The sequence below is a fragment of the Phytoactinopolyspora limicola genome, assembly GCF_011320225.1.
GTDB lineage: Bacteria > Actinomycetota > Actinomycetes > Jiangellales > Jiangellaceae > Phytoactinopolyspora > Phytoactinopolyspora limicola.
Genome location: NZ_JAAOEN010000011.1, coordinates 1 through 57671 on the forward strand (window position 1 = coordinate 1; position 57671 = coordinate 57671).

The following is a 57671-nucleotide window of genomic DNA, read 5'->3' on the forward strand; positions in this document are numbered from 1 at the left end:
CATCCGCGTCCACGTCAGCATCAACATCCGCGTCCACGTCAGCATCAACATCCGCGTCCACGTCAGCATCAACATCCGCGTCCACGTCAGCATCAACATCCGCGTCCACGTCAGCATCAACATCCGCATCGACGTCAGCATCAACATCCGCGTCCACGTCAGCATCAACATCCGCGTCCACGTCAGCATCAACATCCGCGTCCACGTCAGCATCAACATCCGCGTCCACGTCCGCATCAACATCCGCGTCCACGTCAGCATCAACATCCGCGTCCACGTCAGCATCAACATCCGCATCGACGTCAATGCCCGGATCCTCGACGATCAACGGCGCAGTATCACTACCACCGTCCTCATCCTCAGCAACAACCTCATAATCACCAGGCGTCGCGTCCTCAGGAATCACCAACTCCAACGAGAACCCACAGTCATCCTCAACCGGCACCGTCAACGCCGGATCAAACAACGGATTCCCATCAACATCCTCAACCTGCACCGTCGCCGTAGTACCAGCAGCAAACCCAGTACCCGTCACCGTCACCGAACCACCAGGCAACACCGACGACGGATCCAACGTAATCGTCGGATCCACACACACCGGACCCGGATCCTCGACGATCAACGGCGCAGTATCACTACCACCGTCCTCATCCTCAGCAACAACCTCATAATCACCAGGCGTCGCGTCCTCAGGAATCACCAACTCCAACGAGAACCCACAGTCATCATCAACCGGCACCGTCAACGCCGGATCAAACAACGGATTCCCATCAACATCCTCAACCTGCACCGTCGCCGTAGTACCAGCAGCAAACCCAGTACCCGTCACCGTCACCGAACCACCAGGCAACACCGACGACGGATCCAACGTAATCGTCGGATCCACACACACCGGAGCCGGATCAAGCACCTCGAACGGCACTTCGGCAAACTCATCCGTGGCGTCGTCCGTACCCCGGACCGTGTACCCATCACCAGGCACCGCATCCTCGGGCACCACCAGATCGACCACGAACGAACCATTCTCGTCCGTCTCCGCCGTCACCGTCGCAATCACATTGCCATCCGGATCCAACAGATCCACAGTCACCGTCGAGTCCGGCGTATACCCCTCACCGGTCACCACAGTCGTCTCACCCGGGAACACCGCATCCGGCTCAGCTATCAGGAGCAGGTCCAGCTCGAACAGCTCGCAGGCGTCGATCCGCGCACCGGCGTTCCCGAAGTTGAGCCGGGCGCCGTCTACCGCTTGCATCACGCCGAAGCTCAGCGCAGAGACCTCCAGACTGCTGAGGTGTTCCGTGCCGTCGTCCGCTGTGCACGTCGCGGTGACCTGACGGTTGAGCTGGATCGAGATGAACTCAGCAAGCATGTCGACGAACGGCCGCAGCGCTTCCCGGATGGGAATCGTGACCGCGCCCGTCTTCAGATCGGTGACCAACAGCTCGTAGAGATTCTCACCGGCATCGCTCAGAATGAAGTCGCGTATCGGAGCGACAACGGCCTGGAAGGTTTCCGACGCCGCGTCGATGATCGCTGCCAACGTCTGGCAGGCGGCGATTCCGGCCAGGCCGGTGCTTCCCGAGCAGTCAACCGGTGTGACATCACCGTTCAGCGACACACTCCAGGTCGCTCTCGCGACGTTCCCTAGCCCGAGGTTCTGCTCGGCCATGAAGTGGAGGGTCACACTGTCCAGAGCACCCTCGATAGCGCCAACCATGATGTTGATGACCTCATGCATGAGGTCGTGGACGGTCTCGGCGATCAACGGGTAGGTGTCAACCGAGACGAGCTCCGTGTTGGGATCTTGGTTGTTGATTCCCGCCGGCTTGTCCGGGTCCAGCCCACCTGAAATGATCTTGTCGAGGTGGATCTGCACTGTGCCCGTCGAGAAGTCAATGGTGATGACTTCGTTGTTACTCGTGATCGGCTGGGTCAGGATGTCCGCAACCAGTTCGTCCTGCATGTTCGATTCGATCGTGACGCTCACGTCCGTGCCGGGAAGCAGCGCGAAGATCGGTCCCAGATCGAGGTGCTCGTTGACCAGTTCCTCTGTCAACCGGTCGACCTCACCGGCGATGTCGTAGATCTGGCCGGCAGCTTCGGCGACAACCGGAGAGCGCAGCAGCAGGCTTGCCTCGGCGACCCGGTATTGCCCGAGTCCACCGACGCCGTCCTGATCGAGGAACTCGCCGTCTTCCGCTATGACCTCGGCGCCGCCCGCGCCCAGCAACAGGGTTGCTTCGTCCAGCAGCAGATCGGTGACACCGTCGAGCCCCAACTCATTGAACAAGAACAGCATGTCGATCTCGGCCGCGCCAAAGTCGGCGTCGTCGCCATCGAGGGTGACGGAGCCGTCACCAGACAGCAGGCCCGAGATCGCGCGCGCATCCAAGGGGCCGGATGCCTCCGACTCTGAATGAAGTGCGCCCATCTGACCGAAGTCGACGAACTCATCCAGCGGCAGCGAGAGGTCACCTAGCTGGATCAGTTGCGTGCCCAGCACATCGACGTTGAGAGCTTCACTGTTCGGGCCAGGATTCGTCGTAGAGCCAGCGTCGGAGCGCCCGCCGCCAGCGAGATCTGTTCCGACGATGCTGGAATCCACCACACTGGCGGCCGATTCAGCCGGTTCATCAGGATAGTTGTTCAGAACCGCCGACGCCGGTACGGCGTATCCGGCCACCGCTATGGTCGCAGCGGCCCCTACGCCTAATGCCCTCCTCCCCACGGTCCGAACACGATGCGGCGTCCCACTCGGACGCCTGGATTTTCGACTCATAACCCGCCTCCTTGCGGTCGGTACTGGGAGCAAGGAAGTCACTCGTCCACCCCGCCCCGCACCAAGGACTACATACCTCCAGAGGCATCCGCACGGAGAGCGCCAAAGTTTGCGTTAGCGCAACGCAACGCAGTGACGGCAGCTCAACGCCCACTCGGTCGCGCCGGTCCACGCCGTTGGCTTCGAGGGCAGCGCGCGCGGTGGACACGCCATCGGCACGATGATCTCGACGCGCCGCTGTCCCCAACCATGACGCCGCCGTTAGTGCGGCGGCACATATGCGGGCCGCGGTTACGGTTCCATCGAACACATCGCGCCCGAGCTCGGCGTGCCAATCTAAGACAGTTGCCCCCTCGGCGCCGCGTCAACGTCCAGGGGCCTCGCCCGCATCGTCGACGACGAGAGCGAGATTCGGAATGAGAAGCACCATTCTGCGCCGATTCGCTGAAGACCTCGTGGACGATCCGGCGCTGGCCAGGGCGAGGCTGTCTCGTCAGCTGACGACCGCGGCAGGCCCGCTTGTGGAGCCGGTCGGGCAGGGCACCGTGCTGGTGACCTTCGTGCTGATCGGCCGGTCCACGCAACCCGCGGTACGGTGCGCGTTGTTTCCCGGACTCGACCCATCCGTGCCGATGTCGGCGGTTCCAGGTGCGCCTGACGTGTGGTATTTGGAGACAACAGCCGACGACGACGTGTCCTTGCTGTACCAGTTCCAGAAGCGGCCGGTGACCACATCCCTGGACGACGGCACCTTCAGTCGCGACCCATCCGTGATGGCCGCGTATGTCGAGGAGATCAAAGAAGTCGGCTTCGCCGATCCCGTCAATCCGATCAGTCACCCTGGCGTCCCACCAATACCCGGTCAGCTCTGGGAGTCCGAACTCACGCTTCCTGGAGCACCTCCCCTGCCGTGGCAGTGGGCTGACGCTCCGGCTGGCCGGCTCACCACACATCAGGTGTGGTCAGAGGTACTCAACAACTCTCGAACCGTCACCGCCTGGCGGCCCGCCGGCTGGGCCGACACTCGTGACCTGCCGGTAGTCGTCCTGTTAGACGGCGAAACCATGCTCGATAGCCGCATCCGGTCCGACCTGATCTTTGACCACCTCGTCGACACTGGACACCTCACGCCGTTCGTCGCCCTGTTGGTCCACAACGTCGATTCGTCATCCCGGATCGTCGAATACCCATGCCACCCCGCCTTCCCAACGTTCGTCGCCGATGAACTCCTGCCGCAACTACGGACCGAGGTCGGCTTCAGCACTGCGCCGACCAACGTCGCGATCGGTGGCTACAGCTACGGTGGCTTGGCGGCGCTGTGGACGGCATTCACCCGCCCTGACGCTCTCGGCGCCGTCGCGTCGATGTCAGCATCCGTGTGGTGGGGCCCGTCTCCGAACGGTGCCGAACCATCAGCGCAACGATCCGGCCGCGACGATCAGCCGGAATGGCTCATCCGGCAGATCGACAAGACTGATCAGCGCGACATTCGCGTGTGGGTCGATGTCGGGAAACTGGAGACCTCGCCGCTTCCCTTCGCCGCGGGTCTGTCCCAACTCGCGGCAAACCGGCACCTGCGAGACGTGCTGATCCAGCGCGGCTACGAACTCGTCGGTTACCACGAACAAGCGGCCGGCCACGACTTGTTGAACTGGCGGCGCACTCTCCCACAAGCGTTGGTGGCTTTGTTCGGGCCAGCAGCGTGATCACGATCGCCGACCGGATGCCGAGGCCATCAACGGTGCTGTCGGATGCTTAGAGGCTGGACCTGCCCCGCCGATATGGCGAACGTGACCCCATTCCCATACGTGGGCACAACAGCGTAGGAGAACGGCACCAGGTTCACCTGCCGGAGCAGGCTGGCCTCAGCGTCGTTCCAGTACTGGCATCCTTCTTCTGCGGGCAACGTCATACCCTCAGCGGTCAGTGCGTCGTACTCGGGATTCGTGGTGCCACTGAAGTTGTTGCCGTCCGGAGGTGTCGGACCGGAGAAGAACGGCACGAGCGCCGCTGGGTTCAGTGTGCCGACCCCTTGCCACGCGATATCCCATTCCAGCTCACCAAAGAGTGCGCTCCCGATGACGTCCGTGGCCTCGGCGTTGACCTCCACGCCGATCTCCTTCCAGCGGGCCACGGCCAACTCGGCCGCTGACTGGATCTGTGGGCTACCGGCGTCGTACTTCAACGCCACCGTCAGTTGCTGACCGTCCTTGGCTCGGAGACCATCCGAGCCGGTCACCCAGCCGATCTCATCCAGCAATGCTCGAGCCCCGTCGACGTCGTGACCGGGGAGGTTCTCCGCGACAGAGGCGGTTGGACACGTGATCGCGAATACCTGAAGCTGCTCGGGTTCCTGACCTCGTCCGCCGGAAAAGACACTGTTCAGCTCGCTGCGATCGATCGCCATCGTCAACGCCCGGCGCAGCTCTTCGTCCGCGAGGAGCATGCCTTCACGCTGATTGAAGAACATCTGACCGGCTGGCGACAGCACGTCGGCGTGAAACATCGCCGCCTCCTCCAGCCGGGCCACATCTGGCCCCACCACCGACCCGATGTTCAGCTGATCGCCGAGCAACATGTTTGCCACGGTCGTCTCGTTTTCGACGACTCGCAACGTTACCGTCTCCGGCTGGCCGGGCTCCCCGGTGCGAGAGCCGCCCGGCCCCCAGGTGTAATCGTCGCGCATCGTATAGGTGTAGGAGTCACCTGGAGCGGCCTCATCCAGGACGTACGGCCCGGACCCCTGAGTGGCACCGCGCATCGTCGACCGATCGTCCAACCCGGCCCGGCAGATGATCGGAAATCCATAGAGCCCTTGGAGGAAGAAGGGCGCCGGCTCCGCCAGCGTGATGGCGACCGTACCGGCGGCGTCATCGGCGACCGCGCTGGCGTTCTGCGGCAAGAAGACCCCGGCCATTACCACCCCGTTGTCCGGGTCGGCAGCGTAGTTCACGTTCTCAGCCACCAAGCTCGGGTCCACTGGCGAGCCATCGGCGCAGGTAGCCTCGGGGTTCAAGACGAATGTCCACGTGTCGCCTTCCGCGGTCCACGACTCGGCAAGGGCCGGGACCACCTGGCCGTCGGCGTCAAGACTGACGATCGTGTCGTAACCGAACATCGCGATGCCGATGTTGGCCGACGACAGCGACGACCAGGGATCCAGATCCCCGGGATCCCCAGCCAAGGCGAAGGACACAGAACCACCACTGATCAGATCACCCTGATCTTCCGAACCCACGTCAGTGCGACTAGCCGACGGGCCCTCAGATCCAGAGCCCGAGCAGGAGGCCACCAGCAGTAGGACACCGACGGTCATCACGGTCAAGCGATCACGCATGTGGATCAGCTCCCTGACAGTCTTGAGGTGTCAGTCAAGAATCAGGGACACAAGACCTCCCATGTCTAGTCCAACAGGCCAAACATTGACGGCTGAATCCTGTCCTCGACGACCAAGCTGCGCTTGGGTGTACTTGACAGAGTCTCGGATCGGCACGTCGTGGGGGCCCGACCGGCTCAACTATGTGCTCGGGTCATGCCGCGCCGGTACAAGAGCACGGCCGCCATGACCCCACCCAGCACGGCAGCGACGAGGAGCCCGGTACCAACGACGGACTCCCACACAGCGGTGCCGCCTTCACACACCACGTCGACCTGCTCCGCCTGGCCCGAGCCGACCTCGACCCCGGTCGACTCGGCCACGCACATCTCGTCCGCGACCGATCCGATACCCAGGCCCCACCATGCGACCGCCGGTGCCGGCAACAGCACCGTGCCGGCGAGTTTCTCTCCGGGTGTCCACAGCGCCGACCCCCACAGCAGAACTATCCCCGCCGCGAGGGTGATCAGGGGCAGGAACCACGCCCACAACACCGAGCTGATCATGATCAGGGCGATGACGGCGGCCGGTACCCACCGGGCACTCCACCGAGGCCGAGCGCCCCGGTCGAGCGGATCCGATACGTCGGGATCGGCGGCTTCCGCCGCGATGGCAAGCGGGTCGCCAAGCTGCGTCAACACTTGTGCAACGTCGGCTTCGCTCACATCGTCGTCGCCAAGAGCGGACTCGATGTGATCCCGCACCGATGCGAGTATGTCGTCCCGGTCCGCTACCGCACGCTCGGCAAGTGCCGCCTCAAGTTCAGTCAGATAGCGCCCGACTTGCGCGATCTCCGTGTTGTTCATCGATCCCTCCGTGGACTCACTCGCCCCGCTCACTATGCCGGCCTCCCCGTCAACACTGCGTCCACACCTGACCTGAACGGCACCCATGTCGCCTCGAACACGTTCACGGCACGTTGCCCGTCTGGTGTCAGGCTGTAATAGCGGCGCGGCGGGCCGGCGTCGGATTCGCGCCACGACGTCGCCACCAGGCCGCCCTTGCGTAGCCGCGACAGCAAGGGATATAGGGTTCCCTCGCTGGCCAGCAACGACCGACCCGTCAGCTCGCGGGCGATGTCTAGGCCATACCTTTCCCCTTCACGAAGCAACGCCAGAATGCAGTACTCCAGCGCACCACGGCGGAGGTTCGTCAAGATCTTCTCCTCACCAGGTACCATGCGACGCATCATACATGCCACGCATGATACCAACAAGGCGCACGACGGGGACGACGGGCAGACGACGGTGGAGGGTTTTACCCGCTATGCCAGGTAGAACCCTCCACCGTCGAGCAGAAAACCCTCCACCGTCGGCCGGACGCGGTGCGGCGCTACGGAGTCCGGCGGCGCAGGGTAGCCGCCCCTAGGGCCAATGCCGCCACAACAACACACAACACGATGATCAGGTCACGCCACATCGTTCCGGTGGCCGACGGATGTGCGCCGACCTCCATCAGGGCCTCCACCGAGTACGACAGCGGCATCACATTGCTGATCCCTTCGAGCCAGCCGGCCATGTCAGGACGAGCGACGAATAGCCCGCAGAGAAACAGTTGCGGCGCCGCCACCACGGGCATGAACTGCACGGCTTGGAACTCCGTGCGAGCAAACGCGCTGCACAGCAGGCCGAGCGCGACGCCCAGGACGGCATTCGCCACCGCGATGAGAACCACGAGGCCCGCACTGCCCGCGGTTTCCAGCCCCAGCAGCCAATACGCCAGCAACGCCGTCACGGCCGCCTGCACGGTGGCAGCCACGCCGAAGGCGATCCCGTAGGCGAAGAGTAGGTCGAGTTTGCCGACCGGAGTGGTGAACATCCGCTCCAGCGTCCCGCTGGTCCGCTCCCGGAGCATGGCGATACTCGTGATGAGCAGCATCATGATGAATGGAAAGACGCCCAGCATGATGAGGGCGATCCGATTGAACGCCTGCTCTTGCCCGTCGTACATGAAGTACAGCAGTGTCAACAGCAGCGTTGGCATCAAGATCAGCAGCGCTATGGTCCGGCGGTCGTGTCGCAACTGCCGGAGGATACGTCCGGTGGTAGCCACCAGGATGTGTGCGGACATCAGCCCTTCTCCCCCTGTGCGCTGATCAACGTGAGGAAGGCTTTGTCCATGTCATCAGCATCGGCGGCCGTCTTTATCGCACCCGGCGCGTCGTCAGCGATGACCGAACCTTCCCGGATCAAGATGAGCCGGTCACAACGGTTGGCCTCGTCCATGACGTGGCTCGAGACCAGCAGGGTAGTACCAGCCTCCGCCAGAGCCCGGAACTGACGCCAGAGTTCTTCGCGCAGCACCGGATCCAGCCCCACCGTGGGCTCGTCCAGCACTAGGATGTCCGGCTGCCCGACGAGTGCGCAGGCCAGCGACGCCCTCGCCCGTTGACCACCCGAGAGCGTCGAGACCATCTGATCTTCGTGGCCGTCGAGTCCCACGTTGGCGATAGCCGCAGCGGCCTCCGTCGCACCGTATTTGTAGAGCGAGGCGAAATACCGGACGTTCTCGCCGACGGTGAGATCGCCGTACACACTCGGAGACTGCGTCACATAGCCGACTCGATGACGCAGCGAAGCCGACCCCGCCGGGTAGCCAAAGACCCGCACGTCTCCGGCCTTGACCACCTGCGAGCCCACGATGGCGCGCATCAGGGTGGTCTTGCCGCTACCGCTGGGCCCGAGCAGCCCGGTGATGACGCCGCGTTGGATCCGAGTGCTGATGCCGTGCAGAACCGGGTGCTTGCCACGCTCTACGACGAGATCGTCGACCTCGATGGCTGTGTCCATGGCGATCCCTTCAAAATTCAACGCTAGATGAATTATTAGGTTAGGCCGGGCCAGACACCGGGCGCAAGAGGCGGCGGTGATCATCAGGGCCCGCGAAAAGACGCTGCGATCTCCAGTAGACAATTCTGGAATATAAATTCTAAAATTGAGGTATGGGTCGACCCCGATCGTTCGACGACGCCGACGTGCTCGATGCCGCCATGCACGTCTTTCGCCGGCACGGATACACCGGAGCATCGGTGGCGCGGCTGGAGGAGGCGACCGGCCTCACCGTCGGCAGCCTGTACAACGCCTTCGGCGACAAAGCCGGACTGTTCCGCGCCGCCTTCGCCCACTATGTGCAGGCATTTGCCCGACAGCGTCTCGACCACTGGCTCGGCGAAGAGGCCACCCTAGACGATCTAGAAGCGTACTTGCTGGCCCTGTTCGACCTGCCCCTGAACGACGGGTTCGGCTGCCTGATCACCAATGCCGCGGTTGAGATGCGCCCCGACGAAACATTCTTGACCGGCGCCGTGTGGCCCGCGCTCGCCGAACGCACCGAACGTATCGACGACGTCCTTCTCCGCGAGGTAGGGCCGGATCACGCCCGTGAGGCCGGCGCCCGCCTAGCCCTCATGACCGAAGGACTGCTGCTCCTGGCTCGAGCCCGACGCCTCAACCATGATCACCGCACCGCCATCGTCGCGGAGTTCAGCCGGCTCCGCGAACTCCGCGACTCGCCCCAGCACAACCGACGACGTCATCACCACCCAGCCGAGTAGCACATCCGACCTGGAGGCTTCTATGCTCACACCCGTCAATCCCCCGACCCTGCCGGCATCACCGTTCTATAGCCACGGTGTGGAGGTGTTCTCGGCGCAGCGACTACTCTTCATCTCCGGCCAGGTAGGCGTCGACGCCGACGGCGACATCCCGGACGGAATCGCCGCCCAGGCCCGGCTGGCCAACAACAACCTGGAGGCTGTGTTGGCCGCTGCGGGCATGGCCTCGACCGACATCGTCAAGGCAACCATCTACCTCACGAACCGTGCCGACATCGAGCCGTTCATGGCGGCCACGCACGACGCGCTCACCGATCCACCGCCGGCGACGACACTGCTCATCGTCCAGGGCCTGGCCGATCCCCGCCTGCTGGTCGAGATCGAGGCGGTGGCCGCCCAGACCGCTCACCCATGACACGTTGTTCCATGCGAAAAAGATTTCCACACTTTCACCTCTCTCCTTTTCCCTCAAATGGGATTTGCCTTCTCAGCGAGCCTCGCGACCCGTCGGATTACCCCTATTCCGATCAATCCAGCAGGCCGATGAGGGATACCCATGGGGATCAAGAAAAAGGCTTGATCAACTGGCTTCACACATGGCAGAATAGTGTGAAACGTACCAACGAGCAGGCTAAATGGGTTATCGCGAAACACGCCGATCGGGAGAGGCGATCGCCTACGCAGATCCGAATAGCGCCTCATCGGATCTCGCTCGGATGTCGTGGATATCCGCACGGCCGATTTCTTCACTGACAGTTATCGCCTGCTGCCATGTCTCCATGACCAGCTCAGTGAGACCAGACTCGACGTATACGTCCCCGAGTTGAATGAGAATATCCACTTCTCGATGCCGATCTCGCTGTTGTCGAGCCAACGCCAGAGCACGTTCGTAGTAGCTGACGGCTAGCGTGTGCTCCTTGGTATGTCGCAGCGATCGGCCGATGCACTCGAGCGTCTTTACTTGCCCGATGGCGTCACCGAGTTGATGCTGCAATGTCAAGGCCGAACGGGCGTGTTCCAGCGCGAGTTCGTGTTCTCCGAGGGTTGCGTGCAGCCGGCCGATCATACTCAGCGCTTCGGCGTGGCCGGCCTCATCCTCCACCGCCTGACAGCCGAGTAGTCCCTGACGCAGCTGGAGAAGGGCCTCGTCCGCATCACCCATCTCGAGCATCACCAGCCCGACGTCGATCCGAGCTCGCGCCTCACCGACCCGATCGGCCAACTCACCAAAGATGTCTCGGGCGCTGATGGCATGTGCCGCGGCTTCCACGAAGGCACGACGTGCGACGTGTACCCGAGCGACCTCGCGGTGCATGTTCGCTTGCCCCGCCAGGTCGCCGTGCCGACGAGTAGCGTCCAGCGCTTTGACCTGCACTGGCGCCCAGACCTCCCATAGGCCCTGCCGCTCGACGACGTCCGCGGCAGCCCACACGAGCCGCCACGCCACGCCACTCGCCCCCTCCTCGACGGCTTGCGCCACTACCGCGAGGAGCACATCCCCCTCACAGAGGAACCACTCGAGGGCATCCTGATATCCGAAGCTCTCGGGCAGGACTCCGAGAGCCGGCTCCGGGAGTCCGATCGGCGGACGGTGCGGGTGCAGCAAGAGCGCAGCCGCGTGCGCGGTGTGTACGTAGTGGTCGGACAGGCGCCGCCGAGCCTGTTGGACGTCGTCTTCGCCGTGGACGAGCCGCAGCAGCTCTCCCGCGTAGGCCCGCAACAGGCCATGCATACTGAACCGGCCCGGCCGCACCTCGACGATGAGGTTGCCACGGGCAAGCTCGGTGAGCGACCGACGCACTGCCGCCACCGTCATTCCGGCGAGACTGGCCGCCGCCGACGCGGACATGTCGTCGCCGACATGCACGCTGAACAGCCGCAACAGCCTCCCAGCATGGGGACTGAGCGCCTGAACCGACCCCGAGAACACGGTGCGGATATCCGCGGCGGTACCTACGTCGCTACAGGCGTCGAGCAAACCCCCTGGGTCGCGCAGCTCGTCGGCAAGGGCGCGCAATGCGAAACACGGACGTGCGGCCGCCCGGGCGGCCATGATCGTGAGCGCCAGCGGCAACCGGGCACAGCGGGTGACGATCTCATCGGCCGCCTCGGCCTCGACGGCCACCGATGCCCGACCCAACCGCCGCTCCAGAAGTTCGCGTGCATCGCGGAACGAGGGGAGACCGAGGGCAAGCCGGTGGGCTCCTTCGGTGGCAACCAGCCCCGAGAGCTGGTTGCGACTCGTCACGACCACCACACATCCCGAGTCTCCGGGTAACAGCGGCCGGACCTGCTCGGCCTCGTGCACATTGTCGAGCACGATCAGCAGCCGCTTGCCGGCCACCACACTCCGGTACAGCCCTACCTGTGCGTCCATGGTGTTCGGTAGTTGCTCGGGCGAGACGTCGAGCGCTTCGAGGAGACTCCGCAGCGCGTCCGGGGGCCGGACCGGGGTGCCACCGACGTCGAAGCCGCGCATGTTCACGTAGAGCTGGCCGTCCGGAAACCTGGAGACGACCTGCCGAGCCCAGTGCACCACCAGCGCGGTTTTGCCCACCCCGGCGGTCCCCGTGACGACCGCAAGCCCCGCCGCGGCGCCCGACTTCGGGTCGGCCGTCAGCATCGCATCGAGCGCCTCCAGCTCCGTATGCCGGCCGGTGAACCCGACGACTCCGGCGGGCAGTTGTTGAGGGACCGGCAACCGACGAGCCACGCGCTGGGCCGGCCGCACCGCGGGGAGCTCATCGCGCAAGATCGACTGGTGTAGTTCGCGCAACGCCCGCCCCGGGTCGAGCCCCAACTCACCGGCCAGGTACACCCGGGTGCGGTCGTAGACGTCGAGCGCCTCGGCTTTACGTCCGGCCTGGTACAGGGCCCGCATCAGCAACCCCGCGAGGTGTTCGTGTCCCGGGTAGGTACTGACCGTACGGGCCAGCTCAGGTAGAACGTTCTCGCAGCCCATCGTCAGGCCGTCCGTGGTCAACCTTTCGATGGCGCGCAGACGCTGCTCTTCGAGATCGGTGAAGAGCCGGTCGCGCAACCAGTCGCTGGCAGCGTTGTCGACCGCTGGGCCACGCCACAGGTCGAGGGCGCTCCGGAGTCGATTGACCCGCTCGAAGGGGTGATCAAGCGCGAGAGCACGGTCGACGAGCATCCGGAACCGGTGCGCGTCGACCAGATCCGGCTCCGCGGCCATCCGGTATCCGCCACCCACCGAGACGAGTTCGACGCTGGACTCGTCCAACGGCAACGAACTCAGCGAGGCTCGCACTCGCGAAACGTGGCTACGGAGGGTCTGACGGGCGCTGGTCGGGGGCTCGCCGTCCCACAGCAACTCGGCCAGCCGGCTGGCCGGAACGACCCGGTTCAGCTCCCACAACAGCACCGCCAGCAGGCAGCGTTCACGACGACGTGGAAGGATCAGCGTTCCGTCTGGTGCCTCGATCTCGACCGGTCCGAGGATGCGAAACAGCACCGTCATGGAACTCTCCCTCAAGGTAGAACTTTGCCCATCATGCGGCAGCCGCCGACGGATGGCCAGACATTAGTTGCGTAGTGGGCGATTCATGTCGAACCGACCACTATGTACCTGCCGATACATGTCGTTTCGACCCGAAACAGGACCGGCCCGGAGCGGACCAGCGAGGCAGCTCGCCCTGGACTCGACCCGGCACAGGACCGCCGGCATATGCATAACCAACATTTCAGTTTCAGTTTGAGAAATGCCCGACCGCCAACGCCACCCACGCGTGTCAATGCTTTGTCAACGGTTCCGCAACAACCGGCGATTACTGTCTAGAACGTGAATCTTGAAGGCAAACGAAAGGCACCGGACTGAAACGCTAGATTCAATTTCCTGGACAGGACACCCGGCTGATCGGAGCAAGAGCTGAGGCGCCCCGGCACACCGGCTGCAGCGCCCTTCCGTACCAGGTGAACACGTAAATCCACAGAACAAGCGGAAGAGAGGACGACGCTACCGACACATTCTGCACCGCGAGATATGCATTGATGGAGGGACCATGCAGTGTGAGCAATCGCCTTGTGGCACCGGTGGGGTGCAGCTATGTTCGGCCTGTCTGGATCAGATGGTGCACGAACTCACAATGATGCCGATACTCTACAACCAGTGTGAAGGCATCCTGACGAACCGTCATCGCCCAATATCCGAACGAGTTCGGAGCAGCCGACCAGGGTCAACCACCCTGAACCAGGCCGCCTACATCGCTCGCGACGACATCATGACCATCCTCGCTTCATGGTCCAGTCTCGTCGTTGACGAACGGTGCCTCAGCACGAGGCCCGAGCGCAGCGTCAAGGCCCTCTCAGCATTCCTTGTCTCCAACATCGACTGGCTGGCCAGCCACTCTGCCGCCCGGGACGCGGTCAATGAGATCCATGAACTCACCATCACAGCGAACCAAGCGCTCGATCCAGCCTCGAGTGTCCGCCTCGCTCTGGGGCCGTGCCAGCAGAGTGGTTGCGACGGCACGGCCCATGTCACCACTCGTGGCGCTCGGCCACTCGACTTCCAGATCCGCTGCGCGTTCAGCCGAGAACGCCGCCGGCTGCACTCTGGGGCCACCGAGTCCAATCGCCGGTCCAGGGGGGCCCGGTGCCCAGCGCTGAACTCTGGCCAGTTCCCCCGGTCAGTGTCTAGCGACACGGCTCCTCTCCTGACCACGGAACTGGCGGCGATGGTGGCCGGGGTCCCCGACGCAACGATCCGGAAATGGGCCAGCCGTGGCAAGCTCACCCGCTACGGGCATGCCTCCCAGGCACGTTACGACTTGCGCGAGATCCTCGCGCTCGTCGCAGACCGGGACGACCGCTGAGCCGCTACTGGTGACAGCTACATCACATTCGAGGAGGTCATGGGCCCCGGCTCTCGGTCACTGTTGCCCAGCCGGGTGCCCCACCACAAGGTGTTCTACCAACGCTGTGCAGTGAGACGCGGAACGGAACTGAGGGTGATTGATGAGTTCAAGGAGGAACTGCTGGGTGGTGCGGATCTGCGGACCAGTCACCCGAAACTCACCGAGAGCTCGCCCCATCCTGGTGATCGCACCCTCCCGATCAGGTGCCCAGACGATGAGTTTGGCGAGCAACGAATCGTACTCCGGTGGTATGACGTCACCTGGGCCAACGTGGGTGTCCACCCGGACGAATGGGCCTGCGGCCGGGATGAACTCCGCTATCGTGCCGGGCGCCGGTGCGAAATCTCGGGCCGGATCCTCGGCATTGATCCGGCATTCAATGGCCACCCCCAGAGGACGCACATCCTGACTGCGGATAGACAGAGGCTCCCCTGCGGCGATCCGCAATTGCTCCTGAACAAGGTCAATCCCGGTGACCATCTCGGTCACCGGGTGCTCGACCTGGATACGACAGTTGACCTCAAGGAAGTAGTACCTGCCGGCGTCGTCGACAAGGAATTCGAACGTACCAGCGCCCTCATAGCCGGCGTGGGCAGCACCACGCAGGGCCGCTTGCCCCATCTCCTCGAGCAGCGCGGAACTCAACCCTGGGGCCGGTGACTCCTCCACCAGCTTCTGGTGTCGCCGCTGCAGGCTGCAGTCACGAGTGCCCAGGTGCACGGCGTTGCCGTGTCGATCTCGCAGCACCTGGACCTCTACATGGCGGGCCCGCTCGAGATACTTCTCCACGTAAACCCGACGGTCACCGAAAAGCATGCCAGCCGTCGCACTGGTCGCCAGGTAGTCATCCACGAACCGCTCCGGCCCATGAATCACCCGCATGCCCAGGCCGCCACCACCGGCCGAGGCTTTGACGATCACTGGGAAGCCGATCTCGCGAGCCAGCTCGAGAGCATCCGCGGGATCCATAACCCGCGCGCTGCCCGGAAGCAACGGGACACCGGCTTCGGCCATGGCTGCCCGGGCTGGCAGCTTGCTGCCCAATAGCTCCATGGTGGCCGCGGGCGGCCCGACGAAAATGAATCCAGCGGCAGTACATGCCTCGGCGAAGTCGACGTTCTCCGACAGAAACCCATATCCCGGGTGGATCGCGTCAGCGCCGGTCTGGGCAGCCGCTTCAAGCACCGCCGCGGCGTTGAGATAGCTACGCATCGAAGCTGCCGGCCCGATCTGCACCGCCTGGTCACACAGCCGGACCGCTGCGGAGTCGCGGTCGCGGCTGGAATGCGCCACGATCGCTTCGATCCCAGCGTCATGACATGCGCGGACAATACGCAGGGCGATCTCGCCCCGATTAGCGATCAAGACTCTCTTCAACACCGGTGCTCCCCTGCTCCGAGGCCCATCTCATCCGTCGCTCATGGGGCGAGAACGATGAGCCGCTGATTGTGCTCGACCCCACTACCGTCGGCGACGAGCACCTCTGCGACCTGGCCCGCACGGTCAGCCTCGACCGGCACCATCAGCTTCATCACCTCGATGATGCCGACCTGCTGTCCGACCGTCACGGTGTCGCCGGGCGAAACGAACGGCGGCGACCCGGGTTCAGGCGCCCGGTAGAACGTACCGACGGTTGGCGCGCGGACGTAATGTGACGCTGGTCCGACCGCAAGCTCGTCGCTCCCCTCCGGCTCCGCCTCCACTCGGGCCGGACCAACACCGGTCGGCACGGCGCTCGCGTGCGCCGGAACGGTCCGCCAGTCGAGTTCGATGGCGACGTGATCGGTGCGCACACTGAGCCGATCGGGACGTTCGGTCAGGGCGGCCAAGAGGTCAAGTGTCGCCTGCCGCACTGCCGTCACAATCCGGTCAACGCCGGTGTCCGCGTCCGCGCCACTCGCCGAGCCGGAACCAGCAGAGGCAGATTCGTCATGACGCTTTCTCATCGCGCACCTCGCAATCGACTGATCTGTAGGACGTCGCCATCTCGGCCACGCCACCGAAGCGGCTGAACCGCCGGCGACGCTCATCCCTCAGACGGCTGGCCCCCAGGCTGGCCAGCTCGGCAAGGCTGGAGCAGAGGGCGCGTCGAAGACGAGCAGCGGCTAGAACGGGATCGTCGCCTACACCACCGGCCGGCTCGGGCAGCACTCCGTCGACGATGCGCAGTCGCAAAAGATCACGCGACCCGAGCCTGAGGGCGGCCGCGGCCACCGAACTCTGCTTGGCGTCTCTCCAGAGAATGGAGGCACAACCCTCCGGGCTGATCACCGAGTAGATCGCATGCTCCCAGATGAGAACTCGATTGGCCACGGCGATGCCCAGAGCGCCACCGCTGCCACCTTCACCGGTCACGACGCTGACCACCGGCACCGGTAGTGACATCATCAGCCGCAGGTTCTCGGCAATGGCGATCGCCTGTCCCTGCTCCTCGGCCTGTTCCCCCGGATAGGCCCCCGGGGTGTCCACGAGGGTGACGATGGGCAGGCCAAGCTTGGCTGCCAGGCGCATCACCCGAGCCGCTTTCCGGTAACCCGAAGGAGCGGGCATGCCGAAGTTGTGCTCAGACAGCTCGGTCAACGTGTGGCCCTTCTGCTGACCGATCAGCGCTACAGGCTGCCCGGCCAGCCAGGCCAGCCCGGCCACCATGGCGGGGCACTCCCCAGAGACTCGGTCACCATGAAGCTCCCGAAAATCGTCGAAGACCAACGCCGCGTAGTCCCGCACGGTGGGCCGGTCGAGCTGACGTGCCATCCGTACCTGTTGCCAGGGTTCCGCATCGGGCAACATCCCCGGATCGCGTACCGTGAGGTCGGCGGTGGGGTCCACCTCCGGGTCGGGGGCATCGGCCTTGGTGCCACGCTTCGAGGCGCGTAGCAGGGCGGCCAGCTCATCTCGTAGTGAACCCCGCGACACGACCATGTCGACGAAACCACGATCACACAGGAACTCCACGGTCTGAAAGTCGCGCGGAAGCTCCTTGTTGATGGTCTGCTCGATGACTCGCCGGCCAGCAAAACCCAGCCGTGCGCCTTTCTCACCGATGATTATGTCCGACAGGGTGGCGAAAGATGCGGCCACGCCGCCGTAGGTGGGGTCAGTGACAACCGAGATCGTCAACAGTCCGGCTTCGTCCATCCTCGCCCAAGCCGCACTGGTGCGGGCCATCTGCATCAGTGCGATGGCGCCTTCCTGCATCCGCGCTCCGCCCGACGCCGTAACCACAACCAAGGGGAGGCGCTGGTCGATAGCCCGGTCCACAGCGTTGACCATCATGTCGCCGGCCACCGCACCGAGACTGCCACCCAGGAAGCGGAAGTCCATCACGGCCAGCACCGCTTCATAGCCCTTGATGGAGACCTGCGCGCTCAGCACCGTCCCGTCCAGGCCGGTTTTCGCGCGGGCCGCAGCCAGCCGCTCGCCATAGGGAATCGTGTCCACAAAACTCAGCACATCCGGACTCTGCGTGACTGGAGCGATGAGGGAGTGGATACTTCCGGGGTCGGCCAGCTGTTTCAGCCGGGTCCAACCGTCGACCATGGCGTGATGTTCGCATTCCGGACAGACCCGGTGCGACATGACCCACCGTTTCCCATAGATGATCGCCCGGCAGTTGGCGCACAGAACCCACTCCGGCGATTCCACACTCGTCGTCACCGATGGCATCAGTGCCAGCCCTTCGTTGTTGGATGCCGTTGCCGGACGCCGCGCACGGCGCCCGGCAACGGGGTATGTCGGCTACGGTCAGGGGCCGGATCGAGCGATCCGCTGTCGCATGAGTTGCTCGCTGGTCCGCCCTCACGCCACGCAGACGCCGCTGACCGCGACCTTCTCGAACAGATGCGGGTACACGACGGTTCCTTCCGGCCAGCGGTCGTGTTTGGCCTGGAACTCGGGGTCGGAGAACGCCTTGACCAACGCTTCGGTCGACTCCCAGACCGCTATGTTGGCCATCAGCTGGCTGTCGCCGGTACCCCGATGCAGTTGAGCCGAAATGTAGCCGGGCTGGTCTCGCATGAACTCGGCATCTTCCTGCCACTTGGTCATTGCCTCGTCCATCGCACCCTCGGGTACCCGGAACATATTGACGAGGACAACTGGTCCCGTCGTTTGTTGGAGCTGAGTCTCGAACGGAGCGGACGGATCCAAACCCTTGATCTCGATCATTCTGCTTCCCGCTTTCTCTTGAATAGTGTGTATACCGCTGTCGGACGCCGGTGGTTATGTCGGCTGCTCGTTAGAGATCGTCGCCGGCTCGACGAAGCCGAGGGATGACCTCCTCTCGTACGTAGGTCTCGGGCGTGTGCCGCCCTGGGGTGGCCTGGATGACTCGGACCCCGTGCAGCTGCGCCGCGCCCCGCAGCCTCAACCGAGTGATCCAGTCCACCCCGGCACCGATGACCAGCGCCGTCGCCATTCCTTTGGCGAGAATCGGGCGCGCCTCGGCCAGCGTCGTCACGCCGACAGCTGGAAAACCGTTCTGCTCGAAGATCGGCACGACCGAACCGAGAACCCGTCGTGATCTGCCTATCACCACTACCGTCATGGCTGCCCCTGTCCATCCCCGCGGCCGGCGTCCGCCGGGCGGTGCTCTCGGACGACGGGTGGGCCGGTCGTCACATCGGCCGATCGCAAGGCGAGATACTCAGTGGCGTTGACCTGCCGCAGGATCAGCCGGATAGGCGCCGGGATCACCAGCTCTCGCGCGGCCTGGTACACCCGCGGCTCGACCAGCCGAAGCCGGCGGTGCCTGGTCATCAGGTCACACTCACCGGCCGCCAGCACGTTCTTGACCCAGTCCGCGTCCGCGCCATAGGGCAGCGAGAACACGAACTCCCCACCCCTCCGGAATACCTTGACCGGAGTCCGATATTGGTGCCCCGACCGCCGGCCCCGGTGGTACAACATGCCGAACCCCGGCAACCTGGCGATCGCGGGGCCGACCAGCCGGTTTCCCACGATGCGGTTGAACCGGGCCAGCCGTCTACGCATCGACATCTCGCCACTCCCTGTTGTTGTTCTCGTTCGTCTGTCGCTGATTCGACGTCCTGTACTCATCTCTGCTTCTCGTCTGATACCTCGACGCGTCAGATGCGATTTACGTCACATTTGTTTTGCTCGTGTCACGATCTCCGCACCTTCGGCACACTCATGGTCAGAACGTGAGGAGATCGCATGACCGACGAGCACGAACACCAACACGCAGATGACCTCGCCGGCACCGACACCGCGACGCAGACGTTCGTCGAACATCGCCGACTGCTGTTCTCGGTGGTGTACAACCTTCTCGGCAGCGTCGCCGACACCGAGGAAGTCCTACAGGAGACGTGGCTCGCCTGGAGCCGTCAACAGGTCCGCCTGCACAATCACGAGATCGACAATCCACGCGCCTACCTGGTGCGAGTCGCGGTGAACCAAGCCTTAGCCCAGCAGACGGTGATCAACCGGAGACGCGAGTCCTACGTCGGTCCGTGGTTACCCGAGCCGCTGCTGTCCGACACCGAAACCGACGCCGACGCGTCCGATCCGGCATTACGCGCTGAGTCGGTCTCGATGGCGTTGCTGGTGGTCCTGGAGACGCTCACCCCACTCGAGCGAGCAGTCTTCGTGTTACGCGAGGCCTTCGCCTATACCCATGCCGAGATCGCGGCCATCCTCGATCGCAAACCCGACGCGATTCGGCAGCTTGCCCACCGCGCGAACAAACACGTCCAGGCCAGGCGTCCTCGTTACCGGGCTCGGCCCGAGACCCAGGAGAAGGTCACCGAGCGGTTCATCGCCGCCGCTCTCGGCGGCGATCTCTTCGACCTTATGGACGTCCTCGCACCTGAGGTCACCCTGTGGGCGGATGGTGGCGGCAAGGGACGCGCCGCCGGCCGCCCAGTGCAAGGACGGGACAAGGTCGCGCGGCTCATCGCCGGCTTTGCCGAGCGTCCGTACGCCGGACTGAGCATGCACTGCCGAGAGGCCAACGGCGATCCCAGCATCCTGCTCTACGACGGGGAAACCCTGTGGGCGGTGCTCGTGCTCGACCTAACACCTGATGGCAACCACATCCGAGACATCTACAGCATCACCAACCCTGACAAATTGGGCCATATCGCGTCGACGACCAGCTGACCTGGACACCAACCGCCGACCTCCAGTCAGGTCAGCCGTCCCACATCGGATGGCCGGCGGCAAGTTTGTCCTCAAGCGAACCGAGAGCCCCCCTGAAGAAGATCAGCGGCTCCCGATTCTGCCGGAGGACGCCCAGTTCCAGGACATCTCCGAGAAAGATGACATGGTCGCCCCCCTCGACCTCGTCTACCAGCTGGCACGACAGAAACGCCAGGGCATCACTGAGAACGGGTACTCCAGTGCCGGACGGATGGGTGCGTACCTCGTCGATCGCCGCCGTATCGCGGGCAGCGAACGCCCGAGCGAGCCGTTCTTGTGGTCCGCTCAAGAAATTGACAGCAAAGGCGCCGGTGCGATGGATCACCGGCCGGAGCCGGGATTCCCGGTGCAGGCAGAAGAGCACCAGCGGCGGATCGAGAGAAACCGAGGTGAATGAGTTCACCGTCGTACCATCCGCGGTCTCCCCCATACCGCTGGTGATCACCGTAACTCCGGTCACGAACAGTCCACATACCTGGCGCAACGCCCTGGGGTCCACCACCGGCGCGGCCTCGTGCCGGTCCGGTCCGGTGGCGCCGGCTACCTCCGGACCTTGTACTCCCGCTCGACTCATGAGCAACCAACCTCGTTTCCGTTCGACTCCGCATCGGCGGGCAGGCACTCAATCCCGCGCGTCGACGTACAGGTTCATCGGCACCGGCCAGTCCTCGTGGCGCCGGAAACCGAGCTTCCGGTGCAGCTTCTCCGCCTGCTCCGAGGAGAAGATGCTGATGCGCGCACAGCCCATGCTCACCAGGTGATCGATCACCGCGCTCCAGCACATGCGGAAGTACCCCTGATGACGATGGTTGGGATCGGTGCCGCCGGTGATGCCGTAGCCGTAGATGGCTTCTTCGGCCTTAGGTCCAGGAAACCGGCGCCGGATCTCGCCGGTGGCGAAGGCGACCACGCCATCGTGCCGTGTCTCGGTCACGTACGCCACGAAGGCCGGGTCATTGGTGAGCCGGTCCAGGGTGACCTCCTCGCAGGCCCGCACCCACGGGCCGCGCGGATGTGGGCCGTTGATCGAGTCGTGCATGATCACCATGAGTTCGGTCAGCCGGGTTGCATCCTCGGGGGTCGCCAACCGGGTCGTTGCCATGGCCGTCACCTCCTGTCTGGGACTCGGCGCCTCAACTCGCGCGGGTGGCGGCCAGCTCGGCTAGCCGCGCGACGACGTCCTGCGGTGTGGGCATCGTCGTCATCTCGTCGACCAGGTCCACCGCTGCCTCGCGGTACGACGGGACCTCGATCACCTCACGCAGAGCCTTGCTGATCGCCTCGGGATCCGCGTCGGCTCGGTTGACCGCGACTCCGGTTCCACGGCTGGTCATGACGTGGGCATTGATCGGTGAGTCGCCTACCGCCCGCGGTAACGCAACCTGCGGCACTCCCGCGCAGAACGCGGAGAACATCGAGCTCATGCCGGAGTGGTGGACGATCGCGTCGCAGCTGTTCAGCAAAGTGTTCAGCGGGAGGAAGTCAACGACGCGGACCGCATCGGGGATCGGCCCGATGATCGACGAGACGTCCACTCCGCCGGTGGCCAGAATCACGTCGGTGTCCAGGTCAGCCGCACCATGGACGACAGCTTCGAGTACCTCCGCCCAGCCATAGTCGGCGGAGGTGGTTCCCATCGTGACCACAACCCGCGCTGGCCGCTCTCGACGCAACACCCAAGGCTCCACCAGCGCGGATCCGTTGTAGGTGGACGGACGCATCGTCAAGACCGGGAACGGGACCTCTCCTGGTGAGATCGGGCTGAGCTGGTCGATCGACGGCGGGCTGAGGCTGATCTCCGCGTCGGGCTGATCCGGGAACGCGGTGACGCCGTACTGCCGGACCACCTCGGGTGGTTCCTCCGCCATCCACGGCATCACCGGGTAGCGCAAGCCGATCCCGTGGACGACGCCGAGCGCCCCAGAGCTGCGGGCAGCCAACATCCCCCACGGCATCCAGGCTGGGGTGACCACGACGTCGGCCTTCCATTCCCGGGCAGCCTCCACCAGGCCCGGGAGCATCATCTGCCCGATCCGCGACAGCATGCCGACGAACGCACCGACAGCCTTCTCAGGTGGCAGGTTGAGGTTGCCCGGGTCTGCCATGAACGTCCGATGTGGCTCGGCCACGTCACGGCCCGGCGCTGGGTCCAGCACCGCCAGACCGGCCTGGCCTGCGGTGCGCCTAGTGATCTCACCGCCGGCGAAAATCACCTGGTGGCCGGCTAGTTGGGCTGCCTGAGCAAGGGGAATCAGCGGGGTGGTGTGAGAGAACGTCGGCGAGGTGGTGAAGAGGATACGCATGGTGTCTCCATCGAGGTCGAGGTGATACTTCACTGGTCCGGTGGGACCGCGGCCGTGAGGTGCAGCCGGGTGTTCGTTTTCTACGCGTGGACCGGACTGGGAACGCCAGCAGTGGACCGCTTCAATGGCTCCCACCAGGAGCGGTTCTCCCGGTACCACCGCACGGTCGCGGCCAGCCCTTCCCGAAAGTTGACCCGCGGCGTGAAGCCGAGTGCGGCGAGTTTGGTGGTGTCGACGGAGTACCTCCGATCGTGTGCCTGCCGGTCCGCGACCCGTTCGACCACCGACCAGTCCTGTCCCAGCAAGTCAAGGAGGTGCTTCACGAGGTCGATGTTGGTCAGCTCGGTGCCGCCGCCGACGTTGTAGATGTGTCCGGGCCGCCCCCGCGCCGCGACGAGCGCAAGCGCCCGGCAGTGGTCGTCCACGTGCACCCAGTCGCGGATATTGCGTCCGTCGCCGTACAGCGGCACCCGCCGACCGTCCAAGAGGTTGGAGACGAACAGCGGGATGATCTTCTCCGGATACTGGTACGGGCCGTAGTTGTTGGAACACCGGGTGATCCGCACGTCAAGGCCATGTGTGCGGTTGAACGACAAAGCCAGCAGGTCAGCAGCGGCTTTCGACGCCGCATAGGGCGAGTTAGGGGCCAGGGGGTGCTCTTCCGGCCAGGAGCCGGTCTCGATCGAACCGTAGACCTCGTCGGTAGACACCTGCACGAACCGACTCACGCCCGCGTCGACCGCACGGCGCAGCAAGTTGTGCGCGCCGAGGACGTTCGTCTGCACAAACGCCCCGGCGTCGTTGATCGACCGGTCGACGTGAGTCTCGGCCGCGAAATTGACCACAAGGTTGGCGCCGTGCATGAGTTCCGCCACCAGACTCGCGTCGCAGATGTCCCCTCGGACGAACTTGAGCCTGGGGTGATCTGCCACAGCCGCCAGATTTGCCTCATTACCGGCGTACGTCAGCTTGTCGAGGACCACCACCGGGCCCCATCCCAAAGCTGGATATGCGTCGCTGAGCAGTTGGCGGACGAAGTGGGATCCGATGAACCCGGCCCCGCCAGCAATGAACACTCGCATGGCGAACTCCTCGATCAGGCAGCCGACGCCGAGAGGTGCCGAGCCGCGATCTCTTCTACGTATGCGCCGTACGTTCCAGGCATGCCCGCGCCCAGCCGCCGGCATTGTTCGGGGGTGATGAAGCCCCTGTTCAATGCGACCTCTTCCACACAGGCGATCCGCACACCCTGCCGTTGTTCCAGGAGCTGGACATACTGTCCGGCATGCAGCAACGACTCATGGGTGCCCATGTCGAGCCAGGCGAACCCACGGCCCAGCTCGGTGAGGCGGGCCCGTCCCTGGGCTAGATAGGCCCGGTTCACGTCGGTGATCTCCAACTCGCCACGTGCCGACGGAGCGAGGTTCTTCGCGATGCCCACGACGTCGTTGTCGTACATGTACAACCCGGTGATGGCGAGGTCGGATCGAGGGTGAGCCGGCTTCTCCTCAAGCGAGCGCAAACGCCCGGCGACGTCGATCTCCCCCACCGCGTATCGCTGCGGATCGGTCACCCGGTATCCGAACAGCGCACAGCCATCCAGTTCGCTGATGCTGTCGTCGAGGATCTTGGTGAATCGCGGCCCGTGGAACAGGTTGTCGCCGAGCACCAAGGCGACCTGGTCATCCCCGGTGAAGTCGGCCCCGATGAGTAGTGCTTCGGCGATGCCGTTGGGCTCGGCCTGGGTGGTGTACTCGAGCCGCATGCCAAGCTGCGTCCCATCCCCGAGGAGCCCGCGGAACATGCCAGCATGCTCAGGGGTGGTGATCATCAGGATGTCGCGGACCCCGGCCAGCATCAGCACCGACAACGGGTAATAGAGCATCGGCTTGTCGTACACCGGCAGCAAGTGTTTCGACAGCGCGCCGGTCAGCGGCCGCAACCGGGTTCCGCTACCGCCGGCTAGGACGATCCCCTTCATCGCCGGCTCCGTCGGCTCTCAAGCTCCTGGCACCGTGTGTAGTCGGGCAGCAACCCGCGCTCACGAGCCTGAGCGAACGTCATCGCGGCTTCATCACGGTCGGACAGGACAACGTCGATATCCGTTGGAATCGGCAATGCCAGGTCAGGGTCGGCCACCGAGATCGCCAATTCGTTGTCAGGCACGTAGCCACCGGTGATCATGTAAGACATCACCGTGTCGTCCTCGAGAGCGACGAAAGCGTGGCCGACCCCAACCGGGAAATACATGCTCCGGAAGTCGAGCTGGTCCATGAGCACGGTGTCCCATCTGCCGAAGGTGGGTGATCCGACTCGCAGGTCCACGACAATGTCCAGCGCGGTGCCGCGAGCGCAATATACGTACTTGGCACATCCCGGCGGTGTCCTGGTGAAATGCACCCCTCGCACCACACCTCGACGAGACCGGCTGTGGTTGGCCTGACCGACTCGAAAGGCCGGCTTGCCGGTTGCACCGTTGAACGCCGCACCTTGGAAGGGTGCGACGAAGAGTCCCCGCTCGTCCGGGAAGACGTCGGGGGTGAACTCCACGGCACCATCGACTTCGAGTTCACGTATCTTCATGGCAGGTTTCCTCTCGGGCATCTGAGCGACGTCATACAGTGAGCAGCGACGTCACAGCGTCGCCAGTACCTCGCGAACCGCGCCGATGACCTTGTCCTGCAGCTCAGTCGGCAGGGACGGGTACATCGGCAGCGAAAAGATCTCGCCGGCGAGCCGCTCGGTCACCGGCAACGACCCCTCGGCATAGCCGAGGTGCGCGAACCCCGTCATCGTGTGCACTGGCCACGGATAGCTGATGTTGAGGTGAATGTCGTATTCCTTGAGCCGCTCGACGATGTCGTCGCGGCGCGGGTGCCGAACCACGTAGACGTAGTACACGTGCTCGTTGCCCGGTACGGTGCGCGGCAGCACAAGATCGGTATCGCCCAGCGCCTCGGCGTAGCGCCGAGCGACCGCCTGCCGCCCATCGATGTAGGTATCCAGCCGGGTGAGTTTACGCCGCAGGATCTCTGCTTGGACCTCATCGAGGCGGCTGTTGTGGGCCGGCGTCTGCACCGTGTAGTACACCGTGTCCATGCCGTAATAGCGCAGCCGCCGCAGCGCGGCGTCGACATCGTCCCGCGCCGTCAGCACCGCCCCACCGTCGCCGTAGGCGCCGAGCACCTTCGTGGGATAGAAGGAGAAGGCCGCCGCGTCACCGGTGGTGCCAGCCAGCCGGCCGTCCTGCCGCGCTCCGTGTGCCTGGGCGCAGTCCTCCAGTAGCACCAGGCCATGCCGCTGGCACAGCCGTTGGATAGGCTCGAGGTCAACACATTGCCCGTAGAGATGCACCGGCAGCACGCAGCGGGTCCGGCTCGTGATCGCCGACTCGAGCTGGGTCACATCCATCAGGAAGTCGTCATCCCGGACGTCGACGAACACCGGCGTAGCACCTGCCGCGTCGATCGCGACGACCGTCGGAGCCGCGGTGTTCGACACCGTGATGACCTCGTCGCCCGGCCCTACCGCCAGGGCCTGGAGCGCCAGCGTGATCGCGTTGGTGCCGTTGTCTACGCCGACACAATGGGGCAGCGCATGGTACCCGGCAAAGTCACGCTCGAACCCCCGCACGCTCTCAGCTAGCACGAGCCGGCCGGATCGAAAGACTTGATCAACGGCATCCAGGAGATCCGGCCGTTCTTTCTCGTATTCCAGCAGGTAATCCCATACGTATGTGGTCACGTTCTTCCCTACTCTCTGCCGTGTCGAGCGCTCACCGCACACCGCACAACTGGTCCGCGACGAGCCGGTCGATCCCGTCTCGTATGGACATCCGTGGCCGCCATCCGGTCACGGCACGGAACGCGGACGAGTCGATGGTCACGCTGCGAAAATCCGTGTCCGGGGCATGCGACGGCGGATCCACGGTGACGACGGGCACCGGCGCGGACCCGGTCCGGTCCGCCACCGCCCGGGCGATCGTCCTGAATACCTCCCCCAGCGGGTCGCCCCGGCCGGCGCCGAGCAACCACGCCGCTCCGCGGAGCCGTTCGGCGTGTTCGAGCGCCGTCTCGAAGGCTGCCGCTATGTCGGCTACGTCGACAAGATCGCGCCGGACCGTTCCGTCGTGCCACATCGTGATGGGTTCACCGGACAACGCGCGGCGGACCATCGCGGCGACGACACCGCGGTCGGCACCGTTGGGTGCCGCGCCGAATACCGTGGGCAGCCGAAGGCTGACACCGCTGACCCAGCCCGCCGTGGTCGCCTCGAGCAGCATCTGCTCGGCGGCCAATTTCTGCTGGTCATAAATGGTGGCAGGGTGGTCGGCTTCGGTGCCGTCCAGGGGCTCACCCAAAGGGACTCCCACCTGCGACGCCGCACCTGCGTAGACGACGACTGGCGGCCGGACGGTTGAGCTTTCGGCGCGGCACACCTCGATCAGGTCCCGCATGATCCCGACGTTGACCCGCTCGCCACCGACCTGCTCCGCAGCACGCCAACCCCCCTCACAGAGCACCACGTGGATGATCGCATCCGAACCTTTGACGGCGGTGGTCAGCGCTTCGCGACTGGTGAGGTCGGCGGTCACCACCTCGACGTCGGCTATCGCGGATACCGGTGGCCCCGCCGCGCGGCGTGCCACGGCCCGCAGCCGGACATCGCGGCGGGCCAGCCGAGCCAGCACCGCCGAACCGACGAAGCCGGTTGCGCCGAGCACGGTGATCAGTGGCCGGTCGGAGTCGCTGGCCAGGCCAGCCCATCCAATGGTCATGTCGTTCTCCTTCGGGTCTGTCACCCGCCAGATGCAGTGCCATCCGGTACGGTGCCGGCCAACACACTGAACAGGCACACGAGGAGGCCTCGGGCCTGGACGTTGAGATAATGGGAATGCCGCAGCAACTCGGCCAGTTGCCGTACCGACATCCAGCGGTAGTCCGGATGGGTGTGAATCGTGTCGGTTTCGACGATCAGGTGCCGGTTGCTGATCCGGTAGAACCGTCCGCCCTCGTCGGAAAGCGTCGTGTCGAAGCGGATCGACGTGGGCGCAGCGTTGAGGATCGTGTCGAGAAACGGTGGCCTTGCCGCCTCCGGCAGGAACGTGTAGTTGCCCGGAATGCACTGCACTGTGGGCGCGAGCTCGGCAACGTCGGTCAACCCCGGCTCGGACCGCAGATGAAGCAACGCATGTAACACTCCGTCGATCCGGGTGATGAGGAATGCGACGACACCGTCCTCCCTGGTGGCCAGCATCGGCTGGCTCCACTGCGCTACTTCGCGGCCCGCCGATTCCACTCCTACTCCGATCACCTCGAAGAAGGCACCGGTCTCGTGCCGGATGCCGGCGTCATCGCGTTGCCATCCGGTGAGGGCCCGCATCGGCGCCGGCGTGGCGGCCAGGTCGATGCGTGTTCGCACGTCGGTGATCCAGTTCTGTATCTCGCGGTCCTCGTGACGGCTGACCGCCAGAGCACATTCACGCCGCAAGACCCGGCTCCACACCTCGTCCTGACCGGCCGGACGACGGTCCTGGGTCACTGCGGCTGCGGTAGTGGCGGCAACCCACGGCAGGAGCGACAGCACCGTTCGGGTGTCCATGTTGACCAGGTCTGGTCGCCGCATCAACCGCAAAAGCTGGTCGACGCTGAGCCAGCAGAACCCGTCGTGCACCGGCACGTCGTCGTCCGTGGACACGATGATGTTCCGGTTGCGCTTGCGCAAGAACCACGCGCCCTGCTCGGATTGACGGACGTCGGCGAGCACCCGTGACGGAGCAGCATCACGGAAGTAGTCGAGATACGGCACCGCCGAGCCGCCATGGACGCCTGTGTAGTTGCTCCGGGTAGCCTGCACCGTCGGTGACAACTGAATGCCCCCGATGTTGCCCGGCTCAGCCTTGAACTGCATCAGACAGTAGGTAGCTCCGTCGATCTGCTTGATCAGAATGCCGAGGATGCCGACCTCCGGCTGATTGACGATCGGCTGGCACCACGTGGATGCCGGTGCTGCGTCGAGCCGGACGTGGAGGCCTTCCACGGAGAAGAACCTTCCGCTGCAGTGATGCCACCAACCGGTCAGAGGATCGCTGTACCACCCATCCAGGTCCGCCAGCGGTACCCGCTCGGTTCGGCAATAGGACCGGTCGCCCGCCTGCCGCAGCACGCGGTCGAACCCGGCAAGATCAGCTTCAAAGGGGCCGGGAGCAGCTGTAGGCTCGATGGTCCCCGGTGTGGTCGTCATCGTTCATCACCTGATCAATGTGAGCTGCCCGCCGGGGCCGATGTAGGGCCCCGGCGAGGCGGTTCAGGGCTAGCCAGTTCTCGTCGGTGCCCGTTCGGTATTGGCCGGCTGTCGCGGACGGGAGAACCGGCGCATCATCGGCACCTCGACCACACGCCACAGGACAACCGCAGCCAGCACCGACGCAATAGCCATGGTCACCGCTAGCAGCACGGCCGGAAACGTCCCGAATACCTGTCCCGGACCAGCGAGGTGGCGGATAGCGTAAATGACCGGCATATGGACGACGTACAGGGCAAAGGACGCCTCGCCCAGGCGGATCATCAAGGGTGCCCGGCCCAACCAGGTGGTGCGCTGTTCCTGGTCTCGTACGGCCATCGTGGCGATGATCGCCGCTGCGGGGACACACGTCGCTGCCACCCACAGGTAACCGTTGGGCATGATCGGCTCAGCGGCCAGGACCGCGACGAGACCGAGCACCGGCCAGAACAGCTGAGTGCTCGGCCACCGACCGGTGAGCACAATCCGGGCCAGCAAAATGCCGAGAACGAACTCCAGGAGTCGGACCGGCGGGAAGAAGTAGATCAGCCACCAATACTCCAGCGACATCGGCAACACGCTGCTCATCGGCTCTCCCGAGGACGTCACCAGTGTCGCGAGCGCCGGCACGGTCACAACCAACGCGGCAACTGCAAGGGCACACGCCTATAGCCGCCGGACCGGCAAGGCACACAACGGCACGATGATCAGGGGGAACAGCAAGTAGAAGAAGAGCTCCGATGCCAGCGACCAGGTCACCCCGGTACCGCTGGTGACCATCCCGAGATCGGGATACCAGGTATGGACGAGGAACAGATTGGCCATGGCCTGGCCGGCGGTCGGCTCTTGGACGGGCGCTGGTGACGGTGCAGTCGTCACCCAGAGCAGCCCGAGCATCAGAACGAGGGTGACGACATGGTTAGGAAAGATCTTGACGATTCGGCGGCGGTAGAAGCGCAGCGGGGTGTCATCGGCTCGCCTCGTCCAAGTCAGCACGAAGCCGCTAAGCAGAAAGAACGACGACACCGCACCGGCAGCCAGCATGATGGACAGCCGGTTGGCCTCCATCACGGGTGATCGAAGGGGAAGATCCCGGACACGAAGACGACATGGCCGAACAGAACAGCCGACGCCAGCAGGAATCGATAGCCGGTCAAAGAAGGTAATCGGGTGGAGTGCACAGGCGCACTACTCATGACAAGTCTCGCAAACTCGAATATCGAAAGAACAATTCGGCGCAGACCGCTGCCCGCGGCCGGGCCCGAAGAGCACTTGCCAGGGAGTGGCGGGTCTGGCCTCAGGACCCCGCCCGCCGTTCAGGATCGGCTGAACGGCGCCGGGTCTCCAGGCGGGGCCGGCTGGTGGCCGGTCCCGCTCCACCATGCACACGGATCCTGCGCGTGCATCATGGGCCGGAGCCCTCCGACGGATGGAGGGCTCCGAGACAAGATTGGACGATGCCGCAGTCAGTGCCTCTTGACGCTCTGAGGCTCTAAGCAGTGCACACGCCGGCGACGGCCACCTTCTGGTAGACGTGCGGGTACGCGATGATGCCGTCCGGATACTTGGCGCTCTTCTGCTGGAACTCCGGGTTCGAGAAAGCTTTGAAGAGCGCCTCGGTCGACTCCCAGACCGCGACGTTCACCATCATCTGGCTGTCCGCGGTCCCCTGGTGGAGCTGGGTCGAGATGAAGCCGGGTTGGGCCTTCATGAACGACGCGTCGTCCTGCCACAGCGTCAAGAACTCGTCCCGGGCCTCACGAGGCACGAACACTGTATTGATCAAGGTGACTGCTCCGGTCTGCTCCTGAAGCTGCGACATCAGCGGGGTCGACGAGTCCATCTCGTCAATCTTCATGGTGGTTCCTTTCTGCCGCGCCCGCAGTGGGCACTAGCTGATCTCGTGGCCGCGGAGTTCCCGCCGCCACTTGGCGAATGTGACGAGGAGTGCGGCCACGCCGACGATGACGTCGGCGTGGTCCAGCAGGTCTGACGAACCTTTGGCGCTCCTCGCCTTGGTGAGCAGGCCGGCCGCCGTTGCCCCCAGCCGGCCGAGGGCAAGCAGCGGTTGCGGGCCGGGTCCTTGCTCGGCTCTGACGGTCATGGAGTTCACGAATGCCTCCACCAGGTTGATCGGTGATTTGTGGGCCGGACAGACAAGAGGTGAGGGGTGGCGTGCCCTCGAGGTTGACTTTCAGAGGTTTCCCGGGCCGAAGGACGATCTTGTCCGGCGCGCCACTGTGCCCTCGGCACAGTCATCGGCACGCCGAGGGGCCGCGCCGCCCTCCCCCCGGTTGTGCACCTGATCTCCGTTTTGACGCCTGATCGTTTCTACCGGGGTGATCAGATGTGGGTGACGACGTATTGACGGCGGTTGACGGCGACGTTGGTGCACCTGATCGCGTCCCACAATGTGGACGGTTAGCGATCAGATGCACGAACAGCCGGCTCAGGGCGCGTAGTGCATCTGATCGTCGTACGCGTCCAGCACTCTGGAGCCCACAACGGTCCCGGAAACCGGGGTCGGCGCGCCGACCACAGGGTTCACCACACAACGCAGATCAACGCGGAACGCCACAAAACGACGCGCTACGACGCCAGAGTCTTAACGATCAGATGCACCAACCGACCCGTAAGCGCCGTTGGTGCATCTGATCGCTAACCGTCCACATTGTGGGACGCGATCAGGTGCACCAACGTCGCCATCAACCGCCGTCAATACGTCGTCACCCACATCTGATCACCCCGGTAGAAACGATCAGGCGTCAAAACGGAGATCAGGTGCACAACCGGGGGACTTGGACCTAGTTGATCAACGGCGAGAGGGTTGCTCCGCGTGGTCGGCGGGGCCGGTCTCGTCAGGCAGCGGAAGCCCGTACGGATTAACCGCCGGACCAGTGTGTGTCTTGAGTGCCAGGCACGCCAGCACACCCACCACCAGCGCTATGACCGACACCATCAAGGTGGGTCGCAGCGCGTCGACGAACCCTTCGGCGAATACCTGCTGGGCCAGCGCCTGCAACTCGACCGCTACCCCGTCAGGCAGTCCGTCCGGGATGGGGGTCGCGCTAGCGCTGGTGGCACCGACGTTGAGACCTTCGGTACCGGCACCGGCGAAGCCCGCCACAAAACCGTCGCGGTACTCCTCCGGCAGCGCAGCCGCGTGGTCTGTGGCGCGGTTGGCCAACGAGGCCGCCAGCCGGCTTTGCAGCACCGCCCCCACTACAGCGCCAGCCAACACCGCCCCCACATGCCGCATGGCGTTGTTGACACCCGATGCCGCGCCGTTCAGGTGCGCGGGCACCTTGCGCATCACCTCCGACGCCATCGGAGTGAAGCTGCAGCCCGACCCCAAGCCGACGACGAACAATGGGGCGACGAACGCCGTCCAGGGCGAGTCGGTGCGTGCGACGGCCACGGTCCATGCGAGTCCAGCGGCGAACGTCGAGAGCCCGCCGATCAGTACGTACTTGCCGCCGTACCGCTCTGACAACAAACCCGCCGGCACCGCCATGATCAATCCGCCGATGGCCATCGGCACCAGCACCCCACCGGTCTTGATGGCGCTGAACCCAAGCACAGACTGCAGGTAGATCGTCATCGGAAGGAACAACCCGATAGCGCCACACGTCACCGCGATGCCAACTCCGTTGACGACCGAGAAACCCCGGTCCTTGAAGAGCGAAAACGGAATCAGCGGACTGTCGTGCTGGACTCTGCGCTGCTGTCCGAGAAAGACCACCAGCAGGACGGCGCTGGCCAGCATCAGCGTCCAGATCCAGCCATTCCATCCGTATCGCTCGCCCTGGATCAACGCGAACGCCAAACAGAACAACGACACCGAGGCGATCAATACACCGGTGATGTCCAGCTTGTGCTGTTCCCGGCGCGGCGAGTCCGGGATGATCGCCGGGGCAAGAACAATCACGGCCAGCCCGATCGGGATGTTGATGAGGAAGATCCACCGCCAATCGAACACCGTTACCAGCACGCCGCCCACCGTGGGTCCTGCGATGGCCGAGAGCCCGGCCACCGCCCCCCAGACACCAAGCGCCACGCCCCGTTTGGAGGCGGGGAACACATCGGCGATGATCGACAGCGTCTGTGGGACCAGCATCGCCGCGCCTACCCCTTGGAAAGCGCGGAACGCGATGAGCTGCCCTGGATCCTGCGCCAGCCCACACGCCAGGCTAGCCAGCGTGAACACGGCCACACCTGCAACGAAGATGTTCTTCTTGCCACGAAGGTCGCCGAGCCGGCCTGCGGTGATCAGCAGAACCGCCAGACACAGAGCGTAGGCGTTGAACACCCACAAGATCTGGTCCAGGGAAGCGCCCAGATCGTCTGTCATCTGCGGAACCGCGATGTTGACGATGGTGAGGTCCAGCAGCGTCATGAAGTAGCCCAGGCATAAGACGGCGATGATCGCCCACGGGTTGCCGCGCCACGAACTCAACACAAGTACTCCTCTCCCGCGGACCTCGCCGGACCGCGCGGTCTGGTCGTTGACGGTCGACCGGCCGCCCGGGCCTGGCATCAGCATCAAGACCGACTCACGCCACCGGATCGACGTTTGCCCGGTATGAGGGGTGCTGATCGGCCGAGCGTGACATCTGGCCGGACTCTGTGAGTCACCTCACATAGGCTGCCGGCAGCGGCGCTGCCCAGCCGTCGGGCCACCGGACTCAGAGGAGCATCCCGCCCGACACGTCCAGCCACTGGCCCGTCACCCATCCACCGTCGGCCGACGCGATGAAGGCGACGGCCGACGCAATGTCGTCCGGCTGCCCCAACCGCCCCAGGCATGCCAGCGACGCCGCGAACTGCCGAGCTTCCTCGTTGAACAGTTTGGCCGCGGTTGTCTCGGTGTCGACGAGCCCCGGCGCAACGGTGTTGACGGTGATCCCCCGTGGCCCGAGCTGCTTGGCCAGTGCCGTGGTCAAGGTATCGAGGGCACTCTTAGCCATCGCATACGTCACGTATTCCGGCTGCGAGGATGCGTGCCGACTGAGCCCGGACGAGATGTTGACGATCCGCCCACCGTCACGCAACCTGGTCAAGCCATGTTGGATGATGAAGAATGGTGCTTTGACGTTGGTGGCGACGACCCCGTCGAAGCCCTGAGGGGTAGTACCACCGATACCCATCTCCGTGGGTTCGGCGCCGACATTGTTGACCAGAATGTCCAGCCCGTCGCTGTGCTGGTCGAAGGCGGCCCAGAGGGCTTCGGCATCACCAGGAACGCCCAGTTCGGCCTGGACCGAGAAGGCACTCCCTCCGGCAGCCTCGATCTCGGCGACGACACCCTTGGCGGCTGCCTCGTTGCTGCGATAGTGCACGCCAACGCGGACACCATCCTGGCCCAGCCGTAGGGCGATCCCCCGGCCGATCCCCCGGCTGGATCCGGTCACAAGGGCGGTCTTTCGGTCATGTGTGTTCATGTGGTGCCTCCATGGCGAGCGTGGTCAGGTCAGAGTGGGCGTGCCCGGGTCCCCGGAGCCCGAGCACGCCCGCGGTCACAACGCCTGCGGGTCGAGGTCGTTGGGGGTGAGGATGACGATCGGCGGGGGCCGGTTCGCCCGCTTGAAGAACTCGCCGATGAACGGGTACGCGGTGGTGAACTGCTCCCAATACCGGTCGTGTTCGCTTCCGGTGGCGACGGACGCCGTCACATCCATGGACTCGGGGCCGATGTTGATCCGCGCCTGAGGGTTCGCCTTGAGGTTGACGTACCAGGACGGATCGAGTGCCTTGGGGCCACCCGGGATGTCGAAATGCCCAGGCACCGCCACCACGATGAACCGTCCCTGGTCGTACAGGTAACCGAGCGGCACCGTCCGCTCCCGCCCCGTCTTGCGCCCGATCGTCGTGATCAGCAACGCCTCCAGATCGCCGAAGCGCCCCAGAATGCGGCCTTGCGAACGCTGGTAAAGGAACACGTTGAGCTTGATGCCGAACTTGTTGATCGTCTTGCTGAGCTTCGACGGCGGCTTCGAGTAGAAGTACACGTTGATCCGCACGAAGGCCCGCATGAACCGCCCGGCGTTGAGTTGTGGACGGGTAGTGGCCCACGACGTCAGCGCATCCGTCTCCGGAGCTGGCTCCGGTGGGGCGGCTACCGCCATGGGAGCACGCATCCCCATCGGTTCCTCAGCCGCTGTCCGTGGCATGGCCATGGGTTCTGCCGACGCCATCGGCTCTGGCTTCGTGGCCTCGTCCGGCGGCATCGGTTCGGTCGCGGCGGCTGGAGCGGCCGTCGCCGTCGGTGCCGGCCTCTCGGCGGATACCGGCGCCCCTGCGGTGGTCTCTTCAGCCGCCTTGCCGGGCTTGGCCGCCGGCCGCGCCTTCTGGGTAGTTTTCGTCGTTGTCTTCGCCATGAGTGGCCGTCCTTTCAAGCGACGGGACGTACGTTCGGCACGGCCCGCGCGGATTTCAGCAGTACGAACTCACAGGACCTTGCGGCCGCGGATGCCAGCCTTGAAGACGCCGGTGAGCAACGCCCGGCCCAGCTCTTGCATCTCCTGTGGAGCCTTGCGGTTGGCCCAGTACATGAACTTGGCCATCATCTGGGTGGTGGGCAGCACGAACCGGGTGTCCTCCGGGTCCTTCCAGCCGAACACCGGGTTCACCAGGTCGCAGTTGTTGAGCATCCCGAAGATGATGTCCGCGGCGGCGTCTCCGTCGAGCTCACCGACCTCGTACTTCTCACACGTCTCGGCGGTGATCTCCAGAATGTTCTTGAACTCCGCACTCTCCGGCCACCACAGTCCCGGGTAGGCGTTGTTTTCCAGCTCCGCGAAGTGCCGCTCGTCGCCGTCGAGGGCGTAGTTCAGGCGGGCCCGGGTCAGCCGCATCACGCCGGGTGTCAGGAACGCCGCCCAGACGCGGAACACCGCGTTCCAGAGCCGGAAGTGGTTGAACGCGATGAACGAGCTGTTCACCAGGTCGTCGTTGTACTGCAGAAGCCCACGTTCCAGCGTGTCGACGTACTCGAACCGCTCGACCGAGAAGTCGTCGTCCCGCAGCGCTGGCAACAGCCTGCTGACCAGCGCGTAGACGATCTCGAACGTATTCGACAGACCGCGGGAGAACAGCGGGTCGATGAACCCCGCCGCATGCGACATCAGACACCACCGGTACCCGACGGACCGCGACGACGAGTACTGCAGCCGGTCGGTGGACACCCACTCCCGGACCCGGCGTGCCCCCACGAACTGGCGTTTCGCCGACGGGTACATGTCCAGGTAGTGGTGGAACTCCTCCTCCGGTGTCATGTCCGTCGGCTTCGGGTACTTACGCGGGTCGAAGGTTAGGCCCACGCTGCACACCGGGTTGGTGGAGTCCTTGAAGTTGTCGAACGGGATGATCCAGAACCAGCCCCGGTCGATCATGTGGTGCAAGGTGCCGCCATGCCACGGCGCCGGCGGGCGCAGGCTGCGCGGGTGGTGACAGACGTCGTCGAACGGCTTGATCCCGACATAGTGTGTGAACAACGACCGCGAGTGGTGCTTGAAGCGGGCCGGCTGCTCACGCAGGCCGAACTTCTCCGCCAGCGGCGACCTGAATCCGCTCGCGTCGATCAGGTACTTGGCGCGGAACACCTCACCGTTGTGCCCGGTGATGGTGACGCCGTCGTCGTCGAAGTCGAGATCGACCGCGCGCCAGTTCTGCCGCGTGATGCAGCCGTACTTCGCTGCCACGTGGAAGTAGTACTGGTCGGTCTCCTGCCGGAACAGGTGGCTCGCCTCGGTCAGCAGTTTCGGGATGACGAACATGGTCGCTTCCCGCGGATCCGGTTCCTGGCCGGGTACCTGCCGGATGAACCCGAAACTCTGCTTCTTGCCGTGGTGCGGGCCGATATGCTTCGACGTCGCCTTGATGTCGAACAGGTACTCCAGTTCGGGCACATCGAACCGCGCCCGAAGGATTTGCAGCCACTCGATCAGCTGCGGCGTCATGGACTCGCCGACCGCGAACCGCGGATGTTGGCCCGCGTCCACCAGCGCGACCTTGACCCCCTGTTTGGCCAGGCACATCGCGGTGATCGAACCCGCCAAGCCGGAGCCCAGAATCATCACGTCACACCGACGGACCACGCCGGTGTCCTCAGCTTTGTCAGTCGAACGGACTTTGGTCTCCATGACCGACGACCCCTTTCGAGAGGAATTTCTATCTGTCGTTTGTCGTCTGCCGGCTCTGTGCGCCCGGCCCGCACCTGCTCGTGTCTCACCTCCCGCCGAACCAGCGCCGCAGGGCCGCGCCGGGGTCGCTGTCATGGTCACCGGCCCAGGCCACATGGCCGTCCGGTCGCACCAGCACGGTGGCCGCCCCGGCTAGTGGGGACGGGTCCGGTGCGGTGCCGCACACGGCTGAGATCGGACCCGCGGCCGTCGTCACCAGTCGCCGCATGTGGTCTGCTCGGGCACGATCTCCCGACAGGTCGAGCAGCACTCCACGTCCACCCCTCAGCAGATCCGTCGTGGTGGTGCGGCCTTCTTCGGTGGCCAGCTCCACCTGCGGGACCCGCGCGCCGTCGAGGGGATGAGTGCCGGCCTGGTATCGGACGTCGAGCCCCCCGACCTGGGTGGCCAGCCGATCGTGGACATCCGGCAGGTCGAGCAGGTCGGCGACGAAGGCTCGGACCGCCTCGACCTCGGGGCCGCCGAGCAACAGGTGTGCTTGAGCCTCGACGGCGTCGAGCACGGCCTGCCCCGCCGGATGCCGCTCGCCGTGATACGAGTCGAGTAGTCCGGCCGGAGCCCATCCCGTCACTTCCGCGGCCAGCTTCCAGCCGAGGTTGGCCGCGTCCTGTAGGCCGAGATTGAGCGCCTGTCCACCAACCGGCATCTGCCGATGTGCCGCGTCGCCCGCCAGCAGCACGCGGCCCTGGCGGTACCGCGCCACCTGGCGGCGACTGTTGTCGAACGCGTTCACCCAGATAGCGGTCCCGCCGCTGATGTCCTCGCCGGTGACCCGCTTCCAGGCGGCCGCCACCTCGGTGAACTCCGGCGGCGAGGCCCGGTGTGCGGGCCAATGGCCGAACTCGTGCACCATCACCCGGGTCACGCCGTTGCGCGTGGCCGAGATCGCCAGACCATCAGGAAACCGCTCGAATCGGTGGTCCGGCACGTCGACGCCGGTGACGTCGCAGCGGAACAGTTCTCTCGTCGCCGGTGCACCGGGAAACTCGAACGGCGCCAGCCGCCGGACCGCGCTGTCGTCGCCGTCGCACCCGACGACGTACGCGGCCCGCAGCCGCACCGGGCCCCGAGACGTGTGTGCCCCGACTTCCACCTCGTCCGCACCCGGAACCAGCACCCGTACGTCATGCCCGCGCCGGATCCGCACCCCCAGTTCGTGCACCCACTGGGTGAGCACCCGTTCCAGGTCCGCCTGCGGCACCTTCCACTGACCAGCGAATCGACTCGGCTGCCCGCTGAGATCCAGCGGTATCCCGCCGAAATGGCCCACCGGGATACCCGGCGGAGCCCCCAGCCGATCCAGCAATCCGCGCTGGTCCAGGATCTCCATCGTCCGGGCATGGATCGTGGACGCCCGCGATTCGGTCATCGGCGCGGCCAGCCGGTCCACGACCACCACGTCGGCACCTCCGAGGCGCAGTTCGCCCGCGACCAGCAGCCCAACAGGGCCGGCGCCGACGACGACGACGTCGGCGTCCACGGCTATCGCCGACTCTCGGCGTACTCGCGGGCGTGACCGAGAGTGGCCCGGCTGTTGGCGCTCAACGCGGTCCGTACGAACTCCCGCGCCTGCGCGACGTCGGCATCGGGACCGAGTACGTCAGTGACCTTCGTCGGGTCGATCGCGACGGTGTGCCGTGATGTCGCGATCACCCCCGACTCGGTGTCGACGAACCGCCAGCTCCCGGTGTGTAAGGTCAGCAACGCTGGCAGCGTCGTCTGCTTGTAGACGATGAGGTGGTTGGGGAAACACACCCGCACCGACTCGGTGCGATGGGTGGAGCCGTCCTTGGTGCGGGTATCCATGGCCAGCGTCTGCAAGCCGGGCACCGGTTCGGTCAACGACACCCAGGACACATGCGGTAGCCGCTCGGTCCAGAACTGCGCCTCGTTGACGAAGTCGTAGACGTCCTTGGCGGTGCCGTCGATGCGCATCGTGTCCTCGAACGCCAACGTGCGCCCGGGAGCGTCGCCGATCGCCTGTTCCGCGCTGTCGCGCAAGGCGGCCAGTTCGGCCCGGCTGTTGGTGTCCACCGCCCGCTCGATCCAGTCGAGGCTGGCCGGATCGTCGTCGACGGCACGGTAATCGTGCAGTAGACGTACCCGCGACTCCCGCGGTGATATCGGTTCGACCAGCCACGTTCCGCCCATGGCGGCCACCGGCGGGGCGGACACCTCTTGCCGGAACTCGATCCGTCGCTGGTCAGCGTCGAGGGTACGGCGCGACGTCCAGCTCTTCGCCTCCCCGTTCGCGGTCGCCCAGATCCGGATCCGCTCCTCCTGTCCGTTGCGCTCCACCCAATCCACGTGGACCGTCGGTGGGAATATCTCCGGCCACTGCCGCACGTCCGCGATCAGTCCATAGACGGCGCTGGCCGGTGCGGCCACGATGGTCTCGTGTTCTACCTCGCGGCGACCCGACGAGTTCATGTTCGACCTCCTTCAGAAGTTGCCCAGCCCGCCGCAGACGTTCAGCGCCTGCGCGGTGATGGACGCGGCCGGCTCGGTGACCAGGTAGCCGACGAGGCCGGCCACTTCCGCCGGCACCGCGTACCGGCCCAGCGGGATCTTCGCCTGGAACTTCGCCAGCACCGCGTCCTCCGAGGTGTCCCAGGCGCGCGCATACCCCTGCCGGACCCGCTGCGCCATCGGCGTCTCCACATACCCGGGGCAGACCGCGTTGACCGTGATCCCGGTGGGCGCCAGCTCGTTGCCGAGGGCTTTGGTGAACCCCACCACGCCGTGTTTGGACGCCGAGTACGGAGCACCAAGCACCACACCCTGTTTGCCGGCGGTGGAAGCGATGTTGACGATGCGTCCCCAGCTCCGGTGCCGTAGCCCGGCGTTCAAGACCTCGCGGGTCATCCGGAAGACGCTGTTCAGGTTGGTGTCGATGACGTCGAGCCAGAGGTCGTCGTCGATGTCGGCGGTCACTCCGCCGCCGCTGCGCCCAGCGTTGTTCACCAGGATGTCGACCGGGCCGACCTGTTCGGTCGCGGCCTGGACGATCCGGCGGACGTCGGCGGCGTCGGTGACGTCGCCGGCCGTACCGGCCACCTCCAGGCCACCGTCGAGCAGCTCTTTCACGGTGAGCTCCACCGCCGACGCGGTCCGTGCGCAGATGAAGACGCGGTGTCCTTGGGTGGCCAAGGCCTGGGTGACGGCCAGACCGATGCCGCTGGTGGCGCCGGTGACCAAGGCCGCTCGTGGTGTCGTGGATGCCATGGCGTATTCCCCCGTCAGGCCGCGTCCGGGTGGGTGGCACGTTTCTCGTTGACCGCCGCCAGCAGCTGCCTCGGCGTCTGCACCTCGTTGAGCGTGGAGTCGTCCAGCTTGATGCCGAGGGCCCGCTCGAGCCGGGCGCCGGTCTCGAGCAGGGCCAGCGAGTCGTAGCCCAGCTCCTCGAAGGTGCGGTCCAGGATGTCGCCGTCGAGGTCGACGCCGTCGACTTCACCGGCCACTTGCCGCAAGATCTGTTTGAGGCCGTCAACCGTTGCTTCTCGCACACTCATCGTGCGCTCCTCTCACTTAGTGCCTGTCCTTCAACCTGCTGCCCCGCATGACCGGGCGCGCCAAGCCCGTGATCGTTGCCGGTTTCGTGTCGCCGCCCGCCGGTGATCAAACCCAAGATTCGGTCGCTAGGGCGACCTGAAACCGGCAACGATCACCGAGGCTCGGGGCAGAAATCCGGCAACGATCACTGGGGTGGGGCGTGTGTATCTACCCGGCGCGGCGTACCACCATCGCGGCATTGAATCCGCCATATCCCCTGGCCAGCACCAGGGCCGCCGCCACTGGCAGCTCGCGAGGGGCACCCAGCACCACGTCCAGGTGATGGTCGACGCCGGGTTCGGTGTTGACCGTCGGCGGGACCCACTGATCTCGGATCGACAGCAGAGCAGCCGTCACATCCAACGACGCGGCCCCGGACAGTAGTCGGCCCGTCATCGTCTTCGGCGCCGTCACCGGCACACCTCGCGGGCCGAACACCGTGCGGATCGCCGCCGCCTCGGTCCGGTCCAACTCCGGTACGGCCGCCGCGTCGGCGAACACCACGTCGATCCCGCTGGGGTCCATCCCGGCGTCCTCGAGAGCCAGCTCGATCGCTCGGCGCAGGCCGGGCTCCCGGCCGCTGCCCGGAGGTGGGTCGAAGGTCGCCGCATACCCGGCGATCTCCCCGTAGACCCGGGCCCCTCTGCCACGAGCGGACTCCGCATCCTCCAGGATCAACAGCGCTCCGCCCTCACCCGGCACATGGCCCGCGGCGTCGGTCGCGAACGGCCGGTAAGCATCCCCGGGATCAGCGCCGGTGCTGACCCGGCCTCCAGCCAATTGGGCCACCCACCCCCACGGACAGATCGACGCGTCGACCCCACCAGCCAGGCTCAACCGGCACCCCTTACGCACCAAACGACGGGCCTGAGCCAACGCGTCCAGCCCGCCGGCCTGGTCGGACACCACCACACCACTGGGGCCACGCAGGCCATGGCGGATGGAGATCTGCCCCGTGTTCACCGCGTAGAACCAGGCGAAAGACTGATACGCGCTAACGAACTCACCCCCCTGACGCCACAGGTTCCGCAACTCCCCCTGACCGAACTCGAACCCACCAGACGAGCTGGCGGTCACCACACCCATGCCGAACTCTGGCCACCGCGCCGGATCGATCCCGGCGTCGTCGAACGCCCAATCCGCAGCGGCCAGCGCCATCCGCGTCATGTGGTCGGTCTGCGGGATCAGCCGGCTCGGCACGTGTTCCTCGGCGACGAAGTCGACCACCTCCCCGGCCAGGCGGGCCGGGTACCCGGTGGCGTCGAACCGCCGGATCGCCCGGATGCCGCTGGTACCGGCCCGGGCCGCGGCCCAGTACTTGTTCACACCGAGACCGGTGGGCGCCACCACCCCGATGCCGGTGACCACCACCGATGTGTTCACGTGACCCTCCGCAACACCATCGCGCTCTGAAAACCGCCGAACCCGCTACCGACGGTCAGCACCGTGTCCGTGGGCCAGGTCCTCGACTCGTGGGGGACGTAGTCCAGATCGCATTCCGGGTCGGCCTCGGTGAGGTTCGCCGTCGGTGGTACGAGGTTGTGCTCGATGGCCAGCGCACATGCGGCGACCTCCACCGAGCCGATCGCCCCCAGCGAGTGCCCGATCATCGACTTGATCGAGCTCACCGGTACCCGGTGGGCATGGTCGCCCAGACTGCGTTTGAACGCCGCCGTCTCGTGCCGATCGTTCTGTTTGGTGCCCGAGCCATGGGCGTTGATGTAGTCGATCTGGTCCTCAGCGGTCCTCGCGTCCGCCAAGGCCGCCCGGATCGCCTCGGCCATCTCCCGGCCGTCCGGGCGCAAGCCCGTCATGTGGAAGGCGTTGCACCGGGTGGCGAAGCCGGCGATCTCCGCGTAGGTATGTGCGCCCCGTGCTTTGGCCCGCTCGTAGTCTTCGAGGACGAACATCGCCGCGCCCTCACCGAGCACGAAACCGTCGCGGGTCCGATCGAACGGACGTGACGCGTGCTCGGGGTCGTCGTTACGGGCGGTTGTGGCCTTGATCGCGTCGAAGCAGGCCACGGTGATCGGCGAGATGGGAGCGTCGGTGGCGCCGGCGATCATGATGTCGGCGCTGCCTTCCCGGATCAGCTCCACCGCGTGGCCGACCGCATCCAACCCGGACGTACACCCGGTGGAGATCACCACCGCTGGCCCCTCGGCACCCACCGATCGAGCGACCTCGCTGGCGAACGAACTAGGGACGAAGTAGTTGTACAGGTGCGGGACAGCGTAGGCATGGTCGACGACATCCAGCCGGCCGCCGTCGCTCACGACCCGGTATTCCTGGTCCAGGCCCATCGTCGCGCCCACGGCGCTGCCCACCGTCACCCCCGTCCGGTACGGGTCGAGGCCCGCCGGGTCGAGGCCGCTGTCCGCCAACGCCTCCGCACTGGTGACCACGGCGAACTGGGCGGCGCGATCCATCCGCCGGATCTCCTGCGGGCTCAGCCCATGCAACTCCGGGTCGAAGTCGGCCTCGGCGGCCACCCGGGAACGGAACGGACTCGGGTCGAAGAAGGTGATCGTGCGGGTCGCGGTCCGCCCCGCGCTCAGCAGCGCCCAGAACTCCTTGGCGCCGACACCGCCTGGTGCGATGACCCCAATCCCGCTGATCACTACTCGCCGTTGCATGTGGATTCTCCTTCGTCGTCGCGCACGCGCTTTCCGCGCCGGTCAGGACGGCTTCACCCAGTGGTAGAAACGGGTGGCCATGGCGTCGGCCGGGGAGCGCCACGTCGACGGGTCATACGCCGTGATGTACGGCTTCAGGTCGGCGCTGATCTGGACGAATCGAGGATCGTCCTTGGCTTCCTCGATGGCTCGGTCACCGTTGTTGGTGTCGAAGTCTTGAAGGTGGAAATACAGGCCGTGAAAGTGGAAGAGTTGCCGACGCCGGGTGCCCATCCGATCCGGCATATCGGTGCGGTCGAACTCGGCGAAGAGCCGGGCGACGTCAGGGCCGGTCTCCGGCTGCATCCGCGCCACGATCAATGTGCTGTGCATGGGAATCCCTCCGGTGATCCCCCTTCCCCGGTGATCATTGGCTTTTGACTACCGAATTCGGTAGTCAAAAGCCAATGATCACCGGGGAAAGGGGGGCGCTTACTCGTGGACGGCCTGCCGGGTACGCCGGGCGACCGTTTCGTGTTGGCGTTGGTCACGGTGGGGTGCGGGCGGGTGGCTCGCCGAACCACGCGGGCCAGCGCCGGGTGGAGCCGGCGAACTGGCCGGCACCGGTGGTGGCGCCACCCGCAACAGCCGCAGCATCGGGCCGGCCATGGCCGTGGTGACCAGGGCCATCACCACCATCATGGTGAACATCTCGGCGCCGATGATGCCCCATTCACGGCCAATATTCAGGATGACGATCTCGGTCAGACCCCGGGTGTTCAACAGCACCCCAATTGCGCCGGAATCCCGCCAGCTCATCCCCGATACCCGGGCCGGGATCGCGGCGCCGGCGAACTTCCCGACGATCGCCACGACGATCACCAGTAGCAGCGTCAGGACCCCGGACCAGCCCAGCGCCCCAAGATCCACGGTCAAGCCGGTGACGATAAAGAAGACCGGCAGCAGCAACATGGCGGCCTTCTCCAGTGGAACGCCGACGCTCTCGTGCAGCCGTGGGCCACCGTCGCGCGGCATCACCAGCCCGAACGCGAACGCCCCGAAGATGGCATGGACGCCGATCCACGACGTCGCATACGCCGAAAGGAAAACACCCGACGCGATCAGCGCCGCCAGTGTGCCGGTCTGAGCCGGCCCAGCCAGCCGGGTGATCAACATCCGCACGATCGGCCGCACGACGTACCCCAGGAGCATCCCGAAGGCGAACGTCAGCGCGATCGTCGTGAAGAATTGAGCGACGTCGCTGGTCCCGGCCATGGCCAGCAACAACACGAGCACGCACCAGGCCACGACGTCTCCGATGGCCGCACAGGCGATCGCCGTGGCACCCACCGTCGTGGCGGAGAGGCGGCTGTCCCTGATGATCCGGGCCAACACTGGGAACGCGGTGATCGAGAACGCTGTCCCCAGGTAGAGAACGAACACCCCGGATCCGACCTCGTCGCCGCGGAAGCTGGTGAACAGTAGTGCCGCGGCTCCGGCGCCCACGGCGAAGGGCACCGCCATGGAGAGGCCGGCGATCGGGAGCAACACCTTCTTCCGGCCCCGCAGCCGGGTGAGGTCGAGCTCCCAGCCCACCAGGAACATGAAGAGCAACAAACCGACTTCGGCGACCGTGGCCAGCATCGGTCGAGCATTGTGCGGAAAGATCAACTCTGGGAGGTCACCAGGAAGCAGGCCCAGCAGGCTCGGGCCCAACATCAGCCCGGCAGCGATCTCGGCCACCACGGGAGGCTGATATAGCCGCCGGCACAGCTGCACCATCACAGCCCCGACGATCAAGACGATCGCGACGTTCGCCACGACCACGACCTCCACGGGCACGCCACCAACCACCATGCTGACCTCCAGGACGGACCCCCGCTCAGCCAGGCCGATACGGAATCGGCCGATGTGTATGCCAACGGCCCCGCGCGCCCGACCGGGTCGGGCAGACGACCCGTCAGGCAGGCAGCCCGTCAGGCAGGCAGCCCGTCAGGCAGGCAGCCCGTCAGGCAGGCAGCCCGTCAGGTAGGCAGCCCGTCAGGCAGGCAGGCGGCGGGTTGATACACGTAGCCGGAAACGCGGCTCAGAGAGGGTTTCGATTGACCTCGGCTCAGATCGCGGCCAGTCCACCGATAGTGGACATAGGAGGTCCGACGTGAAATAGCGTGACAGTCGGGATCTCCGATGTCAAGAGACGATCATCCCGCGGTTGGGCCGGTAGCGTCGCTGTCACCCGTCGTGGCTGGCCAGACCGCCCCGCCAGCACACCACCGCCGTGCATCGTCGGCGGGGATCCCCCACTCGACGAGAACCTGCTCGACGTCGATGTCGCCGCTCGCCGGCCGCGCCTCGGCCGGGGTGCGCGAGAGGCGAGGGGCAGGAGCCGGAAGTACGGCACCGTCGAACTCCATGAAGGTGCCTCGGGCCCGGTTGTGCGGATGCGCCGGCGCCTCGTCCAACAACAACACCGGGCTGAGGCACGCATCGGTTCCTTCGGCCAGGGCCACCCACTCGTCTCGGGGCCGAGTGCGGAAGATCGCGGCCAGCCGCTGCTTGAATTCCGGCCACCGAGGCCGGTCCCACTGTGGCATCGTCTGCGCGTCTACCCCGATCAGCTGGCACAGCGCGGCGTAGAACGGCGGCTCCAACGCACCAACCGCCACGTGCCGGCCGTCGGCGGTTTCATACACCTCGTAGAAGTGCGCCCCGCTGTCCAGGACGTTGCCGCCCGGATCGGCCGGCCACTGACCGGCCGACCGCATCGCGTGCACGGTGGTGGCCAGCAGCGCCGCGCCGTCGACCATGGCCGCGTCGACCACCTGGCCCTGCCCGGAGGCCCGGGCCTCCAACACTGCACACACCACCCCGAACGCGAGGATCATCCCGCCGCCGCCGAAGTCACCCACCAGGTTCAACGGGAACAGCGGCCGCTCGCCGTGCCGCCGGATCGCCCCCAGTACTCCCGCGACCGAGATGTAGTTGATGTCGTGTCCGGCGGCACCCGATAGTGGTCCGTCCTGTCCGTATCCGGTCATCCGTGCGTACACGAGGCTCGGGCGTCGCTCGAGGCAGCGGTCGGGGCCTAACCCGAGCCGCTCCATCACCCCCGGACGGAACCCTTCGATCAGCACGTCACTCGACTCCACCAGCCGCGCGGCCAGCTCTTGGCCGGCGGGATCCTTCAGATCGACGGTGACTGGCACGAAGCCACGATGACCGGTTGACATGCCACCCAGGGCGGAAGGCCCGGGCCGGCTCACTCGGATCACGTCCGCGCCCATATCCGCCAGCATCATCGCCGCGAACGGAGCTGGTCCGAGGCCGGCGAATTCCACGACTTTCAATCCACGCAGCGGGCCCATTACCCCAGTGTGGCCGATGCCCGCTCTGGTGTCGTGGCCCCCGGGTGGCGCGCTGCCGATGTCCGATGGCGGCCGAGCGGCACCACCATCGGCGTGTCCGTCACGGGATCCGGCACCACCCGGCACGGCAGTCCGAAGACCTCCTCGACGAGTTCGGCGTCGACGATGTCCCGCGGTGGCCCCTCCGCCACGACGCGACCGTCTCGCATCGCGATCAGGTGGGTACCGTAACGAGCCGCGTGGTTCAGATCGTGGAGCACCGCCACCAGGGTGTTTCCGTCGCCGTGCAGGTCGGTGAACAACTCCAGCAGCTCGATCTGGTGGGTGATGTCGAGGAAGGTGGTCGGCTCGTCGAGGAGCAGCAGTGGGGTCTGCTGGGCCAGCACCATCGCCACCCAGACCCGCTGTCGCTGCCCGCCGGACAACTCGTCGACCAGCCGAGTCGACAAGTCGGCGACGCCGGTGGCTGCCATAGCCGCGGCGACGGCTTGCTCGTCGGCGTTGCTCCATTGCCGGATGAAGCTCTGGTGCGGGTAACGGCCGCGGGCCACGAGGTCGGCCACGGTGATCCCGTCCGGGGCGATCGAGGTCTGGGGCAGCAGCCCGAGCCGGCGGGCGACCTCCTTCGCCTTGTACGACGTGATGGATTTGCCGTCGAGCACCACGGTGCCGGCGGCCGGTTTGAGCAGCCTCGATAGGGCGCGCAGGAGTGTCGATTTGCCGCAGGCGTTGGGGCCGACGATGACGGTGAAGGATTCGTCGGGGATCGACACGGTGAGCCGTTCGGAGATGACCCGCTTGTCGTAGCCGATGGTGGCCTCGTCGACGTGCAGTCGAGACGCCACCGGGGTGTCGCCTCCGGCTCTAACGTGGTCGTGATCGACGAGGGTCACAGTGCCATCCTCCACCCGTGAATTAGCCTAGCCTAACCTATCGTAGAGCGTGGGGCCGGACTCCCTCACCGCGGACGGTGTCAGTGGTCAGCAATGACCCAGCGGCCGCGCGAATAGAGTCACCCTATGGACCACACTGACGTCAGCCGGTTCGCCGCCACGTTCCAGGCCTTCCTCGACCAGGTGGTCGAAGCGGCCCGGTCGGCGCCGGACGGAGCGGTGCCCGTCGCCGAACGGATCCACACCTTCCTCGGCCAGGACCCGGTCACGTTGCCCGTCATCACCGAGCCGTTCCCCACCTTTCAGCTCGCCACCGTCCAGGTGGCGCTCGACCGCCTGCTTCAGCGGCCAGGTGTCCAGCATGAGTTGCTGGGAATCGCCGGCGACGGCCGGGAACACGAATCCCTGACCGAGATCCTGGAAACGTCGCGCCGGCACGGGCGCTTCTGGATCGGCTCGGTGGACTACACGTCGGTGCCCGTCGCTATCGACGACGACATGACGTGTGTGCGGTTCGGCCTGTACCTCATCGACGATGGCACCCGTCGGCTCACCGTCCTGCTCCGCGGCGGCGACCCACTACACGGCTCCCCCGCCATGCTGGAAATCCTCACCGGCTCGATGCCGGACGCCAAGGCGTGGCTGGCCGAGCTGCGCGCCGAACGTGCCACCAGCGACGTCCTGCGCGGCCAGGTGCTCTCATTCGAGCCGAGCGAGTTCGAGCCGGGCGCCGGCCCGGTCCGTTTTCATCGCCGGCCACAGCTCGACCGAGACGACGTCGTTCTGCCCGAGGGGGTATTGGAGCGGGTCGAACGCCAGGTGATCGGCATCGCCCGGCATCGCGACCGGCTACGCCGCGAGGGCCGGCACCTCAAGCGAGGGGTGCTCCTGTACGGGCCACCCGGCACCGGCAAGACGCACACCGTCCGATACCTCACCGGTGTGTTGCCAGACTTCACCGTCGTGCTGTTGGCCGGGCCTGCCATCCGGTTCGTCTCGGAGGCGTGTGCACTGGCCCGCAATCTGCAACCCGCCCTCATCGTGTTGGAGGACTGCGACCTCGTCGCCGAAGACCGCTCGTTCACCCCCGAAGGCAACCCGCTCCTGTTCACCGTGCTCGACGAGATGGAAGGGCTGGCCGACGACGCCGACGTCTGCTTCCTCCTCACCACCAACCGGGCTGACTTGATCGATACCGCGTTGGCGCAACGGCCGGGCCGAGTCGACCTCGCGGTGGAGGTCCCGTTGCCCGATCCACCCGGGCGACGCCGTCTGTTCGAGATCTACGGCCGGGGCATCAGCGTCCAACCGGCCGAGGTCGACACGGTGGTCGAGCGCACCGAAGGGGTGCCGGCGTCGTTCATCAAGGAGATGACCAGGCGCGCCACTCTACTCGCCGCCGAACGCGACGCCGACGACACCACGGCCGCCGACGTTCTCGCGGCCATCGACGAGCTGACGGCGGCCCAGGAAGCGCTGACCCGGCGGTTACTCGGCTCCGGCGACGACCACGAGCCGGACATCGACGAGATCGACGACGATCCAGGGGACATCGATGACGAGTTCGAGACGCCGGCCACGGATCGCGGATGGTTCGCTTACGCGCCGCGCTCGGGACAACGGTATCGGGGCCGATGACACCTCAGCCGGGCCCCAGGGACTCCGATGCTTCGTCGGCCAGGGCGGCGTCGAGGCGCTCGAGGGTGACGGTGAGTTCGTCGTCCCCGTGTCGCGTCGAGACGTACCAGATGCCGCGGCCGGCCACCCACAAGCCGTGCCGCACCAGCGTCTTGGCGAACCTCGCGTAACGGCCGAGGTCAAGCCGGGCCAGGCCGGCATGCTCGTGGATCGGTTCAGGGTCACCGAAAGACACGTGGAAGGCCATGGGCAGCCCTTGTGTCCGCACCGGCAAGCCGTGTTTGGCGCCGAGCTCCTGGATCGAGTCCATCAGCGTCGAGCCGAACGCTTCGAGCCGAGCGTAGGGTGGATCTTCGCGCAGGATCGTCAGCGTTTCGATCACCGCCGCACACGCCGCCATGGACGAGTTGAACGTGCCGGAGTGGTTCACGTCGCGGGCGAACATGTCCATCAGCGCCGCCCGGCCGGCCAGGGCCGACACCGGCCAGCCACCAGCCATCGCCTTTCCGTAGACCGCGAGGTCGGGGGTGACCCCGAACCGTTCGGCGGCGCCCCCCAGAGCTACTCGGAACCCGGTGATGACCTCGTCGAAGATCAGCACCACTCCGTGCTGGTCGCACAGCTGCCGTACGCGTTCCAGGTAACCCGGCCGGGGCGGGATGGCGCCGCTGTTACACATGACGGGTTCGACCACCACGGCGGCGACGTCGTCGTGTAACGCCAGCGCCGCGGCGAGGGCATCGGCGTCGTTGTAGGGGACGAAGTACGTGTCGTCGAGGTGGTGCGCCAGCTGGCCCGCACTGGCCGGAGCGTTCACTCCGGCCACATTGGCGACCAGCACATTGTCTAGCCAGCCGTGGTAAGTGCCCTCGAATCGGACGAACTTGGTGCGGCCGGTGGCGGCGCGGGCCAACCGCAGCGCCGCCTGGTCCGCCTCCGTACCAGTCAGCCCGAACCGGACCCGCTCGGCCCAGGCCACGGTGTCGAGGAACAGCTCGCCGGCCCGGTTCTCCAGCACATGTTGCGCGCCGAACACCGAACCGCGCCGCGCCGCATCGGCCACCGCCTGGTTGACGCGGGCCGGCGCGTGTCCGAGGAAGTTGGGTCCTTGTCCCAGCAGGTAGTCGACGTAGGTGTGGCCGTCCACATCGAACAGCCACGCACCCGCGCCGCGTTCGAAGAACACCATGGGCCCGGCGAGCCGCACGTTCGAGTGCACGCCACCAGGGGTGATGTCGCGTGCTCGGCGGCCGAGCTCGGCCGATCGGGTGCTGGTCGTCGACGACATTGGACCTGCTTTCCGAACGAGCGGCGAGAGCCTTGAGGACACCCACTCCCCACCCGTCTCGTCAAATGGTTCATATATTCTGTTGAATGAATCCGATAATACGGAGCACAGAGCCACGAGACAACCACGAAGTCCCGTTGAATGAAACGTCCATCGCATCTATTGACGCTTTTTGTCCGGCAGAGTTACTGTGAGCGCCCAAGCTCGCGAGTCTCCAGGAGGAGTACCCTTGCCCTCGACGCCACCGGTCGAGTCCCGCCCGAGCATCCGCCACCCCCGGCGCCCCTCGTGACCAACCACCACGGTGGCCTGCGACGCTTCGCGGCCGACCTCCCCCGGGTCACGGAGTTCGTCACCCTGGGCGAGGGCGATACACCCTTGCTCCCGCTCCCCCGCCTCGCCGCCGAGCTCGGGTTGAACCAACTCTCCGCCAAACTGGAGAGCACCAACCCCACCGGCTCGTACAAAGATCGCGTTGCCGCTATGACCATGGCTCTGGCCCGAGACCGCGGCTACCGAGGCTGGATCGCCACTTCGTCCGGCAACGCCGGGATGGCGATGGCCGCCTACGGCCGCCGGGCCGGCCTCCCCGGCTTCCTCTGCCTGGTGGCGAGCGCTCCGCAGCAGAAACGGCTGCCATTGGTCCCCTATGGCACCGGGGTCGCCGCGGTCCACGATGTCGGCGACGGCGGATCGGCGGCTGCCGGCACCCGGCTCATGGAGGCGGTCCGCGACGCCGCCACCCGCCATCAGCTCTTTGTCGCCATCACCGCCGGCAGCTTCAATCCCGACGGCATGCGCGGCATCGACACCATCGGCTACGAACTCGCCGAACAGGCATCTGACATCACCCACGTCTACGTCCCCACCGGCGGTGGGGGGCTGCTGACCAGCGTCGGCCGCGGACTCGCCAGGCGCGGCATTCCGGCGGCGCTCATCGCCTGCCAACCGAGCGGGTGTGCACCTATCACCCGCTATCTTGCCGGCGAGCTCGACGCTCCCGCCATCCAGCGCTGTGACACCAGCATCTCCGCACTTCAGCTCCCCCACCCACCCGACGGACTCCTGGCCGCCGACGCCGTCCGCGCCAGCCACGGATGGGGCACCGATGCCGACGACGACGCCATCCTCACCGCCCAGCAGCGGCTGGCCACCACCGAAGGGGTGTTCGTCGAGCCGGCCGCGGCGTGTGCGGTGGCCGCGCTGGTCGAGGACGTCGATCACGGCCGGGTCGGACCAGACCACCACCCGGTGGTGATCCTCACCGGAGCGGGATGGAAAGACCTCGGCCGGTACACCACCATGGCCGACCAGATCCCGGTACACGCCGTCGACACCGTGGCCGCTGCCGTCGACACCTGGGCCGAACACCTCTGACCACCACGTATTCCGGTATCCGCCGGAGGTAAGGAGATGACGTGCCACGTATAGCCGTTCTCGGGCTATCACACGAGGCCAACACGTTCTCGTCCCGGCTGGTCGACAACGCCGTGTTCGAGGCGGAGGGTGTGCTGCGCGGCCCGGAGATCCCCGCTCGCCACGCTGGTGGCACGTCGACCGTGTCCGGCTTCCTCGCCGCCGGCGAACGGCTCGGTATCGAGCTCGTCCCGCTGGTGATGTCCACGATGGTCCCGTCCGGTGTCATCACCGCCGACGCACTCAAAACCAGGGCGGACGAGCTCGTCGATGCCCTGTCCACCCACGGGCCATTCGACGCGGTACTGGCATCGCTGCACGGCGCGGCGGTGTCCGAGGAGATCCTCGACGTCGACGGCTACCTGCTCGGCCGCTTTCGCGACGTCGTCGGTCCGGCCGTACCCATCGGCGTATCGCTCGATCTGCACGCCAACATCAGCGCCGCCATGTGCCAGTACTCCGACGTCCTGAACACCTACCGGACCAACCCGCACGTGGACGCTCACGACGTGGCCGAGGAAGTCGCCGAGATCATCGTGCGAACCGTCCGCGGCGAAGTCCGGCCGACCCAGGCACACGTCCCGATCCCCGCGGCCATCAACATCCTGTGCCAGAACACCGACGAGTCACCCATGCGCGATCTCCTGGCCGACGCTCGCGCGCTGATGGCCACACCCGGTGTGCTCTCGGCGACCGTGGCCGAGGGGTATCCGTACGCCGACGTCCCCGAGATGGGCATGAGCGTCGTCGTCGTCACCAACAACGACCCAGCCGCCGCCCAGCAGCACGCTCGCCACCTGGCCAACCGGGTCTGGAGCCACCGTGCACGATTCGACGTCGCCGCCCCCTCCCCGGACGCGGCCATCGCCGAAGCCCAGGCGGCCGCGCACACCCCCACCCTCCTGCTCGACGTCGGCGACAACATCGGCGGCGGATCCCCGGGCGACTCCGTCGTCCTGCTCAACGCGGCTCGGGCCACCGGCTACCCGGAGCTGCTGACGATCGTCGCCGACGCCGCGGCGGCCAGCGCATGTCACACCGCCGGTCGCGGCGCAACCATCGAGCTGTCGATCGGTGGCAAGACCGACCCCCGGACCGGGCCACCGGCCCGTGCTCACGGCGAGGTGCTAGCCCTGCACCATGGCACGTTCCAGGTGCACGGGCCGGTCCATGCCGGCATGAGCCACGTCCGCGCCGGCCCCAGTGCCGCGGTCCGCCTCGACTCCGGTCAGACCGTCATCGTTACCACCGAGGCGGTCATGCCGCTGGGCATCGACCAGCTCACCACCCTCGGCCTCGCCCCGGAACAGTTCGGCGCCATCGTGGCCAAAGGAGTCCACTCGCCCCTTGCCGGGTACGGACCATACGTCGCCGGCATCGTCCGGGTCGACACCCCCGGCATCACCGCCGCCAGCCTGGACGGGTTCACCTACCACCACCGCCCCCGGCCGATGTTCCCGTTCGAGCCCGAGACCACCTATTCGCCCTAGTGCCCTGGCGTGGGTCGAAGCGGACCGGCAGTGTTCCGACAGCCGTCCCCAAGCCACCGGTCCGACACTGGATCACACACGAGGACGGAGGTGGCCTTCCATGACCGGCCAACCAACAGGTATCAAGAAGCTCACATCAGCGGACACGAAGACGTGGGGCCAGATCGAGAACACACAGATCTTCGGCGGCGAGGTGATCGAGCCTTCCGACGGCTACCGGATGGGAGCGGCGTACTGGCGATTCGACAAACTCGACGACGCACCAATTCCGGCCCCATACGACGAGGTCTGGATCGTCTGCGCCGGCGCTCTCTCGATCCGCCATGACGGCGACGGCGTCACGGCGGAGACGGGTGAGGTGATCCTCGTGCCGCGGCACACCCCGGGCGTCGCCGAAGGCACCGCCGGAACCGTCGTGCTCACGGTAGCCCACCCGCCCAGTTGGCAGGTCGACGAAGCGGCGTGGCAGGCCGCACGCACGAGCACGCCGGGTGATGTTCGCGGGTGGAAACCCACCACCAACGACCTGACACCCTGGGGGCGCACCGGCGACCCCGAGGTGTTCATGGCCAACCTCGCCGCCGGACCCGCGGGCTTCGGGCTCGGTCTCACCTTCGGCCGGTTGAAACAGGGCGCTAGCACGACGCGCGGCGGGCCCGACGTGACGTACGACGAACTCCTCACCCCCACCCGGGGCAGCTTCGCCGTCTACGCCGCACACTCGGAGACCACGATTCAGCCCGGTGAGTTCGTCTACCTACCCGCGGGCCATGGAGGGACGATTCACGCACTCGACGACGCCGAGATCATCATGATTCAGCACCCCGGAGCGAGGAGCTGACATAGCCGCCGCAACTATGCGCCCGGGGCGACCAGAGTCCCGGCCACGCGGGCTAGGATGTCACCGGCACCCTGCGGGGGCGGTAGCTCAGCCGGTTAGAGCAGGGGACTCATAATCCCTTGGCCGTGGGTTCGAGTCCCACCCGCCCCACCAGGTCGTCTTGTGCGAATCCCGCGGCCTGTTGGCCTGCGGGCTATGCATCCCGCAGTTTCTCCTCGTGATCCGCGCGTGAACATCCAGAGCCACAGAGGTGAAGCCAAGCCATACCAGGTGCGCCACGTCCTGGCGGCCATAGACAAGCTCCAGAAGGAGGAGGAAAAGAAGCCGCGAACACCGCAGACCACTACACCTACCGGGTCCGCTGGTCGGCTGAAGACGGCGCCTACATCGGCACCGTCGCCGAACTGCCCTCCCTTTCGTGAGTCGCAGACCAGCACCTAGAAGCATTCCAGGGGATCCACCGAATCACACGAGACGTCGTGGAAGACATGGAACGCAACGGCGAAGCCGTGCCCGAAGCCATCGTGGAACGCAACTACTCCGGTAAATTCCAAGTGCGTGTTGCGCCAGAGACGCACCGCCAGCTCGTCATCGAGGCCGCCGAAAAAGGGGTCTCGCTTAGCCATCTAGCGGCGACACGCCTAGCTTCCCCCTGAAGCGGCGTCATCCACCACAACACACAGGATCCCCCGCACAAATCGCGGTGGGGCGCCGCCCAGGTGCGAAGTTAGACATGTGCGTGACCGAACAACGTGCCGCTCATGGCCACACCCACCACGCACCAAGTCGCCCTACGGCTGCCCCTGCTGGCTCTCATCCGATGCTGCGACCTCGTCGCCCCTATAGAAGGCTGTGGTGCGTGCTTCCGCGCCACGTGCGTCGGACTCCGGCATACCGGCGGCGACCGATGCGTCCGCCCACCGGCGAGACACTTCAGCGACGAACTGCCGGTACTGGTCGGTCTGGACCCATTCGTCGGACTCCGGCGGCCTCGGTGCGCCGGTCGTGATGTGGAGGGCCAAACCGAGGAAGGCGAGGTCCCAGCCGACACCGGTGGCACCCGGCCCGTAGGTCGCCCAGAAGTCTTTCGGCACGTCGCCGCGGTGCTCGAGGGTGAGGCGCGCGCCGTCACCTGCCTGCTCGATCCGCACCGTGATGTCGGACGTGCTTTCGCCGTACTCCCACGTGGCGGAGAAACTCTTCGGCGGGTCACACGCCGTGACCGTTCCACCTGCGTTGTTCTCCACCTGATAGCGTCCGCCGCGTTGCAGATCACCGGAGACCGGCGCGAACCAGCGCGGCAACCGATCGGTGTTGGTGCAGGCGTCCCACAGGTCTTCGACGGTGGTGGCATAGACCTGGCTGATGGTCGAGACGATGGCCGTCGCTTCGTCTTTCTCGGTGATACCTAACCCGCGCTCAACGGCGTCGAGCTGGCCTTCGGTATTCGGCTGGTCAATCATGGCGACTCCGCTTCCTGTGTTGATTGGATGCGCCGCTCGCGCTTGCCACGGGCAATCTCGGTATCCAGCGCGGCCAGCCGGGGCGCCCAGAACGCACGGAAGCCGTCCAGCCATTCGTCGGCCTCCCGGAGCGGGTTGGCGTCGATGGCGTACAGCCGCCGGGGCCCGTCGACACGCACCGTTGTGAAGCCGCTCTCCCGCAGCACCTTCAGATGCTGCGAGACGGCGGGCTGACTGATACCGAACTCCTCGCCGATCCGCATCGCGAGCTCACCTGCCGGACACTCGCCGTTGGCGAGCAACTCCAGCAGGCGACGCCGCACGGGATCACCAAGGATGTCGAGAGCATGCACAGCCCGATCATTTCAGCTACGACTTATATAAGTCAACGCTAATTCGCATCAAGGGTGAACGTCGCCACCTGATCATGTGCGAGTTACTCCCCCCAGGACGTGAGTAACTCGCACATGATCAAGGAGCAGCCCCGCCCGGCCTCCTCACACGCCCCACAATCGCCGGATCACCGACGCCGACCGGCGAGGTACGCACCCTCCAACTCCCGCAACACCACGGCCGGTTCCTCACGAATCCGGCGCGGAGCGACGGGCACCACGAGCCACCCAAGAGCGGCGTACCTGGCCCGGCGTCGCTCAGTGCGCTCCGGCGCATCGCCGAAACCGTGAAACGCACGGGAATCGACTTCGACGACGAGCCGAGCGTCAGGCCAGCAAGCGTCCGGATAGAGCCCCCTGGTACCGGGCAGGGGCTGGTTCCACCGCGGTGGCGGGAGCACCCGGCTGGTCGCGATGAGATCTCGAAGTTCACACTCCGGCGCAGACCGGCATCCCGCCTCGAGATCATCAAGGACTCGACGCGCCAATGCCGTGTGCCGACGGCCGGTGGAGTCCAGCTGTTTGGCCAGATCAGCGACGCTGCACTGCCCGGTCTGCACCACCTCGCACAACAGGGCCCGCACGTTCCGCAGTGCCGTAACGGCGTGCCCACGACCCGGTTGACACACCGGGCATCCGTTGCCGGACGGACACGTCGCCTGCCATGCCGCAGGAAGCCAGAACGGTTTGGTGACGGTGTTGATCACCGCGCGGGCGGGCGAAGCCATCGGGATGACGCCGGTCCGTGCGCCTCCCGCCAGTTCGTCCGGTTCGTCGTACGCCATGGCGATGGATCGACCAACGTCCCCGACAGCCTCGGAATCGACCCAGTTGTGCCAACCGTCGTCGGCCGCGACGATCCGGGTCAGCTGCACGAATCCGCTGGAACTACGCCGGGACCGCCACGGGACAAGAACCACGATCCGCGCATCCCGTGCCGGGCCGTAACTCAAGCCGTGCATCCAGCACGCCCAGGCGCCGGCGATCCTGGCGCCAGGCCCGGCGTACAGGATGGCGGCGCGCAACTTGTGCAAATCGCTTAGCGGTCCCGTGAACGTGGCGTACACCCCGCGCACTATGCGCCGCCAAGGGCCGCCGTCGCGCAACCGGTGTTCGATCGCCCTAGGTGACAGGCCAGCTCGAAGCAACTGCCACCGACAGACGATCCCGTCCTGCAGAAGGGCT

General features: G+C 65.8%; 51 protein-coding genes, 1 tRNA gene and 2 pseudogenes (1 of these 54 running past the window's edge). 11 read left to right on the forward strand and 43 right to left on the reverse strand.

Annotated elements, in window-relative coordinates:
* A partial coding sequence (locus tag G8760_RS21350; RefSeq protein WP_166354860.1) for a choice-of-anchor G family protein occupies nucleotides 1–2686 on the reverse strand: 2686 nt, incomplete at its 3' end.
* 512 nt (nucleotides 2687–3198) lie between these two features.
* Here G8760_RS21350 and G8760_RS21355 point away from each other — a divergent pair.
* Nucleotides 3199–4488, forward strand: a complete 1290-nt coding sequence (locus G8760_RS21355; protein ID WP_166354861.1) for an alpha/beta hydrolase-fold protein — start codon at nucleotides 3199–3201, stop codon at nucleotides 4486–4488.
* Between the two features lie 29 nt (nucleotides 4489–4517).
* Here G8760_RS21355 and G8760_RS21360 read toward each other — a convergent pair whose 3' ends face one another.
* From G8760_RS21360 to G8760_RS21380, 5 genes are all read right to left on the reverse strand, one after another.
* A complete protein-coding gene (locus G8760_RS21360) occupies nucleotides 4518–6119 on the reverse strand; it encodes an ABC transporter substrate-binding protein (RefSeq protein ID WP_166354862.1) in 1602 nt (533 codons plus the stop codon).
* 176 nt (nucleotides 6120–6295) lie between these two features.
* Nucleotides 6296–6964 carry a DUF1700 domain-containing protein gene (locus tag G8760_RS21365; RefSeq protein WP_166354863.1) on the reverse strand — a complete coding sequence of 223 codons (669 nt, stop codon included), beginning with the start codon at nucleotides 6962–6964 and terminating at the stop codon, nucleotides 6296–6298.
* 32 nt (nucleotides 6965–6996) lie between these two features.
* Nucleotides 6997–7338 (reverse strand): PadR family transcriptional regulator, encoded by a 342-nt coding sequence (locus G8760_RS21370; protein ID WP_166354864.1) that lies wholly within the window; start codon nucleotides 7336–7338, stop codon nucleotides 6997–6999.
* 152 nt (nucleotides 7339–7490) lie between these two features.
* Complete coding sequence (locus G8760_RS21375; protein WP_166354865.1) at nucleotides 7491–8228, reverse strand: ABC transporter permease; 738 nt, start codon at nucleotides 8226–8228, stop codon at nucleotides 7491–7493.
* Entirely contained in the window at nucleotides 8228–8947 is a 720-nt protein-coding gene (locus G8760_RS21380) for an ABC transporter ATP-binding protein (protein WP_166354866.1), read from the reverse strand. The genes G8760_RS21375 and G8760_RS21380 overlap by 1 nt, the downstream gene beginning before the upstream one ends.
* Before the next feature lie 152 nt (nucleotides 8948–9099).
* Here G8760_RS21380 and G8760_RS21385 point away from each other — a divergent pair, with 152 nt between their 5' ends.
* Nucleotides 9100–9711 (forward strand): TetR/AcrR family transcriptional regulator, encoded by a 612-nt coding sequence (locus G8760_RS21385; protein ID WP_166354867.1) that lies wholly within the window; start codon nucleotides 9100–9102, stop codon nucleotides 9709–9711.
* A 22-nt stretch (nucleotides 9712–9733) separates the two neighbouring features.
* The gene (locus G8760_RS21390) at nucleotides 9734–10126 is read left to right on the forward strand and encodes a RidA family protein (RefSeq protein ID WP_166354868.1); all 393 of its coding nucleotides are present in this window, start codon (nucleotides 9734–9736) and stop codon (nucleotides 10124–10126) included.
* Nucleotides 10127–10387: 261 nt separating this feature from the next.
* Here G8760_RS21390 and G8760_RS21395 read toward each other — a convergent pair whose 3' ends face one another.
* Nucleotides 10388–13192 (reverse strand): AfsR/SARP family transcriptional regulator, encoded by a 2805-nt coding sequence (locus G8760_RS21395; protein WP_166354869.1) that lies wholly within the window; start codon nucleotides 13190–13192, stop codon nucleotides 10388–10390.
* Nucleotides 13193–13952: 760 nt separating this feature from the next.
* On the opposite strand from G8760_RS21395, the gene G8760_RS29955 reads away from it, so the two are divergent.
* Nucleotides 13953–14546: a helix-turn-helix domain-containing protein gene (locus G8760_RS29955; RefSeq protein WP_207782583.1), complete on the forward strand. Its 594-nt coding sequence runs from the start codon at nucleotides 13953–13955 to the stop codon at nucleotides 14544–14546.
* A gap of 57 nt (nucleotides 14547–14603) precedes the next feature.
* Here G8760_RS29955 and G8760_RS21405 read toward each other — a convergent pair whose 3' ends face one another.
* The 6 genes from G8760_RS21405 to G8760_RS21430 form a co-directional block, all read right to left on the reverse strand.
* Nucleotides 14604–15968, reverse strand: coding sequence for an acetyl-CoA carboxylase biotin carboxylase subunit (locus G8760_RS21405; RefSeq protein WP_166354870.1), 1365 nt, complete (start codon nucleotides 15966–15968; stop codon nucleotides 14604–14606).
* Between the two features lie 38 nt (nucleotides 15969–16006).
* Nucleotides 16007–16534, reverse strand: a complete 528-nt coding sequence (locus G8760_RS21410) for an acetyl-CoA carboxylase biotin carboxyl carrier protein (protein WP_207782584.1) — start codon at nucleotides 16532–16534, stop codon at nucleotides 16007–16009.
* On the reverse strand, nucleotides 16518–18128 hold the full coding sequence (accA, locus tag G8760_RS21415) for an acetyl-CoA carboxylase carboxyltransferase subunit alpha/beta (protein ID WP_207782585.1): 1611 nt from the start codon (nucleotides 18126–18128) through the stop codon (nucleotides 16518–16520). The genes G8760_RS21410 and accA overlap by 17 nt, the downstream gene beginning before the upstream one ends.
* A gap of 258 nt (nucleotides 18129–18386) precedes the next feature.
* On the reverse strand, nucleotides 18387–18755 hold the full coding sequence (locus G8760_RS21420; RefSeq protein ID WP_166354873.1) for an antibiotic biosynthesis monooxygenase family protein: 369 nt from the start codon (nucleotides 18753–18755) through the stop codon (nucleotides 18387–18389).
* Between the two features lie 70 nt (nucleotides 18756–18825).
* Nucleotides 18826–19134, reverse strand: coding sequence for a hypothetical protein (locus G8760_RS21425; RefSeq protein ID WP_166354874.1), 309 nt, complete (start codon nucleotides 19132–19134; stop codon nucleotides 18826–18828).
* A complete protein-coding gene (locus tag G8760_RS21430; protein ID WP_166354875.1) occupies nucleotides 19131–19586 on the reverse strand; it encodes a nitroreductase family deazaflavin-dependent oxidoreductase in 456 nt (151 codons plus the stop codon). The genes G8760_RS21425 and G8760_RS21430 overlap by 4 nt, the downstream gene beginning before the upstream one ends.
* 177 nt (nucleotides 19587–19763) lie before the next feature.
* Between G8760_RS21430 and sigJ the strand changes: the two genes are divergently transcribed.
* Complete coding sequence (gene sigJ, locus G8760_RS21435) at nucleotides 19764–20708, forward strand: RNA polymerase sigma factor SigJ (RefSeq protein WP_166354876.1); 945 nt, start codon at nucleotides 19764–19766, stop codon at nucleotides 20706–20708.
* 31 nt (nucleotides 20709–20739) lie between these two features.
* On the opposite strand, the gene G8760_RS21440 is transcribed toward sigJ, so the two are convergent.
* From G8760_RS21440 to G8760_RS21570, 26 genes and pseudogenes are all read right to left on the reverse strand, one after another.
* Nucleotides 20740–21321 carry a flavin reductase family protein gene (locus G8760_RS21440; protein ID WP_207782586.1) on the reverse strand — a complete coding sequence of 194 codons (582 nt, stop codon included), beginning with the start codon at nucleotides 21319–21321 and terminating at the stop codon, nucleotides 20740–20742.
* Between the two features lie 48 nt (nucleotides 21322–21369).
* A complete protein-coding gene (locus G8760_RS21445) occupies nucleotides 21370–21849 on the reverse strand; it encodes a GNAT family N-acetyltransferase (protein WP_166354877.1) in 480 nt (159 codons plus the stop codon).
* Between the two features lie 31 nt (nucleotides 21850–21880).
* The gene (locus G8760_RS21450; RefSeq protein ID WP_166354878.1) at nucleotides 21881–23050 is read right to left on the reverse strand and encodes a glycosyltransferase; all 1170 of its coding nucleotides are present in this window, start codon (nucleotides 23048–23050) and stop codon (nucleotides 21881–21883) included.
* A gap of 80 nt (nucleotides 23051–23130) precedes the next feature.
* A complete protein-coding gene (gene rfbB / locus G8760_RS21455) occupies nucleotides 23131–24132 on the reverse strand; it encodes a dTDP-glucose 4,6-dehydratase (protein WP_166354879.1) in 1002 nt (333 codons plus the stop codon).
* Between the two features lie 14 nt (nucleotides 24133–24146).
* Nucleotides 24147–25031 (reverse strand): glucose-1-phosphate thymidylyltransferase RfbA, encoded by an 885-nt coding sequence (rfbA, locus tag G8760_RS21460; RefSeq protein WP_166354880.1) that lies wholly within the window; start codon nucleotides 25029–25031, stop codon nucleotides 24147–24149.
* On the reverse strand, nucleotides 25028–25633 hold the full coding sequence (locus G8760_RS21465) for a dTDP-4-dehydrorhamnose 3,5-epimerase family protein (protein ID WP_166354881.1): 606 nt from the start codon (nucleotides 25631–25633) through the stop codon (nucleotides 25028–25030). The genes rfbA and G8760_RS21465 overlap by 4 nt, the downstream gene beginning before the upstream one ends.
* Before the next feature lie 51 nt (nucleotides 25634–25684).
* Complete coding sequence (locus tag G8760_RS21470) at nucleotides 25685–26794, reverse strand: DegT/DnrJ/EryC1/StrS family aminotransferase (RefSeq protein ID WP_166354882.1); 1110 nt, start codon at nucleotides 26792–26794, stop codon at nucleotides 25685–25687.
* A 31-nt stretch (nucleotides 26795–26825) separates the two neighbouring features.
* Nucleotides 26826–27827 (reverse strand): NAD-dependent epimerase/dehydratase family protein, encoded by a 1002-nt coding sequence (locus G8760_RS21475; RefSeq protein WP_166354883.1) that lies wholly within the window; start codon nucleotides 27825–27827, stop codon nucleotides 26826–26828.
* Between the two features lie 20 nt (nucleotides 27828–27847).
* Nucleotides 27848–29293, reverse strand: a complete 1446-nt coding sequence (locus tag G8760_RS21480; RefSeq protein ID WP_166354884.1) for an NDP-hexose 2,3-dehydratase family protein — start codon at nucleotides 29291–29293, stop codon at nucleotides 27848–27850.
* Nucleotides 29294–29362: 69 nt separating this feature from the next.
* Nucleotides 29363–30400: pseudogene (locus G8760_RS30350) on the reverse strand (acyltransferase family protein).
* 424 nt (nucleotides 30401–30824) lie between these two features.
* Nucleotides 30825–31190: an antibiotic biosynthesis monooxygenase family protein gene (locus tag G8760_RS21495; RefSeq protein ID WP_166354887.1), complete on the reverse strand. Its 366-nt coding sequence runs from the start codon at nucleotides 31188–31190 to the stop codon at nucleotides 30825–30827.
* A gap of 33 nt (nucleotides 31191–31223) precedes the next feature.
* The gene (locus G8760_RS21500) at nucleotides 31224–31445 is read right to left on the reverse strand and encodes a hypothetical protein (protein ID WP_166354888.1); all 222 of its coding nucleotides are present in this window, start codon (nucleotides 31443–31445) and stop codon (nucleotides 31224–31226) included.
* Nucleotides 31446–32144: 699 nt separating this feature from the next.
* On the reverse strand, nucleotides 32145–33791 hold the full coding sequence (locus G8760_RS21505) for an MFS transporter (protein ID WP_166354889.1): 1647 nt from the start codon (nucleotides 33789–33791) through the stop codon (nucleotides 32145–32147).
* A 226-nt stretch (nucleotides 33792–34017) separates the two neighbouring features.
* Nucleotides 34018–34773, reverse strand: coding sequence for an SDR family oxidoreductase (locus tag G8760_RS21510; protein ID WP_166354890.1), 756 nt, complete (start codon nucleotides 34771–34773; stop codon nucleotides 34018–34020).
* A 75-nt stretch (nucleotides 34774–34848) separates the two neighbouring features.
* On the reverse strand, nucleotides 34849–35709 hold the full coding sequence (locus tag G8760_RS21515; protein ID WP_207782587.1) for a nitroreductase/quinone reductase family protein: 861 nt from the start codon (nucleotides 35707–35709) through the stop codon (nucleotides 34849–34851).
* A gap of 69 nt (nucleotides 35710–35778) precedes the next feature.
* Nucleotides 35779–37473, reverse strand: coding sequence for an NAD(P)/FAD-dependent oxidoreductase (locus G8760_RS21520; protein ID WP_166354891.1), 1695 nt, complete (start codon nucleotides 37471–37473; stop codon nucleotides 35779–35781).
* Between the two features lie 85 nt (nucleotides 37474–37558).
* Nucleotides 37559–39013, reverse strand: a complete 1455-nt coding sequence (locus G8760_RS21525) for an FAD-dependent monooxygenase (protein WP_166354892.1) — start codon at nucleotides 39011–39013, stop codon at nucleotides 37559–37561.
* A 2-nt stretch (nucleotides 39014–39015) separates the two neighbouring features.
* Nucleotides 39016–39963, reverse strand: a complete 948-nt coding sequence (locus G8760_RS21530; RefSeq protein ID WP_166354893.1) for an aromatase/cyclase — start codon at nucleotides 39961–39963, stop codon at nucleotides 39016–39018.
* A 12-nt stretch (nucleotides 39964–39975) separates the two neighbouring features.
* Nucleotides 39976–40758 carry an SDR family NAD(P)-dependent oxidoreductase gene (locus G8760_RS21535; protein ID WP_166354894.1) on the reverse strand — a complete coding sequence of 261 codons (783 nt, stop codon included), beginning with the start codon at nucleotides 40756–40758 and terminating at the stop codon, nucleotides 39976–39978.
* Nucleotides 40759–40772: 14 nt separating this feature from the next.
* Complete coding sequence (locus G8760_RS21540) at nucleotides 40773–41045, reverse strand: acyl carrier protein (protein ID WP_166354895.1); 273 nt, start codon at nucleotides 41043–41045, stop codon at nucleotides 40773–40775.
* 208 nt (nucleotides 41046–41253) lie between these two features.
* Nucleotides 41254–42468: a ketosynthase chain-length factor gene (locus G8760_RS21545; protein ID WP_166354896.1), complete on the reverse strand. Its 1215-nt coding sequence runs from the start codon at nucleotides 42466–42468 to the stop codon at nucleotides 41254–41256.
* A complete protein-coding gene (locus G8760_RS21550) occupies nucleotides 42465–43721 on the reverse strand; it encodes a beta-ketoacyl-[acyl-carrier-protein] synthase family protein (RefSeq protein ID WP_166354897.1) in 1257 nt (418 codons plus the stop codon). The genes G8760_RS21545 and G8760_RS21550 overlap by 4 nt, the downstream gene beginning before the upstream one ends.
* A 42-nt stretch (nucleotides 43722–43763) precedes the next feature.
* Nucleotides 43764–44093 carry a TcmI family type II polyketide cyclase gene (locus G8760_RS21555; protein ID WP_166354898.1) on the reverse strand — a complete coding sequence of 110 codons (330 nt, stop codon included), beginning with the start codon at nucleotides 44091–44093 and terminating at the stop codon, nucleotides 43764–43766.
* Between the two features lie 99 nt (nucleotides 44094–44192).
* The gene (locus tag G8760_RS21560) at nucleotides 44193–45521 is read right to left on the reverse strand and encodes a cation:proton antiporter domain-containing protein (protein WP_207782588.1); all 1329 of its coding nucleotides are present in this window, start codon (nucleotides 45519–45521) and stop codon (nucleotides 44193–44195) included.
* 380 nt (nucleotides 45522–45901) lie between these two features.
* The gene (locus tag G8760_RS21565) at nucleotides 45902–47065 is read right to left on the reverse strand and encodes a CaiB/BaiF CoA transferase family protein (protein WP_166354900.1); all 1164 of its coding nucleotides are present in this window, start codon (nucleotides 47063–47065) and stop codon (nucleotides 45902–45904) included.
* A complete protein-coding gene (locus tag G8760_RS21570; RefSeq protein ID WP_166354901.1) occupies nucleotides 47065–47958 on the reverse strand; it encodes an ABC transporter ATP-binding protein in 894 nt (297 codons plus the stop codon). The genes G8760_RS21565 and G8760_RS21570 overlap by 1 nt, the downstream gene beginning before the upstream one ends.
* 126 nt (nucleotides 47959–48084) lie before the next feature.
* On the opposite strand from G8760_RS21570, the gene G8760_RS21575 reads away from it, so the two are divergent.
* Entirely contained in the window at nucleotides 48085–49596 is a 1512-nt protein-coding gene (locus tag G8760_RS21575; protein ID WP_166354902.1) for an AAA family ATPase, read from the forward strand.
* 4 nt (nucleotides 49597–49600) lie between these two features.
* Here the strand turns inward: G8760_RS21575 and G8760_RS21580 are convergent, their stop codons facing one another.
* Nucleotides 49601–50884 carry an aspartate aminotransferase family protein gene (locus tag G8760_RS21580; protein ID WP_166354903.1) on the reverse strand — a complete coding sequence of 428 codons (1284 nt, stop codon included), beginning with the start codon at nucleotides 50882–50884 and terminating at the stop codon, nucleotides 49601–49603.
* Between the two features lie 288 nt (nucleotides 50885–51172).
* Between G8760_RS21580 and G8760_RS21585 the strand changes: the two genes are divergently transcribed.
* The 5 genes and pseudogenes from G8760_RS21585 (at nucleotide 51173) to G8760_RS30955 (ending at nucleotide 55287) form a co-directional block, all read left to right on the forward strand.
* On the forward strand, nucleotides 51173–52261 hold the full coding sequence (locus tag G8760_RS21585; protein ID WP_166354904.1) for a pyridoxal-phosphate dependent enzyme: 1089 nt from the start codon (nucleotides 51173–51175) through the stop codon (nucleotides 52259–52261).
* 41 nt (nucleotides 52262–52302) lie between these two features.
* The gene (locus G8760_RS21590) at nucleotides 52303–53790 is read left to right on the forward strand and encodes a M81 family metallopeptidase (RefSeq protein WP_166354905.1); all 1488 of its coding nucleotides are present in this window, start codon (nucleotides 52303–52305) and stop codon (nucleotides 53788–53790) included.
* 100 nt (nucleotides 53791–53890) lie between these two features.
* A complete protein-coding gene (locus G8760_RS21595) occupies nucleotides 53891–54631 on the forward strand; it encodes a hypothetical protein (RefSeq protein ID WP_166354906.1) in 741 nt (246 codons plus the stop codon).
* A 76-nt stretch (nucleotides 54632–54707) separates the two neighbouring features.
* Nucleotides 54708–54784 (forward strand) — tRNA-Ile (locus G8760_RS21600).
* A gap of 233 nt (nucleotides 54785–55017) precedes the next feature.
* A pseudogene (locus G8760_RS30955) lies at nucleotides 55018–55287 on the forward strand (toxin-antitoxin system HicB family antitoxin).
* A gap of 135 nt (nucleotides 55288–55422) precedes the next feature.
* On the opposite strand, the gene G8760_RS21610 reads toward G8760_RS30955, so the two are convergent.
* From G8760_RS21610 to G8760_RS21620, 3 genes are all read right to left on the reverse strand, one after another.
* Complete coding sequence (locus G8760_RS21610) at nucleotides 55423–56094, reverse strand: SRPBCC family protein (protein WP_166354907.1); 672 nt, start codon at nucleotides 56092–56094, stop codon at nucleotides 55423–55425.
* Nucleotides 56091–56447: an ArsR/SmtB family transcription factor gene (locus G8760_RS21615; protein WP_166354908.1), complete on the reverse strand. Its 357-nt coding sequence runs from the start codon at nucleotides 56445–56447 to the stop codon at nucleotides 56091–56093. Before G8760_RS21615 ends, G8760_RS21610 begins: the two co-directional genes overlap by 4 nt.
* A gap of 167 nt (nucleotides 56448–56614) precedes the next feature.
* On the reverse strand, nucleotides 56615–57671 hold the 3' portion of the coding sequence (locus G8760_RS21620; protein WP_166354909.1) for a type IV toxin-antitoxin system AbiEi family antitoxin domain-containing protein. The gene runs 26 nt beyond the window's last position; only the last 1057 of its 1083 coding nucleotides appear in the window; the start codon falls outside the window, past its right edge; it ends in the stop codon at nucleotides 56615–56617.

Coding starts and splice junctions, on each gene's coding strand:
- rfbA (WP_166354880.1), bottom strand. CDS start 25,031: ATGAAGGGGATCGTCCTAGCCGGCGGTAGCGGAACCCGGTTGCGGCCG.
- G8760_RS21370 (WP_166354864.1), bottom strand. CDS start 7,338: ATGGTACCTGGTGAGGAGAAGATCTTGACGAACCTCCGCCGTGGTGCG.
- G8760_RS21515 (WP_207782587.1), bottom strand. CDS start 35,709: ATGGCGAAGACAACGACGAAAACTACCCAGAAGGCGCGGCCGGCGGCC.
- G8760_RS21580 (WP_166354903.1), bottom strand. CDS start 50,884: ATGTCGTCGACGACCAGCACCCGATCGGCCGAGCTCGGCCGCCGAGCA.
- sigJ (WP_166354876.1), top strand. CDS start 19,764: ATGACCGACGAGCACGAACACCAACACGCAGATGACCTCGCCGGCACC.
- G8760_RS21480 (WP_166354884.1), bottom strand. CDS start 29,293: ATGACGACCACACCGGGGACCATCGAGCCTACAGCTGCTCCCGGCCCC.
- G8760_RS21440 (WP_207782586.1), bottom strand. CDS start 21,321: ATGAGTCGAGCGGGAGTACAAGGTCCGGAGGTAGCCGGCGCCACCGGA.
- G8760_RS21375 (WP_166354865.1), bottom strand. CDS start 8,228: ATGTCCGCACACATCCTGGTGGCTACCACCGGACGTATCCTCCGGCAG.
- G8760_RS21430 (WP_166354875.1), bottom strand. CDS start 19,586: ATGTCGATGCGTAGACGGCTGGCCCGGTTCAACCGCATCGTGGGAAAC.
- G8760_RS21445 (WP_166354877.1), bottom strand. CDS start 21,849: ATGGCAACGACCCGGTTGGCGACCCCCGAGGATGCAACCCGGCTGACC.
- G8760_RS21360 (WP_166354862.1), bottom strand. CDS start 6,119: ATGCGTGATCGCTTGACCGTGATGACCGTCGGTGTCCTACTGCTGGTG.
- G8760_RS21450 (WP_166354878.1), bottom strand. CDS start 23,050: ATGCGTATCCTCTTCACCACCTCGCCGACGTTCTCTCACACCACCCCG.
- G8760_RS21540 (WP_166354895.1), bottom strand. CDS start 41,045: ATGAGTGTGCGAGAAGCAACGGTTGACGGCCTCAAACAGATCTTGCGG.
- G8760_RS29955 (WP_207782583.1), top strand. CDS start 13,953: ATGACCATCCTCGCTTCATGGTCCAGTCTCGTCGTTGACGAACGGTGC.
- G8760_RS21520 (WP_166354891.1), bottom strand. CDS start 37,473: ATGGAGACCAAAGTCCGTTCGACTGACAAAGCTGAGGACACCGGCGTG.
- G8760_RS21425 (WP_166354874.1), bottom strand. CDS start 19,134: ATGACGGTAGTGGTGATAGGCAGATCACGACGGGTTCTCGGTTCGGTC.
- G8760_RS21595 (WP_166354906.1), top strand. CDS start 53,891: ATGACCGGCCAACCAACAGGTATCAAGAAGCTCACATCAGCGGACACG.
- G8760_RS21390 (WP_166354868.1), top strand. CDS start 9,734: ATGCTCACACCCGTCAATCCCCCGACCCTGCCGGCATCACCGTTCTAT.
- G8760_RS21565 (WP_166354900.1), bottom strand. CDS start 47,065: ATGGGCCCGCTGCGTGGATTGAAAGTCGTGGAATTCGCCGGCCTCGGA.
- G8760_RS21465 (WP_166354881.1), bottom strand. CDS start 25,633: ATGAAGATACGTGAACTCGAAGTCGATGGTGCCGTGGAGTTCACCCCC.
- G8760_RS21365 (WP_166354863.1), bottom strand. CDS start 6,964: ATGAACAACACGGAGATCGCGCAAGTCGGGCGCTATCTGACTGAACTT.
- G8760_RS21530 (WP_166354893.1), bottom strand. CDS start 39,963: ATGAACTCGTCGGGTCGCCGCGAGGTAGAACACGAGACCATCGTGGCC.
- G8760_RS21550 (WP_166354897.1), bottom strand. CDS start 43,721: ATGCAACGGCGAGTAGTGATCAGCGGGATTGGGGTCATCGCACCAGGC.
- G8760_RS21395 (WP_166354869.1), bottom strand. CDS start 13,192: ATGACGGTGCTGTTTCGCATCCTCGGACCGGTCGAGATCGAGGCACCA.
- G8760_RS21535 (WP_166354894.1), bottom strand. CDS start 40,758: ATGGCATCCACGACACCACGAGCGGCCTTGGTCACCGGCGCCACCAGC.
- G8760_RS21610 (WP_166354907.1), bottom strand. CDS start 56,094: ATGATTGACCAGCCGAATACCGAAGGCCAGCTCGACGCCGTTGAGCGC.
- rfbB (WP_166354879.1), bottom strand. CDS start 24,132: ATGCGAGTGTTCATTGCTGGCGGGGCCGGGTTCATCGGATCCCACTTC.
- G8760_RS21510 (WP_166354890.1), bottom strand. CDS start 34,773: ATGAACACACATGACCGAAAGACCGCCCTTGTGACCGGATCCAGCCGG.
- G8760_RS21385 (WP_166354867.1), top strand. CDS start 9,100: ATGGGTCGACCCCGATCGTTCGACGACGCCGACGTGCTCGATGCCGCC.
- G8760_RS21475 (WP_166354883.1), bottom strand. CDS start 27,827: ATGACCATTGGATGGGCTGGCCTGGCCAGCGACTCCGACCGGCCACTG.
- G8760_RS21420 (WP_166354873.1), bottom strand. CDS start 18,755: ATGATCGAGATCAAGGGTTTGGATCCGTCCGCTCCGTTCGAGACTCAG.
- G8760_RS21355 (WP_166354861.1), top strand. CDS start 3,199: ATGAGAAGCACCATTCTGCGCCGATTCGCTGAAGACCTCGTGGACGAT.
- G8760_RS21495 (WP_166354887.1), bottom strand. CDS start 31,190: ATGAAGATTGACGAGATGGACTCGTCGACCCCGCTGATGTCGCAGCTT.
- G8760_RS21410 (WP_207782584.1), bottom strand. CDS start 16,534: ATGAGAAAGCGTCATGACGAATCTGCCTCTGCTGGTTCCGGCTCGGCG.
- G8760_RS21555 (WP_166354898.1), bottom strand. CDS start 44,093: ATGCACAGCACATTGATCGTGGCGCGGATGCAGCCGGAGACCGGCCCT.
- accA (WP_207782585.1), bottom strand. CDS start 18,128: ATGGTCGACGGTTGGACCCGGCTGAAACAGCTGGCCGACCCCGGAAGT.
- G8760_RS21380 (WP_166354866.1), bottom strand. CDS start 8,947: ATGGACACAGCCATCGAGGTCGACGATCTCGTCGTAGAGCGTGGCAAG.
- G8760_RS21575 (WP_166354902.1), top strand. CDS start 48,085: ATGGACCACACTGACGTCAGCCGGTTCGCCGCCACGTTCCAGGCCTTC.